This is a genomic window from Streptomyces sp. LUP30 (assembly GCF_001746365.1).
Taxonomy (GTDB): Bacteria; Actinomycetota; Actinomycetes; order Streptomycetales; family Streptomycetaceae; genus Streptomyces.
The window spans coordinates 56,676-109,529 of record NZ_MJAJ01000043.1 but is presented as its reverse complement, the minus strand read 5'-3'; the positions used below and the strand labels follow the sequence as shown (position 1 = coordinate 109,529).

Sequence of the window (52,854 nt, the reverse complement as noted above, 5' to 3'; positions counted from 1 at the left end):
AGGCCGCGGCGCCCGTCGCCGCCCTCGCCCGCACGGGAGCCGACGCCGCCCTGCCCGCCCTCGCCGGCAGCGCCGCCCTGATGCTGGGCGGAGCGCTGCTCTACCGGAGGTTCCGCCCGCCCACCGGGCGCTGAGCGGCGCCGACGGGCGGACGAGCCGCAGGCCCGGTCGGGCGCGGGGGGCCTGCGGTCGCGCTCGGCGGCCTGGGAAAGCGCGCCCGGAGCGCAGCCCGCGCCTCGTCGACCGGCACGGCCTGCGCCGGCCGGGTGGCACGGGAGCGCCCGCCGACGCAGGGAAGCCCCCGCCGCGCTAATTGCGTTGTGCGGGGGCACGGGCGGGTGCTGGAGTGGGCGCATGGATCATGCCGCGGTACTCGCCCTGTACGACCGGGAGATGCGCGAAGGCGCGCGCCCCGAGAGCTCCGACGCCCGGGTCGAGAAGGCCGGGGGAGTGGTCCGGCACATCGGCGGCGACGGCGGCTGGAGCGGTGTCCTGTGGTCCGACCTGGACGCGACCGACGCCGACGCGGCCATCGCCGAGCAGGTCGCCCACTTCGGCGGCCTCGGCCACGAGTTCGAGTGGAAGCTGTACGGGCACGACCGTCCGGCCGACCTCGGGCAGCGGCTCACGGCGGCCGGGTTCGTGCCCGACGAGGAGGAGACCCTCATGGTCGGCGAGACGCGCGACCAACTCGGCGACGTCGCACCGCCCGAGGGCGTCCGCATCGTCCCGGTCACCGACCGGGCGGGCGTCGAGCTCATGGTCGAGGCGAACGAACGGGCCTTCGGCCGTGACGGCTCCTGGCTGCGCGACCTCCTGCGCGCCCGCCTCGCGTCGGGCGCCGAAGAATTCGTCGCCCTGGTCGCGCTGGCCGGGGACGTGCCGGTGAGCTCGGCTCGGATGGAACTCGTCCCGGGCACCGGATTCGCCGGTCTGTGGGGCGGTGGCACCGTCGACGGCTGGCGCGGCCGGGGTCTCTACCGCGCGCTGATCGCCCACCGCGCCCGCATCGCCGCCGAACGCGGCTACCGGTATCTGCAGGTCGACGCCTCCGACCAGAGCCGCCCCATCCTGGAACGGCTCGGCTTCGCCGCGCTGAGCACGACGACCCCGTACCTCTACACCCACTGAGGTCGTGCCGGGCACCGTGCGTCAGCGTCGCGACTTCGCCCGGTCCAGTGCGGCGACGCCCACCGCGGCCAGCCCGATCTGGATGAGCCACTCGATCCAGTCGACGCCCTTCGTGTCGTCGACCCCGAGGCCCGCGGCGAGCAGCGAGCCGATCAGCGCGGCCACGATGCCGACCCCGATCGTCCACAGCACGCCGATGCGCTGGCGTCCCGGGACGACGAGCCGCCCGAGCACACCGATGACGATGCCGATGAAGATGGCACTGATGATGCCGTTGATCTCCATCTCCGCCCCTCCGCTTCTCCGTGCGAGCGCGTTGGCCCGTTGGCCCGTTGGCCCGTTGGCCCGTTGACTGATGTCTGCCCACGGGGCGGTGGGACAGTCCGTTCCGCTCGGCGCGCCCTCCCCCCGTCGGGCGGGCGCCGGGACGGCGGGGCCATGTGTGACGGCCGGGGCGGCCCGCGTCCGCGGGTCGGCCCGGCCGTGCTCCGGGTGCGGGACGGGACTACGGGGTGGGGGTGCGGGTGCTCCGCGCCGCCGTTGCGGTGCACATCAGCCCGAGGAGCAGGGCCAGCGCGCCGATGACGATGTTGTTGACCGCGACGCCGGCGTCCGGGCTGTCGCCGACGATCCACGGTGCCACGATCATCCAGATGCCCGCCGCGCACATGGCCCAGCTCAGGCCGTACATCCGTGCGGGAGCCGCGGTGAAGCCGAGGCCCAGGAGGGCGATCGCGATGCCGACGATCAGGTTGTGGGTGACCAGGGCGGGCTGGCTCGCCGTGTAGTGGAGTACCCACGGGGACACGGCACAGTACAGACCCAGCAGGAACACCGGTCCGTCCACGAGTGCCACATCACGACCGCCGAGCATGCGGGCGTAGCGTGCCTGCATCTCGGGAACGTCGGGGTGCGTCGACATGTCGCCTCTGGTGGGCGAGACGTTGGCCATGATCCGTCTCCTTTGACTCTCAGGGCCGACCGCTTCGGTGCGGTGTGCGGTAAGCGCCGCGCATGTCCATTGTGCTCTTATTAATCCTTTATGTGTAGAGTCTGCGTTCCTCGATCGCGCCACCTGCCCGCGCCGAATCATCAGGCGATGGCGCGGCGATGGCGCGGCGATGACGCGGAGCTGATCCGGCCTCATGAGCCGTGTGCCGACGGGCGCACCGTGCGTCGCTTCTGCGTCGTATCGTGGCGTCGTGAGCGAGCTGCCGAGTCCCGATGACGCCGTTCTGACCACGGGGGCGTTGGCCCACCGGCTCGGCGTGGCGCCCACCACCCTGCGTTCGTGGGACCGGCGGTACGGCATCGGGCCCGCCGTGCGCGCGGACGGCCGGCACCGGCGCTGGCGGCCGAGCGACGTGGCCGTGCTGGAGGCGATGTGCCGGCTCACCTCCTCCGGCGTGCCTCCCGCGGACGCGGCCCGCGCGGCGAAGGACGCGGTGCTCCGGCCGGCCGCGGAACCGGCGGACACGGTCCCCGAACGGACGGATGAGCCGGGCGCTCTCGCACTCGGCGGCGACGTCCGTCAGGAGTGCCGGGGCCTGGCCCGCGCTGCCGTGCGCCTCGACGCGCCGGCCGTCGCGGAGCGCTTGGAGGCGGCGGTGCAACGCCACGGACTCGCCGTCGCCTGGCAGGAGGTGATGGTCCCGACCCTGCACGCCGTGGGACGTAAGTGGGCCTCGTCCGGCGACCGGTACGTCGAGGTGGAGCACCTGCTGTCCTGGCAGGTCTCCACCGCGTTGCGCCGTGCGCCCCACGCCGTCGTGACGGGCGGTCAGGAGGGAAGGCCCGGGCCGGTGCTGCTGGCCTGCGTGCCGGGCGAACAGCACAGTCTGCCGCTGGAGGCCCTCAACGCGGGCCTCCTCGAACTCGGCGTCCCGACCCGGATGTTCGGAGCGGCCGTGCCGGTCGAGGCGCTGATCGCGGCCGTGCGGCGGCTGGGCCCGGTCGCCGTGGTGCTGTGGGCGCAGACGCGGTCCACCGCCAGCCTGCCCCTGGCCCGGCATCTCGCGGACACCCGGTGGGGGGTCACCGGAGCCCGGCGGGCCCCGACCGTGGTGCTCGGCGGCTCCGGCTGGGCCGGCCGCGCCGCCCCGGGCCTGCCCCGGCCCACGGGCCTGAGCGACGCGCTGACGCTGCTGGCCGGCGTACACGGCCGCGGCACGGCATGAGGCACGGCCGCACTGCCGACGGCCGAGGCCTCCGGGCCCCGGCGCCTGAGAGCCGCCGGGCTTGAGAGCCGCCGGGCCCCGAGGGGCGCGGCGCCCTTAGGCGTCCCGGGGCGCGCGAACGGCCGGGAGGCGGGGGCGTCCTCACGGACGCGGGCGCCGGAGACGGCGCGGGCGACGAACGGAGGTTTGTCCGGTGCGGGCGACCGCCTCAGTGCAGCTTCTTCAGCAGTTCATCTGCGAGCGGGGCGGAGGAGGCGGGGTTCTGGCCGGTGACGAGGTTGCGGTCGACCACGACGTGCGGCGCCCAGGGCTCGCCGACCCGCACGTCGACGCCCGCCTCGGTGAGCCGGTCCTGCAGCAGCCACTTCGCCTTGTCGCCCAGGCCGGCCTGGTGCTCCTCGGCGTTGGTGAACGCGGCGATCCGGTAGCCCGCGAAGGCGTTGGCGCCGTCCTCGGAGACCGCGGCGAGCAGCGCCGCCGGACCGTGGCAGACCACGCCCAGGGGCCTGCCCGAGGCCAGGGCGTCGGCCAGGAGACGCCCGGACACGGCGTCGACGGCCAGGTCCTCCATCGGGCCGTGGCCGCCCGGGTAAAAGACGGCCGCGTAGTCGCCGAGGTCCACGTCCTCCAGTCGCAGCGGCCGCTGCAGCTCGGTCATGCCGGCGAGCACGGCGGCGACCCGGTCGGCGCCTTCCTGCCCGCCGTTGACCTCGGCGGCCAGGCTGCCCTTGTCCACGGTGGGCACGACGCCGCCGGGCGTGGCGACGACGACCTCGTGGCCCGCCGCCCGGAACGCCTCGTAGGGGGCGACGGCTTCCTCGGCCCAGAAGCCGGTGGGGTGCTGGGTGCCGTCGGCGAGCGTCCAGTGGTCGGCGCCGGTCAGCACGAAAAGGATCTTGGCCATGAGTGATCTCCGAGAGGGTCGGCGCCGACGCTCCGCTCCGCGGACCGCCGACGCATGGGTGCCTGAGCGAACCTAGGCGGTCGAGGCATAGGGATCCAATGAGGATTCCGATGCCCGGCATCGAGGATCCTATGGGCGGCGGAGGAATACTGGCGCGGTGGAACACAGCGACGGCCGACCGGCCGGCCCCCTGGACCTGAACCTGCTGCGCACCTTCCTCGCCGTGTACCGCTCGGGCTCGTTCACCGGGGCGGCGCAGCTGCTGAAGCTCTCCCAGCCGACCGTGACGACGCAGATGCGGGCGCTGGAGCGGCAGACCGGGCGCGAGCTCTTCGAACGGCTCCCGCGCGGCGTCTCGCCGACCGCCGTCGCCGACGAGCTGGCGGCCCGTGTCTCCGCGCCGCTCGACGAGCTGGCCGTCGTGGCCGACCCGGACCCGGGGGCGGGCCGGGCGGGTCCGGCCGATCCGGTGCACCTCGCCGGACCGGCCGAACTGCTGTGCACCCGTGCGCTTCCCGCGCTGGCGCCGCTGGTGGCCGACGGCGTGCGGCTGCGCGTCGCCACCGGCCTGACCGACGCGCTGCTGGAGGGGCTGCGCGCGGGACGGCACGACCTGGTGGTCGCGACCACCCGCCCCCGCGGCCGCACCCTGCACGCGGTCCCCCTGACGGACGAGGAGTTCGTCCTCGTCGCGGCCCCGGTGTGGGCGGCGCGGCTCCGGGGCCCGTTGGCCGCCGAGGGCCCGGCGGCCCTGCACGGCGTCCCGCTGATCACGTACGCGGAGGACCTGCCCATCGCGCGCCGCTACTGGCGGCACGTCTTCGGCAGGCGTCTGTCGGGCTCCGCCGCGGTGACCGTGCCCGATCTGCGCGGGGTCCTGGCCGCGACCGTCGCGGGAGCGGGCGTCACGGTCCTGCCCCGCTATCTCTGCCTCGGCGAATTGGCCTCCGGCGCCCTCGTCCCGCTCCACGAGCCGTCGGACCCGCCCATCAACACGGCGTACCTGGTCCAGCGGCCCGGCGCGGCCGCGAACCGGGACGTGACCCGGGTGCGCGATCTCCTGCTGAGCGCGGCTCCGCAGTGGTGAGGGGCGCTCAGGGGCGTTCCCGGGCCCGCTTGAACCGGGCCAGTCCCTCGGAGAGCGCCACGACCGGGTCCGGGTAGTCGAGCGCCGCGCGGTCCTTGCCGGTCAGTTTCCACGGCTCGTGCACCTCGGGCGCGGCCAGGTCCGCCAGCTCCGGCAGCCAACGCCGTACGTACGCCCCGTCGGGGTCGAACCGCTTCGCCTGGGTGACGGGGTTCAGGACCCGGTTGGGCCGCGAGTCGGTGCCGGTGCCCGCCACCCACTGCCAGTTGAGCTGGTTGTTGGCCACGTCCCCGTCGACCAGCAGGTCCAGGAAGTGGCGGGCGCCGACGCGCCAGTCGACGTACAGCGTCTTGGCGAGGAAGCTGGCGGTCAGCAGGCGGCCCCGGTTGTGCATCCATCCCTCGTGGCGCAGCTGCCGCATCGCCGCGTCCACCAGCGGGTAGCCGGTGCGGCCCTCCCGCCACGCCTCGACGTCGGCGCGGGCCGTGCGCTCCGAACGCCAGCGGTCGTGTTTGGTGCGGTAGTCGGCGGTCGCCGTCCCGGGCCGGGCCGCGAGCACCTGGCGGTGGAAGTCGCGCCAGGCCACCTGCCGTACGAACGCGTCGGCTCCCGGCCCGCCCACCTGGCGCGCGCGGTGCACGAGCTCCACCGCGGACAGGGTCCCGAAGTGCAGATGGGGCGACAGCCGGGAGGTGGCGTCGCCCGCCAGGTCGTCGTGACCGTCCTCGTACGTGCCGACGCCGGACCGCAGCCAGGAGGCGAAGCGCCGGCGGCCCTCCTCCTCGCCGCCCGCCGCCAGACCCGGCGACAGCCCCGCCAGGTCCCTGCGGTCGGGCAGTTCCTCGGAGCCGACCCCCTCCGGGACCGGCACCGTCCGGGGCGCGTCGAGCGGCTCACGCAGCCGTGCCCGCGACCAGTGTCCGAAGTACGGCGTGAACACGGCGAAGTGGTCCGAGGAGGCCGGGGCGAGCGTGCCCGGACCGACGGCGCTCGTCACCTCGTCGTGCACATGCAGCCGCACGCCCTCGGACTCCAGGGCCCGCCGGAGGCCTTCCTCGCGCCGTCGCGCGTGCGCGCTCACGTCGGCGGCCAGATGGACCTCGTCCGCCTCCGCCTCGGCCGCCACCCGGCACACCTGCTCCACCAGCTCGCCCGAGCGCACGACGAGCCGGCCGCCCCGCTCGCGCAGTCCCGCGTCGAGGTCGCGCAGACTGTCGGCGAGGAACGCCAGTCTGTTCGGCGCGGCGAACCCGGCGCGGTCGACGGCCCGGTCGCGCACGAACAACGGGACCACCTGGCGCGCGCCGTCGAGGGCCGCGCGCAGCGGCGGGTGGTCGTGCAGACGCAGGTCGGCGGTGAACAGGACGAGCGAGACGTTCATGAGGGGGCTCCGGGGGAGGGGGCGTTCCGTGCATCGCTTCCGATCGGCGGCGCCCGGCGGATGCAGCCGGGCGGGGGGTTCGGGGCCGCCTCCCGTCGTGACCGGTCAGCGGGCCGGTTCCCGTGCCCGCGCCGACGCGTCCGCCACCGCCGCCTGAGCGATGTTGCGCGCCATGCCGCCGAACACGAGCGTGTGGAAGGGCGCCACGCTCCACCAGTAGGCGTGGCCGAGCAGGCCGTGGGGGTGGAACACGGCGCGCTGGTGGAAGCGGGCCCGGCCGCCGGCCTCCGGCTCGGCCCGCAGCTCCAGCCAGGCCAGGCCCGGCAGCCGCATCTCGGCCCGCAGCCGCAGCAGGCGACCGGGTTCGATCTCCTCGACCCGCCAGAAGTCCAGCGAGTCGCCCACCCGCAGCCGGGCGGCGTCCCGGCGGCCGCGGCGCAGCCCCACCCCGCCCGCCAGCCGGTCGAGCCGGCCGCGGACGGCCCAGGCGAGCGGGAAGGAGTACCAGCCGTTGTCGCCGCCGATGCCCTCGATCACCCGCCACAGCGACGCGGGCGGGGCGTCGACGGCGAGGTCGCGGACGTCGGTGTAGAGGCTGCCCCCGGCCCAGCCGGGGTCGGTGGGCAGCGGGTCGCTGGGCGCGCCCGGGACGGAGGCGGAGGACCAGCGGGTGGCGACCTGCGCCTCCCGTACCTTGCGCAGGGCGAGCCGGACCGCCTCGTCGAAGCCGAGGGGATGGCCCGGCGGGTCCGGAACATACCGGGCGATGTCGTGCTCGTGGCAGATCACCTCGTGGCGCAGCGACTCGGTGAGCGGCCGCGCGATCGAGGCCGGCACGGGGGTGACCAGCCCGACCCAGTGGCTCGACAGGCCGGGGGTGAGCATCGGCAGCGACAGGATCAGCCGGCGCGGCAGTTCGGCGATCTCGGCGTAGCGGAGCATCATCTCGCGGTACGTCAGGACGTCCGGTCCGCCGATGTCGAAGGCCCGGGCGACGTCGTCCGGGAGCCGGGCGCAGCCGACCAGGGCGCGCAACACGTCGCGGACGGCCACGGGCTGGATCCGGGTGTGCACCCAGCTCGGGGTGACCATCACCGGCAGCCGCTCCGTCAGATAGCGGAGCATCTCGAAGGAGGCCGACCCGGAGCCGATCACCACCGCGGCCCGCAGCACGGCGGTGGGGACGCCGCAGGCCAGCAGGATCCGTCCCACCTCGGCGCGTGAGCGCAGGTGCGGCGACAGCTCCCGCTCGGGCACGTCGGCCGGGGTGAGGCCCCCGAGGTAGACGATGCGGCGCACGCCCGCCGCCCGGCACTGTTCCCCGAAGATCCGGGCGGCCCGGCGGTCCGTCTCCTCGAAGTCGTCGCCCGTGGCGAGTGCGTGGACCAGGTAGTAGGCGACCTCGACGCCCTGGAGGGCCGCCGCGATCGACGCGGCGTCCGTGACGTCGCCGCGCGCCGTCTCGACGTCCCCGGCCCAGGGGTGGTCGCGCAGCCGCTCGGGGGCACGGGCCAGACAGCGCACCCGGTGGCCGGCGGCCAGCAGTTCAGGGACGAGCCGGCCGCCGACGTATCCCGTGGCGCCGGTCACCAGGCAGAGCGATCCGGCGTCGCGGCCCTCTGAGGTCATGAGTCCTCGGTCCTTCGTTCGGTCGGCCCCCTGGGGCCGGTACGGCGACGTCCGCCGACGCGGCGACGCCCGGCGGACGGTCCCTTCAGATCGCTTCCACGCGGAGACGGCGTGCGGATGCACCCCGGGGTTGTGCGCACGAACGAGTGATCGCGGACGGCGACTACGCTGACCTCGTGGCCACAGCTGACGAGCGTGCGGAGCGGGTGCCGGAAGAGCGGTCCGAGGCGTCCGGCGCGCCGACCGACCTGCATGCCTTCGCCGTCCGGCTGCGGCGGATGAACGGCGAGATCAACCGGCTGGTGCACGGGTTCGCCGGGGACCAGGGACTGCATGCGACGGACGTCCAGGCGCTCGCCGCGATCCTGGACGCGGACGGGCCGATGACACCCAAGCGGCTGCGTGAGCATCTCGGGCTGACCTCCGGCGCGGTCACCGCGTGCGTCGACCGGCTGGAGCGCGCGGGTCACATCCGCCGGGTCCGGGAGAACGCCGACCGCAGGGTGGTCCACCTGTACTACGCGGACGAAGCCCGGTCGGCGGCCCGCGCCTACTTCCGGCCGCTGGCCGAGGCGACCCGGGCCGCGCGTGCCCGGTTCACCGAGGACGAGTTGTCGGTGGTGCTGCGCTTCCTCGGCGCGATGGGCGAGGAACTGTCCGAGATCCACGCGCCCGGGCGCTGAGACGGGCTCTCCCGGCTGCGTCCGGGACCGGTGGAGGGTGCATCCGGGGACCTGCCGAGGGCAGAAGGACAGGCGACGTCTAAGATCACTCGACGAATGACTTGCTCAATCATTGAGATTGTTTTTCATCGAGTATCACTGCCGCCGAGATGCCGCGCCTTCCACACCTTCCTCCCGGAACCGGAGAACGATGTCCGCCACCCTTCGACGCGCCCGCCGGCTCGTCCCGTTCCTCCTCGTCGCCGTCTGGCTCGTCGTCGGCGGCGTCCTCGGCCCCTACGCCGGGCGGCTGGGCGAGGTCGCCACCGACGACCAGGCGGCGTTCCTGCCGCGCAGCGCCGAGTCGACCGAGGTCGTCACCGCGCAACGCGCCTTCCGGCAGCAGGAGACGCTCCCGGTGATCGTCGTGTGGACCGCGGGCGGCGGACCCACGGCGGGCGAGGCCGGAGCGGGCCGGGCCGTGATCGAGCGCCGGACGGCGGACGCCGACCGCGCGCTCGCCCCGCTCGCCCATGACCGCGGCGCGTCCGGCGCGGCGTCGCCCGCGCTGCCCTCCGACGACGGTCGGGCCATCGAGGCCGTGGTGCCCCTGCGCCCCGACCTCGGGGACGACCTCGCCCCCACCCTCGACCGGATCCGCGCCGCCGCCGAACGCGTCCCCGGCACCACGGTCCAGCTGGCGGGACCTGCCGCGACCCGCGCGGACCTGGCCGACGCCTTCGCGGGCATCGACGGACTGCTCCTCGGCGTCGCCCTGGCCACCGTCCTGGTCATCCTGCTGCTGGTGTACCGCAGTGTGCTGCTCCCCCTGGTGATCATCTTCAGCGCGGTCCTCGCCCTCGGCCTCGCCTGCGCCGTCGTGTACGCGCTCGCCGACCACGGCATGGTGCGCGTCGACGGGCAGGTCCAGGGCATCCTCTCCATCCTCGTGATCGGCGCGGCCACCGACTACGCCCTCCTGCTGACCGCCCGCCACCGGGAGGAACTCGCCGCGGGCGCCGACCGGTTCGCCGCCGTCACGGGCGCGCTGCGCGGCTCCTCCGGAGCGATCGTGGCCAGCGCCGCCACCGTCGCCCTCGGACTGCTCGCGCTGCTGCTCAGCGACCTCACCAACAACCGCGCGCTCGGACCGGTCGGCGCCGTCGGCATCGGCTGCGCCGTGCTCAGCACGCTGACCTTCCTGCCCGCCGTCCTGTCCCTCCTCGGCCGGACCGCCTACTGGCCCTCGCGCACGCACGCGGGCGGTACCGGACACGGCGTCTGGCGACGCGTCGCCGGGCTCGTCGACCGGGCCCCGCGCCGCGTCTGGGCGGTCGCCCTCGCCGCTCTGCTGGCCGCGGCCGCCTTCGCTCCGACGCTCGCCTCCCAGGGGACGCCCCTCGACGAGACCTTCGTGAACGACGCCCCCTCCGTCGCCGCGCAGCGCACCCTCGGCCGGCACTTCCCGGGAGGCTCCGGCAACCCCACCGTGATCGTCGCGGACGCCCGCCGGCTCCCGGAGGTCCTGGCCGCGGCCAGGACCACCGAGGGCGTCGCCTCGGCGGCCGGCGTCGGCGCGTCCGGACGCCCGGGCGGCACGCCCCTGGTGGTCGAGGGACGGGTGCGGATCGACGCCACCCTCGCCTCCGCGGCCGACGGCGACGACGCGCTGCGCACCGTGGCCCGCCTGCGGGCCGCCCTGCACGCCGTCCCCGGCGCGGACGCCCTCGTCGGCGGCTACACGGCCCAGCGCTACGACACCCTGCGCACCGCCGAACGCGACCGCACCCTCATCGTCCCCGTCGTCCTCGCCGTCATCCTCCTCGTCCTGACGGTCCTGCTGCGGTCCCTGCTGACGCCCGTGCTGCTCGTGGCCACGGTGGCGCTGAACTTCCTCGCCACGCTGGGCGTCTCGGGCCTCGTGTTCCGGCACGTGTTCGGCTTCGGCGGCACCGATCCGTCCGTGCCGCTGTACGGCTTCGTGTTCCTGGTCGCGCTGGGAGTCGACTACAACATCTTCCTGATGTCCCGGGTGCGCGAGGAGTCCCTGCGGCACGGTGTGCGCGAAGGCGTCCTGCGCGGACTGGTCACCACCGGGGGCGTCATCACCTCGGCCGGCGTGGTGCTCGCCGCCACGTTCGCCGCGCTCGGGGTGATCCCCCTGGCCTTCCTCGCCCAGATCGCCTTCATCGTCGCCTTCGGAGTCCTGCTCGACACCCTCGTCGTGCGTTCACTGCTGGTGCCCGCGCTGGTGCGGGACATCGGAGCCCCCGCCTGGTGGCCCGGACGGCTCGGCCGCGACCGGACCGGGACAGGTGACGCCCCGTCGGCTCGCGGATGAACATGTTCGCGCCGATCCCGGGAAGCCGGAGTACGGAGCAGTTGTCCGTTACGCATCGGGAGGTGTCTGCCGCTATGAGCGCGAAGGTCTTGGAGCGTTTCCCCGCAGGATCCCCGCGAGGATCGTGGCCGGCGGAGGAGTACGCGGCACGGCGGCGAGCCGAGGGGGAGCCCGCGACCGTGGTCATGGACCTGAAGTCGGATGCCTTCCTCGTCGTGGTCCCCCTCGGCGACGAGGACTGAACCCCTTGAGGGGGCCGGGCGACGCGCCCGGCCCCCTCGAGACGTAGCGGGTCCGTCCGGTGGCTGTGCAGGCGTGTTCCCCCCGTCCCGCGTCGGCGGGAACGCCCGGTCCGCGATACGAGACCGGGCCGCTTCTCCTTGACTGCCGTCGCCGACGGCTGCCACGATCATCGACATGAACATGCGACTGGACCTCACGCGGCGACGCCATGTCGACCTCGCGCGCGTCTCCAGCGCCTCCTGTTGCGCCGCGGCCTGATCCCTCCCGCGATCCGCCGCGCTCTTTTCTTCTCTCCGCGTCTCCGCCCGGATTCACCGCGCCCGTTTCCCCTGACGCGGCACGGCCTCCGGCGTCTGGACGCCGTGAGTCCGGCGTGCCCGAAGACCTTCCGCACCAGGAGTTCCGCATGCCCGCCCGCCCGGGCCGGCGAGTTCGCCGCGGTCCTCGCGGGTGAACCGCCCGCAGCCACCTGGTGATCCTGACCGCTCCCACCCGCAGCGCCCCGCCGCGCCGAGGCGCCCCGGGCACCTTCGAAAGAGGACCCATGGCCACCGTCCTGTCCGTCTCCGGCAGCCCTTCCGCCTCCTCCCGCACCGGCCGTCTGCTGCGCCACCTCGACCAGCGGCTCGCCGCCCAGGGGCACCGGGTGATCCCGCTCGACGTCCGCACGATCCCCGCCGCGGCCCTGCTCGGCGCGGACTTCCGTCACCCGGCGATCGTCGAGGCGGCCGAGCTGTTCGCGCGCGCCGACGGCGTCGTCGTCGCCACCCCGGTCTACAAGGCGTCCTACTCCGGCGTGCTCAAGGCGCTCCTGGACCTGCTCCCGCAGTACGCGCTCACCGGCAAGACGGTCCTGCCCCTGGCGACCGGCGGCTCCACCGCCCACGTCCTGGCCATCGACTACGCCCTGCGGCCGGTGCTGAACTCCATGGGCGCGGCCCACATCGTGCAGGGCTGGTTCACCCTCGACAAGGACATCACCGCCCACGAGGACGGCTCCGTCACCGTCGCGCCGGCCGCCACCGAGGCCCTCGCCCAGGTCGTCGACCAGTTCTCGGCCGCGCTCGGGCGCACGCCGTATCTGGCCGCGGCGAGCTGAGCGTGCCGTCCCGCCATCGGTCGATCAGCCCGCCAGCGCGGCGAGATGCGCCGTGCGCGACGCGTGCGTCTGGCCCTGGACCATCAGGAACAGGGCCTCCCTCGCCAGGCGTTGGGCCCTGTTCGTCAGCAGCATCGAGCGGCCTCCGCCGGCGACCACCGCAGCGGTGGTGACGGCCCGCATCAGCTCGTACGCCTGTGTCCTGAGAGCCGGCCGTCGCGCATGGCGCCCGTGCGGCGCGGGGTGGTCGGCCAGGGCGTAGGCCTCGCCGCGCAGCGCGGTCAGCCGGGCGCGGAAGGGAGCCGCCGTGTCCTCGTCCAGCAGGGTGAGGGCCGTCCCGGTGACGCCGAACACCGCCGGGTTGGTGTTCGCCGTCCTCTCGCGGTCCGTCGCCGCCCACTGTTCGTAAGGCGTGCGCAGGGCCACCGCCTCCTCCGGCAGCCACAGCCCGTCCAGCTCCAGGGAGACCGTGCGGGCCGCGGAGAGGGCGGCCAGGCGCATCGGGGCCGACGGCCGCATACCCGGCTGCGGCCGTGCCTCGGCGAACGCGAACAGGGCCTCGTCCGCTTCGGTGACCCCGGCCAGCAGCATGACGTCGTTCAGACCCCACCCGGTGTACCAGGGCACCGTTCCGTCGAAGCGCCAGCCGCCCCGCTCCCGGGTGGCCCGCACGGGCGTGCGCGGATACGCCCGCAGATGCGCGTACGCCACCCCGGACAGCAGCTCACCGGTCGCCAGCCGGCCGAGCAGACGCTCGCGCACGGGCCCCTCGCTCCGGGCCAGGGTCAGCACCGGGGTGTGGTGCTGCGTCTGCACGAACCAGGTCGAGCAGCACGCCCCGGCCAGGATCTCCGCCGTCTCCCGCACCACCGCCGAGGACGCCGCCGCGCCGCCGTACTCCTTCGGGGCGTGCAGACCGAGCAGACCCGAGCGTCGGATCTCGGCGAGATGACCGGCGGGCACCTCCCCCTGGTCGACCTGTTCGGCCTGCGGGGCGAGGAGGTCCTCGGCGAGGCGGCGGGCGCGGGCGACGAGAGGGTGCGGTGCGGTCATGGACGAGATTCTTTCCCGGTTCCCGGCGCGGGGTGTCGATCCGGGACGGCGCCGTTCGTGTAGGAGATGAGACAAGGGCACGACACGGCACGACACCCCAGGAGGACGTCATGACGCACTACCTGCTCAGCGTGGTCCAGCCCGTCGGCGGCGAGCCGCCCGCGGCCGAGGAGCTCGCCGGCATCATGCGCCGAGTGCAGGCGTACAACGACGAACTGCGCGCCGCCGGCGCCTGGGTCTTCGCCGGCGGACTGCACGGACCGGAGACGGCCACGGTGCTGCGGCCGAAGGACGGCGACGTGCTCGTCACCGACGGGCCGTACGCCGAGGGCAAGGAGTACCTCGGCGGCCTCTGCCTGATCAAGGCCGCGGACCTGGACGAGGCCCTGGACTGGGGCCGGAAGGCGGCCCTGGCCACGACCCTGCCCATCGAGGTGCGCCCCTTCGCCGACACGCACTGAGCGATGCCGGACACCACGGACGTCGAGGCCGTCTTCCGCGCGGAGTACGGCCGGGCCGTCGCCGTCCTCGTCCGCTTCCTCGGCGACATCGACCTCGCCGAGGAAGCGGTCCAGGACGCTTTCGCCACGGCCGTGCGCCGCTGGCCGCAGACCGGTGTGCCGCCCAGCCCCGCGGGATGGATCATCACCACCGCGCGCAACCGGGCCGTGGACCGGCTGCGGCGGGAGTCCACCCGGGACGCCCGTCAGGCCGAGGCCGTCCTGCTGTACGCCGCCGACCCGCCCGTGGAGGAGGGCCCCGTGCGAGACGACCGGCTCCGCCTGGTCTTCACCTGCTGTCATCCCGCGCTGGCCCCACAGGCGCAGGTCGCCCTGACTCTGCGGCTGCTCGGCGGTCTGACCACCGCGCAGATCGCCCGCGCCTTCCTGGTCCCCGAGCCGACCATGGCGCAGCGACTGGTCCGCGCCAAGGCGAAGATCCGCCACGCCCGCATCCCCTACCGGGTGCCCCGCGACGCCGACCTGCCCGACCGCCTCGACGGCGTGCTCGCCGTCGTCTACCTGATCTTCAACCAGGGCTACGAGGGCGACGCCGACCTGTGCGCGGAGGCCGTCCGGCTGGGCCGGCTCCTGACCGAGCTGATGCCGGACGAGCCCGAGGCCAGCGGGCTGCTGGCGCTGATGCTGCTCGTCGAATCGCGCCGCGGCGCACGCGAGGACGCCGACGGCACGCTCGTGCCGCTGCCCGACCAGGACCGGGGCCGCTGGGACCGGGACCTGATCGCCGAAGGGCAGGCGCTCGTCCGCCGCTGCCTGCGCCGCAACCGCCCCGGCCCGTACCAGATCCAGGCCGCGGTGCAGGCCGTCCACAGTGACGCGCCGACCGCCGACGCCACCGACTGGGAGCAGGTGCTACGGCTGTACGACCAGCTCATGGCCGTCGCGCCGAGTCCGGTCGTGGCCCTGAACCGGGCGGTCGCGGTGGCCGAGACCGAGGGCGCGCGCCCGGCCCTCGACCTGGTCGACGCGCTGGATCTCGACGGCTACCGCGTGTGGCACGCCGTCCGCGCCGACCTGCTGCGCCGTCTCGGCCGCACGGCCGACGCGGTACGGGCCTACGAGGCGGCCCTCGCGCTGAGCGAGAGCCCGGCGGAGCGCGCCTTCCTGCAGCGGCGACGGCGCGATGTGCTCACCGACCCGGGAATGTATTTTGGTGGATGAATGGTTGGCATATACATCGAGCTGACCGCTCGTCCGCATTCCCGGGGCCGTCAGGCCCGCTCCACCCAGGGCCGACAGGCCCGCGCACCCCAGCGAGGCACCGTGACCACCGCAGCCACCCCCGAGCAGCCCGCCGACGTCGTCGCCCGACTGCGCGCCGCCTTCCGCACCGGACGCACCAAGCCCGTCGCCTGGCGCAGGGACCAGCTGCGCGGGCTGCGCGCCCTGCTCACGGAGCAGGGCGCCGAGCTCGCCGCCGCCCTCCACGCCGACCTGGGCAAGAGCTCCACCGAGGCGTACCGCACCGAGATCGACTTCACCGTCCGCGAGATCGACCACACCCTGGAGCATCTGGACGGGTGGCTCAGCCCCGAGGCCGCCCCGGTCCCGGCCCACCTCGGCGCCGACGCCCGCGCCTGGACCCTGGTCGAGCCGCTCGGCGTGGTCCTGGTCATCGCCCCCTGGAACTACCCGGCCCAGCTCCTGCTCGCCCCGCTGGTCGGCGCCCTCGCCGCCGGCAACGCGGTGGTCGTCAAGCCCAGCGAGCTCGCGCCGGCCACCTCGGCCGCCCTGGCCCGTCTGCTGCCGGCCCACCTCGACACCGAGGCGGTCGCCGTCGTGGAGGGCGGGATCCCGGAGACCACAGCCCTGCTCGCCGAGCGCTTCGACCACATCTTCTACACCGGCAACGGCGCCGTCGGCCGGGTGGTCCTGCGCGCCGCCGCCGAACACCTCACCCCGGTCACCCTCGAACTCGGCGGCAAGTCACCGGCGTTCGTCGACCGCGACGCCGATCTCACCGTCGTCGCCGACCGGTTGGCCCGCGGCAAGTTCCTCAACGCCGGCCAGACCTGCGTGGCCCCCGACTACGTCCTGACCGACCCGCGGACGGCCGCCGCCCTCGAACCCCTCCTGAAGAGCGCGGTCGAGACGCTGTACGGGGCCGACCCGCAGTCCTCCGCCGAATACGGCCGCATCGTCAACGAACGCCACTTCGACCGGCTCAGCGGCCTGCTCGGCTCCGGCCGGGTCGTGGTCGGCGGCGGCAACGACCGCGCGGACAAGTACATCGCGCCGACCGTCCTCGCCGACGTCGACCCGAAGTCGCCCGTGATGCAGGAGGAGATCTTCGGCCCGATCCTGCCGATCGTCACCGTCGAGGGCCTGGACGAGGCGATCGGCTTCATCAACGACCGGGACAAGCCCCTCGCCCTCTACGTCTTCACCGACTCCGACGACACCCGGGACCGCATCGCCGCCGAGACCTCCTCCGGCGGCCTCGGCCTCGGACTGCCGCTCGCCCATCTCACCGTCTCCGACCTGCCGTTCGGCGGCGTGGGCGAGAGCGGCATGGGCAGCTACCACGGGCGCTACTCCATCGAGACGTTCAGCCACCGCAAGGCGGTGCTGGAGAAGCCGCTGCACTGAACGGCCCGCACCGCGGGCGCCTGCCGCAGTGGGCCCCGCTCGCCCTGATCGCCGCCGACGCGCCACGCCACGAGCCGCCCTGTGCGGCAGGCGACCGGGGGCCCGGGCGGGGCGCCGGGCCGCGTCCCGCCTGTCGTCCCTGACCTAGGAGGTGCTCCGGATGTCCTGGTCACGCGTGCTCGTCGATGGCTGCGAAGACGATTCCCGTAGCGGCAGACGACGGCCGTAGTACGTCATCACCAGGTGCTGGGCGCCCAACGTGACACCGAGGCCGAGCCAGAGGGCGTTGCCGTTGAACGGCTCGCCGAACGCTGCTTCCGCGATCGCGCCGAGCCCTGTTTTGACGGCGACGGTGGCGAGCCACAGCAGCAGCGTCACCCGGCCGCCCTTGCGGTACAGCCTTCCGTCTTCGCCCCGCCACATCGGCATGGTGCGACCGCGCAGGACCCCGGCAGCCACCGACACGACCGTCCCCGCGACCAGGAACGCGACCCCGGCCGCCGTCGCACGGCTCGGACCCGGTGGGACACAGCCGCGCGCGATCAGCAGGGCGACCCACAGATACGCCGCCGACCGGACGGGGCGCACGGAGAACTGGCTCACCAGGATCACGGTGGTGATGCCGAGGATCAACAGCAGACCAGGTGTCATCGGGGCGCAGACCCTTCGGCCAGATAGGTGGCGATCGCGGAAGACAGTGCGGCACGGAACGCGGCGTCGTGCGCCGGGTCGGCCGGATCGCGGCCGAGACCGGTCAGCCAGGAGCGCTTGCCGAGCGCGAATCCGTAGGTGGCTGACAGTGCCAGGAGAACGGCAGCCTCGATCCGGTCCCGGTCCGGCCGGTCCGTGTCGGGCAGGACGAGCCGAATACCGGCCTCGATCGCGTCGACCAGCTCGGACAGCCCCTGCGACGACGTGCCGACGTCCTCGGAGTGGAGGCTGGACCAGGCGAACAGACGCACGTGGCGCTCGTCGGCGAGCGTCTCGAACAGAACCCGGGTCATGCCGTCCGCGTACGGTACGCCGTGATCGGCGCGCATCCGTTCGCGGATCCGCTCCCGCTGCCGCTCGTTCTCGCGCGCGGTACGGCCCGGACGAGCGCGCTGTAGGTACCGAAGCAGTGGGTCACGAGGCCGTGGGAGATGCCGACGGCCTCCGCCACCCGGCGCAGGCCCACGCCGTCCGGCCCGTGCCGGGCGATCAGCTCGGCGGCGGCGTCGAGGATTTCCTGCCGCGCCTGCTCGGGCGCGCGTCTGCGCCGTGGCCCCGTCATGTTCCCCCCTGTGGGCAAGTCCGGCACCAGCTTATTGGCCAGAGTGACAACAGGTGGCGACATGGCCACTGCGACGATCCGGATGCGGGCCGCCTGCGCCTGACGCGGGGTGCGCAGGCCCCGCGCTGCCGGGTCGTCCTCACGGTGTACGAGATGCGGCAGCTCGGTCGCGCCGCCCACCCGCCGGGGGCGCGGGAGGGCCGGGAGCGGGTGCGCGGTGCGTGCGAGACTTCCGGGATGATCACAGGAACGATCACCGCGGACGCCGCGGGCACCTGGAACATCGGCGACCTGACCGTCAACCGCATCGGTTTCGGCGCGATGCGGCTGACGGGAAGCGCGGCCTTCCATCTCGGCACACCGGGCGACCGCGGCCGCTCTCTCGACGTGCTGCGCAAGGCGGTGGACCTCGGCGTCAACCACATAGACACCGCGGCCTTCTACTTCTCCGCCCTGCGCTCCGCCAACGAGCTCATCGGCAGCGCGCTGTCCCCGTACCCGGACGACCTGCTCGTCGCGGTCAAGGTCGGCCCGTTCCGCGACTACCGGGGGGAGTGGGGCGTTCCCGCCCGCCCCGAGGACCTGCGTGGCCACGTCGAGGAGAACCTGCGCCAGCTCGGCCGGGACCATCTCGACCTCGTCTACCTGCGCCGGATGGAACAGGAGTCGGTCGCCGAGCACTTCGGCGCCCTCGCCGAGCTGCGCGAGGCGGGCCTGATCCGCCACCTCGGCCTCTCCTCGGTCGGGCCCCGGCACCTCGCCGAGGCACAGGCCATCGCCCCGGTGGTGAGCGTGCAGAACCGGTACGGCTTCGGCGGTCACCACCCCGCCGCCGAGGAGCTCCTGCGCCTCTGCGGCGAACAGGGCATCGCCTTCGTCCCGTTCTTCGCCATCGCCGGCGACGCGGGCGCCCACGGGGCGACCACCACCCACGACGACGCGGTCCTCGCCGTGGCCCGCGCCCACGAGGCGACGCCCGCCCAGGTCCGGCTCGCCTGGACCCTCGGCCGGGGCCCGCACGTCCTGGCCATCCCGGGCACCGGGAACCCCGCGCACCTGGCCGAGAACGTGGCCGCCGGGGCACTGCGCCTCACGGGAGAGGAACTGCGGCGCCTGGACGCGGCCCACCGTGCGGCCGGTGAGGCCCGTCGCGCCCGTCAGGCCGGTGAGGCCGGTGAGGCCGGTCAGGGCAAGGGGGACTGACCCCGCCCATAGGGGCTCACGGCCCGGGCGCCGTGAGCCCCTGAGGGGGGAACTGGCGCCAGGAAGGTTTTACGTATAACCTCACCCGTCAATCCCCTTCCGGAAACTTCTCCGGAGCGCTCCGCACCCGCCTCGAAAGGTCCCGATGAGCCGCATCGCCCTGGTCACCCTCGTCGTCGACGACTACGACGAGGCGATCCGCTTCTACACCGAGGCGCTCGGCTTCCGGCTCGTCGAGGACGAGCCCCGCCCCGACGGCGCCCGCTGGGTCGTCGTGCGCCCGGGGGACCGTCAGGACGGCGTGGGGCTGCTGCTCGCCCGCGCCAAGGGCGAGGCCCAGCGTGCCCGTGTCGGCGACCAGACCGGCGGCCGTGTCGGCTTCTTCCTGCACACCGAGGACTTCGCAGGCGACCACGCCCGCATGCTCGCCTGCGGTGTGACCTTCCTGGAAGAGCCGCGTCACGAGCCGTACGGCTCCGTCGCCGTCTTCGAGGACCTGTACGGAAACCGCTGGGACCTGCTCCAGCCGGCCACCGCCTGAGCACCGCCCGCCGAACCACTCGCCGAGGAACACGCACATGACCGCGCCCCGCATCGACACCGACACCGACACCCTTCGCCGGCTCCCCAAGGCCGTCCTGCACGACCACCTCGACGGCGGACTGCGCCCCGCCACCGTCGTCGAACTCGCCGGGGAGGCCGGCCACACGCTGCCGACCACCGACCCCGACGAGCTGGCCGCGTGGTACTTCGAGGCCGCGAACTCCGGTGACCTGGTGCGGTACATAGCCACCTTCGAGCACACCCTCGCCGTCATGCAGACCCGTGAGGGCCTGCTGCGCACCGCCGAGGAGTACGTCCTCGACCTGGCGGCGGACGGCGTCGTCTACGGCGAGGTCCGCTACGCCCCCGAACTGATGCTGAACGGCGAGCTGACGCTCCCCGAGGTCGTCGAGACGGTCCAGGAGGGCCTCGCGGCCGGTATGGCGAAGGCGGCGGCGGCCGGGACGCCCGTGCGGGTGGGCACCCTGCTGTGCGGCATGCGGATGTTCGACCGCGTGCGCGAGGCGGCGGACCTCGCGGTCGCCTTCCGGGACGCGGGCGTCGTCGGCTTCGACATCGCGGGCGCCGAGGACGGCTTCCCGCCCGCCGACCACCTCGACGCCTTCGAGCACCTGCGCCGCGAGAGCGTCCCCTTCACGATCCACGCCGGCGAGGCCCACGGCCTGCCCAGCATCCACCAGGCCGTTCAGGTCTGCGGCGCCCAGCGCATCGGCCACGGCGTGCGCCTCACCGACGACATCGTGGACGGCAAGCTCGGCCGGCTCGCGGGCTGGGTGCGCGACCGCCGGATCGCGCTGGAGATGTGCCCCACCTCGAACCTCCAGACCGGCGCCGCCACCTCGATCGCCGAGCACCCGATCACGGCCCTGAAGGACCTCGGTTTCCGCGTCACCCTCAACACGGACAACCGGCTGGTCTCCGGCACCACGATGACCCGGGAGATGGCTCTGCTGGTCGAGGAGGCGGGCTGGGGCGTCGAGGACCTGCGCACGGTCACCGTGAACGCCCTCAAGAGCGCGTTCATCCCCTTCGACGAGCGCACGGCCCTCATCGAGGACGTCGTCCTGCCGGGCTACGCCACCGCGCTCTGAAGGATTCCGCGGACGTAGGCAGCCTGTCCGACGTGCTGCAGATCGTCGGACAGGACGCTGACCAGCCGCACGCCCAGCGTGACCGGCGGATCCCAGCGTTCGTCCACGACGCGATCGAGGTCCGCCGCGGTGAGCTCGCGCAGCGCCGTCAGGGTCTGCGCGTGCACGGCGTCGTGGTACCCGGTCAGCAGACCGGCTTCCCGCACCCGCACCTTCGCCACCTGCGCGGAGCTGTGGCCGTAGCCGGTGTCCTGGGGCGGCAGATCCAGGCCGAACCGTTTCTCCCAGTCCTGGGTCAGCCACAGCTGGTCGAGGCCGAAGGCGTCCGCGACGTGGTCGTCCTGGACCCGCGTCAGATGCCACACCAGCCAGGCGATCGAATTGGCCGTCGCGGCGGGCCGGGCGCCGAGCCCGCGGGGGTCGAGGCCCTCGACGGCCGCGTGGACCTCTTCCCGGACGCGGTCGAACCCGTCGATGAGGATGTCCTTGGCGTGCATACGTCCACCATCGCTCAGCGCGCCCTCATCCGCCCCCCGTTTCCAGCAGCCCCATCAGCGCCCTGGCCGCGGGGCTGGTCGCCCGGGCCGGCGGCAGCAGGGCGACCGTCTCGTAGGCGGCCTCGCCCGTGCCCTTGAGTTCCAGGGCGGCGAGGGCCTCGCGCTTGTGCCGGAAGTGACGCGGCACGACCGCGACGCCCAGGTTCTCGTCCACCAGGTCGAGGAGGTCGTGCACGTCGTTGACCTCCAGCGCGACCGTGCGCCGCACCCCCGCCTCGGCGAACGCGGCGTCCGTGGCGCGGCGCGGGCCCCAGTCGGGGTGGAAGTCGACGAACACCTCGCCGGCCAGGTCCTGCGGCGTCAGCGCCGCCGACGCCCCGGCGAGCCGGTGGTCGGGATGGCACAGCACGTACATCGGCTCGGCGGCCAGCGGCACGCAGCGCAGCTGATCGGTGTCCGGCTGGGTGCGGTAGGCGAAGGCCAGGTCGAGCCGCCCGGCGGTCACCTCCTCGCCCAGCGCGCCCGATCCGGTCTGGCGCAGCCGGATCTCCACGTCGGGATGGCGCCGCCGGAAGGCCGCGAGCAGCCCCGCCACATGCACCCCGGCGATGCACTGTTCGGTTCCCACCGAGAGGGTGCCGCGGACCACTCCCTGCACGGCGGCCACCGCCTCATGGGCCGCCCGCACCTGTGCCAGGACGCGCTCCGCCTCGGCCAGCAGCGCCCGGCCCGCCTCCGTCAGCGTCACCCTGCGGGTGGTCCGCACGAACAGGGGTGCGCGCAGTTCCCGCTCCAGCGCCCGGATCGACGCCGACAGCCCCGACTGCGACACCATTAGGCGTTCGGCGGCCCGGGTGAAATGCTGGTCCTCGGCGACGGCGACGAAGTGCTGGAGGTGGCGCAGTTCCATGATTGAGAAGCCTAGCCGCTGAATCCCATCGGATTCTTCTGTTGGACCACTGCCCGCAGGTGGAGCCAGAGTGGGTAACGGTTCCGGAAACAGATCTTCCCGAACCCGCTCGTCGTGCCAACCCCTCCTGGAGTCGCGTTGTACACCGCACACCCCGACCGCTACGCGAACATGCCCTACCGGCGCACCGGACGCAGCGGCCTGAAGCTCCCCGCGCTGTCGCTCGGCCTGTGGCACAACTTCGGCCCGGACCGCCCGGTCGAGACCCAGCGGGCCATCCTGCGCCGCGCCTTCGACCTCGGCATCACCCACTTCGACCTGGCCAACAACTACGGTCCGCCGCCCGGCGCCGCCGAGTCCGCGCTCGGCGGGTTCCTGCGGACCGACTTCGGGGCCTACCGCGACGAGCTGGTCATCTCCACCAAGGCCGGCTACCTGATGTGGCCCGGCCCGTACGGCGAGTGGGGCTCGCGCAAGTACGTGCTGTCCTCGCTGGACCAGAGCCTGTCGCGCATGGGGCTGGACTACGTCGACGTCTTCTACTCGCACCGCCCGGACCCGGAGACCCCCCTCGAGGAGACGATGGGCGCCCTGCACTCCGCCGTCCAGCAGGGCAAGGCGCTGTACGTCGGCGTCTCCAACTACTCGGCGGAGCAGACCCGGGAGGCGGCCCGTATCCTCGGCGAACTGGGCACGCCGCTGCTCATCCACCAGCCCCGCTACTCGATGCTGGACCGCCGTCCGGAGACCGAGGGCCTGCTCGACGCGCTGGACGAGCTCCAGGTCGGCTCGATCGTGTTCTCCCCGCTGGAGCAGGGTGTGCTGACCGGCCGCTACCTGGACGGCATCCCGGAGGACTCGCGGGCGGCGAGCGACAGCCCCTTCCTGAACTCCGAGGCGCTCACCGAGGAGCTCGTCGGCAAGCTGCGCGCCCTGGACGACATCGCCAGGTCCCGCGGCCAGTCCCTCGCCCAGCTCGCCCTCGCCTGGGTGCTGCGCGGCGGCCGGGTGACCTCGGCGCTGGTGGGCGCGAGCAGCGCCCGGCAGATCGAGGACAGCGTCGGCGCCCTGGACCGGCTGGACTTCGAGGACGAGGAGCTGGCCCGGATCGACGCCGTGATCAACGGCTGAGCCGCTCCGTCAGCCGCACGGTCACCGAGTCCCCCTCCTGCTTCCCGATCGCCTTGCGCACCTCGGCCTTGACGGGGAGCTTGTGGGTGCCGTCCCCCAGGGCCATGAACGAACTGCGGAAGGGATGCCCGTCGACCGTTCCGCGGATCTTCACCAGTCCGCGGGTGCCGAAGAACGCGACGGAGTCCGGCCAGACGACATAGGTCCAGCCACCGTGCGCCGGACTCCTGCGCAGGACGGCGGTGAATTCGGCATTCAGTGTTCCGCTTGCGCTCCCGCTCGCCATTCCGTCGGCGCTCATGATGTTCCTCCGCTCGCGGTGATCCCTTTTCGGGTAGACCGCCGCGCGCGGAGGAATTCATCGCTTCCGGGGTCTCAGCTTCCGTCGGGCACGCGGTCGAGGAATCCGAGGACGGAGATGATCCGGTCCTGCGCGTCCAGCGTGATGACGTCGGATCCGGCCACCGGCGCCGCACCTCCCCCGGAGGAGGAATCTCCGGCCTCGCTCGCCAGCTCCCAGGAGAACCGGGCCGTGTCGTGGTGCCCGTCGACCACGCCGGTGGGGCGGAAGGAGAAGCCCGGGAACTGGGCCTGCACCGCCGCGATCAAGGCGGAGATCTGCTCGTGACCGACGGCGTCGGCAAGGGGATCGGTGTACCGGCCGCCGGTCGCCCACGCTGCGTCGACAGCCTTGGCCAAAGCCTGGGGATCGCGGGCGTTCCAGGCCTCGAAGTAGCGGGCGACGGCGTTCTCGTAACGTGCGGTGTTCGCGGACATGGGGGAATCAGCCTCCGTCGAGGTCGTCGTCACTGGTCAGAAGCCGGATTCGGGTCTTCGCCGATCCGGTGTCACCAGCCTGCCCCCGTCCCCCGTCGCAGTCGATTACCCGCCGGGTAATCACAGCGGTCCCCGGCAGGTGCCGAATTCCGGCCATGAGTGGTGGCGAATATGCCAAGAGACTGGCCAAAAAGACATGGTGACAGTGATTCAGCAGTGAACATACTCGAACGTCAGGGACGAGTTCACTCATAGGAGTCGCACGGAAAGCGAGGAACCGCCGGCAAACCAGCACCGGGGGAGAGGGACGTGCACGACGAATTCCTGTGCCATGTCACCGCGTACGGCGTCTGCGACGGCCGGCGCATCGGCGTACCGCTCGGCACCTACCGGGCTCCGACGCTGGCGCTCGCGCTGTGGTGGCTGCGGGACCGGGCCTCATGGATGGCGGAACGGCTGGATCCGCAGCCCGACAGCGAGCACATCCCGCCGGGCGCGCTGGTCCCGGTCGCCGACACCGTGCGCGACGTTCCCGCGCTGCTGCGGGCCTGGTGCGCCGACCTGGACCGGCAGGAGCTGGTGGCCGACGAGCTGGCGGGCGGCCGACTGGTACGCATCGCGGTCAGCGACGACACCACCGAGTACGAGCTGCTCGCCGAGTCCGTCGACGCGCTCCGCATGCAGCGGACCGTGCCCGCCCTCGTCCTCCCCGTCGGCTGAAGCCCGCCGCCCACCGCTCACCGCCTGCCCACCCCCTCTGCCCCTGTCCCCGCCCCTTCTCCGTCCCGTCCCGGCCGATCCGCAGGGCGCCCGGACGGGCGAATCGATAGAATTCCGGCATGGTGGAGCGGTCGGTCCCCTCGACTGCGCCCGCACTCGTGCTGGCGACCGAGACGGGCTCCACCCTGCTGGTCCCCGGCCGCGACTACCGCGTCGGCCGCGATCCGCTCAGCGACGTCGTCATCGACGACGCCCGGGTCTCCTGGCGGCACGCCGTGCTGCGCTGCGCGGGCGGCCACTGGACCGTCGAGGACCAGCACAGCACCAACGGGACCTACGCCGACGGCGACCGCGTCCACGCGTGGAGCGTCGGCCCCGGCAGTCTCATCCGCTTCGGCAGCCCGTCCGACGGGCCCTACGTCGTCCTGTCCTGCCTTCCCCGGTCCCTGGCCGAGCGGCCGTCGGGCGTGTCGATGCCCGCGGCGACCGGCACCTTCCGGCAGCCCGCCGTCGTCCGGACGATGCCGTCGCACACCGTGCGGATCGGCCGTGCCCCCGACAACGACCTGGTCGTCGACGACCTCGTGGTCTCGCGCCGGCACGCCGAACTGCGCGCTCAGCCCGGCGGCGGACACGAGATCGTCGACCTGGGCAGCCACAACGGGACGTACCTCAACGGTCTGCCCGTGGACCGCGCCCCGGTGGGCCCCGGGGACGTCGTGGGCATCGGCCACTCGGCGTTCTGCCTGGTCGGCGACCAGCTCCAGGAGTACGTCGACACCGGGGAGGTCTCCCTCGACGTACAGGACCTGACGGTCGTCGTCGACCGCGGGCGCACGGTCCTCCTCGACCACGTGTCCTTCCCGGTGGGGGAGAAGTGCCTGCTCGGGGTCGTCGGACCGAGCGGCGCGGGCAAGTCCACCCTGCTCGGCGCCCTGACCGGACAGCGCCCCGCCGACCACGGCACGGTCGTCTACGACGGCCGTGACCTCTACCGGGACTACGCCGAGCTGCGCCAGCGCATCGGACTGGTCCCGCAGGACGACATCCTGCACGCCCAGCTGACGGTGCGCGCCGCCCTCGGCTACGCCGCCGAACTGCGCTTCCCCCAGGACACCCTGAAGGCCGAGCGCCGGGAGCGGGTCGAGGAGGTCATCCGCGAACTCGGCCTGGAACAGCGCGCCGGCCGGCCGGTGCACAGCCTCTCCGGCGGCCAGCGCAAACGGGTCAGCGTGGCCCTGGAACTGCTCACCAAACCCTCGCTGCTTTTCCTGGACGAGCCGACCTCCGGCCTCGACCCCGGTATGGACCGCTCGGTGATGCACATGCTGCGCGGTCTCGCCGACGACGGCCGCACGGTCGTCGTCGTCACCCACAGCGTCCTCAGCCTCGACGTCTGCGACCGGCTGCTCGTGCTCGCGCCCGGCGGCCGGGTCGCCTACTACGGGCCACCCGGGGAAGCCCTGGCCTTCCTGGGCTTCGAGCAGTGGCCCGAGGCCTTCGAGGCGTTCGAACGCGACCGGGACCGGGACTGGGCGGGGGAGTACCGCGCCTCGCCGCTGCGGCGGCGGTACGTGGTCGACGCCGGCGAGCAGCCCCGGCTGCCCCGCTCCGGTCCGGTGATCATGCTTCCGCCGCCCCGGCCCCGCAGCAGGGCCGCGCAGCTCGGCACCCTCGTCCGGCGCTACGCGGCCGCGCTCGCCGCCGACCGCACGTTCCTCGCGATCATGATCGCTCTGCCGTTCGTCATGGGTGCCATGGCCCGGGCCCTCGCCGGGAGCGAGCTGACCCGGGACACCGCGATGAACGCGCTGCTCGTCCTGTGCGTCGGCGGAGTGCTCACGGGAGCGGCCAACGCCGTGCGTGAACTCGTCAAGGAACGCGCGATCTACCGGCGGGAACGCGCCGTCGGTCTGTCCAGGTCGGCGTATCTGATGTCCAAGGTCGTCGTCCTGGGCACGGTGACCGCCGGGCAGGCGGTGGTGCTGACGCTCGTCGCCCTGTTCGGGGTGGACCTGAACGCGCCCGGCGGGCGGGGCGTGCTGACGGCGCCCCTGGCGGAGATCGCCGTCGCGGTGGCGCTGCTGGGCTTCACGGCGATGATGCTCGGCCTGGTGGTCTCGGCTCTGGTCCGCAAGGAGGAGGTGACGATGCCGCTGCTCGTGCTGCTCGCCCTCGTCCAGGTGGTCTTCTGCGGGGCGCTGCTGAAACTGGACGGAGTGCCGGGGCTGGAGCAGTTCGCGTGGCTGGCGCCCGCACGGTGGGCGCTCGGCGCGATGGCCGCCACGGTCGGACTGTCCCGGCTCGTGCCCGGCGACGTCACCGCCGATCCGCTGTTCGGGCACTCGGCGGGGGTGTGGCTGCTCGACACGGCGATGCTGGTCGTGCTCTCGGCGCTCTTCGCGTTCGCGGTCTCCCGTCTCCAGCGCCGGCACGAGCCCGCCGTGATGCGGAGGTGACGCCCGCGGTCCGCCCCGAGCGCACGGGGCGCACCGGACCGCAAGTCAGGCGTGGGACGGGCGTCGGGCGGCCGGGCGCTCCGCGGACCCGACGGTCTCAGCTCCGGCCCGCCCCGCCGAGCGGCGTGCGCCGGGCGATCACCTTGCGTCGGGCGACGCGCCAGGCGACGCCGACCCGCACCACCGTGTCCTCGTACGTGACGGACCCGCACGTCCCGTCCGTCGTGACGCCGAGCCCTTTGGAGCGAGCGCGCACCCGACCCTCGTCCAGCGGCTCCAGCACGATGTCGGTCACGTGATGGGCGACCGGGTTCGCCGCGCCCAGCGCGAGCGCCGCGTCGCGGAGCGCCGCCACCCCGGTGAGGGTGCCGCGACCGAAGTCGGTGAGGTCGTACTCGACGTCGGCGGTGAACACCTCCGCGAGTCGGTCCAGTGCGCCGTCGTCGACCAGATGGCCGTGCAGGGCCAGAAGTTCCATGACGGCCAGACGGTCTTCGAGAGCCAGTGTCATGCCTCGCACCCTGTCACTCGCGCGGTGCCCGTCGTCAACGGGTTTTCGTCCCGTCCCGGCGGCGGAGCGCCCCGGCCGCCGCCCCGCCCAGAAAGCCCGCCACCAGCCCCCAGAGCGCGGCCGCACCCAGCACCGACCAGACCTCGGGATGCAGGAGCAGCCGCCCGGACAGCGCACCGCCCAGATCGCCGAGGCCGAGGACGGACAGGCCGTAGTGCGCGGAGATCCGGCAGGTCAGGCAGATCATGACCGCCGTGATCACCAGGGCGACCGCCGTGCGCAGGGCGTGCCACGGGGGACGCGTCCGGGGCGGCGAGTGCACGGCCGTCAGGAACGCGGCCGCCAGCACCAGCACCGCGTCCACGACGACGAGCCACCACACCCGCCCGTCGTGCTCGGCAAGGGTGCTCAGGTTCAGCCGCGCGGTGTCCGGACCGCGCAGCACCTCGTCCAGGACGTGCGGCATCGGCAGCGCGAACGGACCCTCCACCCGGCCGTTCCAGGTGGCGCCCAGGCCGATGGTGAACACCGGCCACACCAGATTGGGCATCCCGAGCAGCACCACGGCGAACGTCTCGGCCGGACGCCCACGGGTCGCCGCGACGACGAGGGCGACCAGCACCCCCAGGACGACGCAGGCCAGCAGCAGCACGATCATCGCGTGCGCGGCCGGCCGTACCGACTCCTGCAGACGCAGCAGCCGGGCCGGCAACGGCGCCGAGCGCGAGACCAGCAACGCCGTCACGAGCACGCCGGCCAGCCATGCCGAACCGGACACGAGCGTCAGCGGCACATCGGTGGTGAACCCCGCCTTCGGACTGACGCCGAACAGTTCGCCCAGGTCGCTCAGCGTGTCGTCGCCGAGGGGAAGTGCGAAGGTCCGGTGGGCGGCGAGCGCGACGCCGAGCAGACCCAGCAGCCAGACGACGGCGATCCGCGCCGCCCAGCCGGCCAGCTCCGCGGCGCTCGCCACCGCCCGCCGCCGCAGCGGCCGCAGAAAACCCGCGGCGACGACGAGCGCCCCGACGAGAGTGACCGACAGCGGCATCACCGTCAGGCCCGCCCGGGTGCCGGCGAGCCCGCCCGCATCGCCGGAGATCTCCACCGTGCCGCCGACGGCCGTGACGACCGTCGCCGCGACCACCCGGGGAAAGGCGCCCGCGGGCAGATCCGAGGCTCCGGCCGCCCACAGGCCCAGCGCGGCGACCACCCCCATGGCGATCGGTCCGGCCACTGCCGTGACGATCGCCCGCCCCCACCCGTGGCGGGAGACTGCCTGGTCATGGGGGCTGTGCGGGATCACACTGCCACGCTAGGCAGCACCGGCGGGGTGCGCCTGCCGGGAGGGCCGTTCGCGATCGGCCGGCAGAACGGCCGCGCCCATGGCCGGTGTGTGAGGAACCCCATGGTCGTTGCGCGCAAGAGGTGGTAAATGAGGGGGACTGTATGACGCGACTCGGGGTACGAGCATGGGCACAGCAGCGTCCGGCGCGTCCGGCCTCCTAGAGAGAAACGCATGATCGAGCACATCGAGCACCTGGACGGGGCAGTGATACCGATTGGTTTCGATGTACCCGTGGAACCGCTGAGGCGGGCTGCGCACTACACGGGAGAGCCCGGCTGCATAGCCGAGGCCCGTGCCTTCGCCTCCCACTTCGTCGAGCAGCTCAGGACCGAATGGTGCGCCGCGGTCGGCGACCGGGTGATCGGCGAGGTGATGCTGGTGGTCAGCGAACTGGTGACCAACGCCGACCGCCACAGCAACGGGCCGTACATCCTGGAGCTGGAGGGCACGGACGCCTCGGTGACGGTCTGCGTCTACGACAGCAGCGACGCACTGCCCATGCGGTTCCCCAAGGATCCCCAGCGGGTCGGCCGGCACGGCCTGGAGATCGTGCACGCCGTGGCCGCGGAGGTAACCGCCGAGCGGGTGCCGGTCGGCAAGCGCGTCCGCGCCGTGCTCACGCTCGAAGCCTAGGTCGGTGGGGCGCTCAGCCCCACACCCCTCCCTGCCGCGCCGCGCCCTTTGCCGTCCACGACTCCGTGCCGTCCCGTCCTCGGCACCGCCGACGCCCTCACCGGCGACGCTCTCTTCGCAGTGACCCGGCGACCCGTGAGGCCGGGCCGTCGGGGTCGCGGCAGGTGCTCCCCGTCGTCCTCCCGGTCCGCCGCACGTCTTCGTCGGCCGACCGTGTGCTCCCGGTCGGCCGACGGCCCTTCCCGTTCGTTCCGGCCCGGCCGGGTTGCTTCCCGGTCCGGGCGGCCGGCTCTGTCAGGCGCAGCCGAGCTCGCCCAGCATGCCCTGGCGCAGCCGGGCGATGATCCGCTTGATCAGGCGGGAGACGTGCATCTGGGAGCAGCCGAGCCGCTCGCCGATCTCCGCCTGCGTGGCTTCCTCGACGAACCGCATGTGGATGATCTGCCGGTCGCGCTCGCTGAGCTCGGCCATGAGCGGGGCCAAAGAGTGGTAGTCCTCGACGAGACGCAGTCCCTCTTCCTCCACGCCGATGAAGTCGGCGAGGACCGACTCGCCGTTCTCCGGGCCGTCGCCGGTGAGCGCGGCGTCGAGGGAGGAGGAGTTGTAGCCGTTGGCGGCGATCTGCGCCTCGACGACCTGGCTCTCGGCGATGTTCATCAGCGTCGCCAGCTCGGCCACGGTCGGCTCCCGGTCGAGACGGCTGGCGAGCTCGTCGCGCGCCTTGGCCAGTTCGACGCGCAGTTCCTGGAGCCGGCGCGGCACGTGGACGGCCCAGGTCGTGTCCCGGAAGAAACGCTTGATCTCACCGACGATGTAGGGGAGCGCGAACGACGTGAACTCCACCTCGCGGGCCACCTCGAACCGGTCGATGGCCTTGATCAGGCCGATCATCCCGGTCTGGACGATGTCCTCCATGTCGTCCCCGCGGCCACGGAACCGACCGGCCGCGAACCGGACGAGGGACATGTTCATCTCGATGAGCGTGTTGCGGGCGTACTGGTACTCGTGCGTGCCCTCTTCCAGCACGGCCAGGCGCTGGAAGAACTGCCGGGACAATTCGCGGGCGTCGCGCGGAGCGATGCTGCGGGGGGCTTCGATGCCCGGCAGCGGTGTGCCGTCCGCGCTGGCTCCGGCGCCGCCCTCGACGACCGCTGCCTCCGACCGGTTCACGGCGGTCTGCATGGTCTCTCCCTCGACAGTCACGGTTCGACGTCTGTTGTTCTCGGTCCGTGAGCGCACACACATGTGCACGCCCGTTCAGGGGGCGGGTACCCGGTCTTCGCGGACCCATGCCTGCGAAGCAGGAAGAAAATCGTAGCGGTACCCACCCGTCGGAGAACCCCCGGTCGACCGCGCTCTCCGGTTCCACCCAGGGCGCAATACCGCACCCTTGCGGGGCCGACCGGAGATCCTAGGCTTGAGAGGTGAGCAATCAAGAGGTGAGCAGTCAAGCGCCGGACCGAGCCCGCGTGATCCCGTTGCGCCCGCCTTCCGCGCGCCCGGGCGCCCCGGTCTCCGCCCCCGTTCCCGGCGCCTCACGGCCCGCCGCGAGAGAGCCCCTGTGGCGGGACCTGATCGGAGACGTCCTGCGCCGTGAACGTCAGGCGCAGGAGCGCACCCTCAAGGACGTCGCCGACTCCGCCCGTATCTCCATGCCGTACCTGTCGGAGGTCGAGCGCGGCCGCAAGGAGGCCTCCTCGGAGGTCCTCGCGGCCGCCGCCCAGGCTCTCGGCCTGAGCCTGGGCGACCTGCTGACCCGGGCCCAGGGCGAGCTGATCAGGCTCGCCGGCCGGCATCCCGCGCGCAGCCGCGCGACGCCCGCCTCGTCGTACGACGGGCTCTGCCTGGCCGCCTGACGCGCCCCGCGGGCCGGCGTCTCACACCCTGGCGAGACGCCGGCTCAGCACCTCGTCGGCCAGCCCGTAGGCCACCGCTTCCTCGGCGGTGAACACCTTGTCGCGGTCCATGTCGGCGCGCAGCATCGTGATGTCGTGCCGGGTGTGCCGGGCCAGCACCTCCTCCACCTGCGAGCGGATGCGGACCATCTCCTTGGCCTGGAGCGCCAGGTCCGACACGGTGCCCTGCCGGCCGCCGCTCGCCGGCTGCCCGAGCAGCACGCGCGCGTGCTCCAGCACGAACCGACGGCCGGGATCCCCGCCGGCCAGCAGCACGGCCGCGGTCGAGGCGGCCTGTCCGACGCAGAACGTCGAGATCGGGGCCTGGACGAACGTCATGGTGTCGTAGATCGCCATGAGCGAGGTGAACGAGCCGCCGGGCGAGTTGAGGTAGATCGCGATCTCGTTCTCCGGCGCCGACGACTCCAGATGGAGGAGTTGCGCGATGACGACGTTGGCGACGCCGTCGTCGATCTCCGTGCCGATGAAGATGATCCGCTCGGACAGCAGCCGGCTGAACACGTCGTAGGAGCGCTCGCCCTGCGGGGTCCGCTCGACGACGTTCGGAATCGTGTAGGTCCCCATGTCACAGTCCCATCCGTCGCTTGGAGGCGGTGGGCTGGACGTCCGCGAGGGACTCGACGACCCGGTCCACCATGCCGTACTCCCTGGCCTGCTCGGCCGTGAACCAGCGGTCGCGGTCCCCGTCCCGGGAGATGGTCTCGGGGGACTGGCCGGTGTGCTCCGCGGTGATGCGCTCGATGGTCCGCTTGGTGAACTCCAGGTTCTCGGCCTGGATCTCGATGTCCGCGGTGGTGCCGCCGATCCCGGCGGACGGCTGGTGCATCATGACGCGCGCGTTCGGCAGCGCGTACCGCTTGCCGGGCGTGCCGACGCTGAGCAGGAACTGGCCCATGCTGGCCGCGAAGCCCATGGCGAGCGTCGAGACGTCGTTGGGGATCAGCTGCATCGTGTCGTAGATCGCCAGCCCCGCGTGCACCGATCCGCCCGGGCTGTTGATGTACAGGCTGATGTCGGTGTGCGGGTCCTCCGCGGACAGGATCAGCAGCTGGGAGCAGACCCGGTTGGCGGAGACCTCGTCGACCTGGGTGCCCAGCAGGACGATGCGCCGGCCGAGCAGTTGGGCGGCGAGCTGGTCGTCGAACCGGGTGGGCGCCGTGTCGCCCTCCTCGGCCCGGGGAGCGAACGTGGTGAGTGGAGTCATCGGTTCTCCTCGTCGTGGCGCGGATGCCGTCGACTCCACTGTCGACCGGGCGTCGGGCCCGGACGCCGTTTCTCTGCCCGCGGCAGATTCGCCACGGGCAGATCGCTTCGGGGTGTCGTGCGCGGCCCGCCGGAACGTCCGTGCTCCGGTCGGGTGGGCCGCGCACTGCCGTCGGTCCGGCCGATGAGTTCCAGGGCCAGCGGGAGTCGACACTCAGAACCGCGTTCCACGCCCAGGAGGTTTGCGATGACCACCGACGGATTCACCACGTGTCTCTGGTTCGACGGCCAGGCCGAGGAAGCCGCCCACTACTACGTCTCGATCTTCAAGAACTCCTCGATCGGGAGCATCGGCCGCTACAACGAGGCCGGTCCCGGACCGGCGGGCTCCGTGCTCGCCGTGGAGTTCACCGCCAACGGACAGAGGTTCGTCGGGATCAACGGCGGCCCCCAGTTCACCTTCAGCGAGGCGATCTCGTTCCAGATCCACTGTGCGGACCAGGAGGAGGTCGACCACTACTGGGCCAAGCTCACCGAGAACGGCGGCGAGCCCGGCCCGTGCGGCTGGCTCAAGGACAGGTACGGACTGTCCTGGCAGGTCATCCCGGACGGGGTGATCGAGATGATCAGCGATCCCGACCCCGAGAAGGCCGTCCGCACCACCCGGGCCATGTACGCCATGGGCAAGCTCGACCTCGCCGCCCTGCGCAGGGCCTACGAGGGCGAGGAGACACCGGACGCCTGAGGGGGCGCGCCCTGCGACCGGGACTCGGCCAGGATCTCTCCGATCACATGCCGGGAGTTCTCCGCCAGCGGCGGATTGGTCTCCCAGTAGTACGGCAGCTGGATCAACGAGATCGACAGCGCCCAGCCCCGGCCGCGCGCCCACTCGGCGTCGTCCGCGCCCACGGCCTCGCGGAAGGCGCCGCGCGCCGACGCGGGCAGCAGGTTCCACGCGACGATCAGATCGACGGCCGGGTCGCCGATCCCGACGCACCCGAAATCGATCACCGCCGTGAGCCGCCCGTCCTGGACCAGCACGTTCCCGGGCGAGAGGTCCCCGTGGGCCCACAGGGGCGGCGCCACGCGGACCGGCGCCCGCAGCGCCTCCTCCCACAGGGCGGTGACCGCGTCGGTGTCGATCCGCCCGGTGAGCCGGGCCAGGGCGTCGCGGGTGGGGCCGTCGCGCTCGGCCAGCGGAACGCCCCGGCCGTTCGGCGGGCCGCCGCGCGGGTCGATCCCGCGCAGGGCGGTGACGAACGCGGCCAGCTCCGCCGCCAGCGACAGCGGCCGCTCCACGCTGCCCGCGGCCGGATTGCGGCCGTCCAGCCAGCGGTAGACCGACCAGGGCCAGGCGAACCCCTCTCCCGGCCCGCCCTGCGCCAGCGGCACCGGCGCCGCCACCGGCAGGGCCGGCCCGAGCCGGGCCAGCCAGCGCGCCTCGTGCCCCACGCTCTCGACCGCGCCGGGGTGCCGGGGCAGTCGCACCACCTTGTCGTCGCCCAGCCGGAACATCGCGTTCTCCGTGCCGGAGGAGGGCAGCCGCCGCACGGTAAGCCCGGCCCATCGCGGGAACTGGGCGGCGACGAGCCTGCTCACCAGCGGGGCGTCGAGGTCGACCTCGTCCGGACGCATCTTCACAGCGGCACACATGCACCCCATTGGACGAGGCCGACTGCCGCGCCGTCCAACGGATTTCGGAGCGGAGCCGGACCGCGCGGCCCGGGTCGCGCACCGGGGCGCTCCCGGTCGCCGGTGTGCTCGGCGCGCGGGCCGAGGACCGGGTGGCTAGCGTGAGGAACCGGACAAACCATCTCATCAGGAGGGCCGTCGTGATGGCCGTACGACCAGAGGGAGCCCCTTGCTGGGCCGACGCGATGTTCAGCGACGTGGAGGGCGCCAAGAGGTTCTACGGCGACGTCCTCGGCTGGACCTTCGGCGAGGCGACGTCGGAGTACGGGAACTACACCCAGGCCTACGTCGACGGCAAGGCGGTGGCCGCCGTCGTCCCGCCGATGCCCGGTCAGGAGGGCCAGTCCCAGTGGTGCCTGTACTTCGCCTCCCCGGACGCGGCCGCGACCGCGGCCAGGATCCGTGAGCACGGCGGCGAGGTGCTGATGGAGCCGATGCAGGTCGGCGAGTTCGGCACCATGTGCCTGGCCCGCGAACCCGGCGGCGCCGTGTTCGGGGTGTGGCAGGCGGGCGTCCACGAGGGCTTCGAGGCCCCGCCCGGGCAGCCCGGAGCGTACTGCTGGGCCGAGGTGTTCACCCGCGAGCCCGAGAAGACGGACGCGTTCCTCCCGGCCGTGTTCCCGTACAAGGCCAAGCAGATGCGGGACGAGGCGGTCGACTTCCGCATGTTCGAGATCGGCGGCGAGACCGTGCTCGGCCGTATGCGGATGGGGGAGGAGTTCCCGCCCGAGGTGCCGTCGTACGTCAACGTCTACTTCACGGTCGCCGACTGCGACGAGGCGGTGGCCAGGGCGACCGGGCACGGCGGCGTCCTGCGCTTCGGCCCGATGGACACGCCGTTCGGCCGGTTCGCGGCGCTCAGCGACCCGCAGGGCGCGAGCTTCTCGGTGATCGACGTGACCACCACCGCGGGCGAGATGCCCCAGGCCGACGAGGTGTCCTAGCCGCGCGGCCGGAGTCCCGTGGACCCATGGCATGATCGTGCGCATGCGTGAACGAGTGGTGGCCGCGTGCGACGGGGCCTCGAAGGGGAACCCCGGCCCGGCGGCCTGGGCGTGGGTGGTCGCGGACGACACGGAGGCGCCGGCCCGCTGGGAGGCGGGGCCGCTCGGCAAGGCCACCAACAACGTCGCCGAACTCACCGCGCTGGAACGCCTGTTGGCGGCGACCGATCCGGCCGTTCCGCTCGAGGTGCGGATGGACTCGCAGTACGCCATGAAGGCCGTCACCACCTGGCTGCCCGGCTGGAAGCGCAACGGCTGGAAGACCTCCGCCGGGAAGCCGGTGGCCAACCAGGAACTCGTCGTGCGCATCGACGAGCTGCTCGACGGCCGCTCGGTCGACTTCCGCTACGTGCCCGCCCACCAGGTCGACGGCGACCCGCTCAACGACTTCGCCGACCGCGCCGCCAGCCAGGCGGCGATCGTCCAGCAGCCGGCCGGCAGCGATCGGGGTTCGCCCGAGCCGCCGGCCTCGCCCGACACTCCGAAGGCGGCGTCCGGACAGAAGAACGGCCGCCCCGCCGGGAACAAGTCGTCCCGGCGGAGCGGCGGTTCGTCCTCCCGCACGATCAAGGCCAAATTCCCCGGCCGCTGTCCGTGCGGCCGTCCCTACGCGGCGGGCGAGGACATCGCCAAGAACGCGCAGGGCTGGGGGCACCCGGAGTGCCGTACGGTGGACGCCGGTTGAGCATGGGCGCGGCCGTCACAGCACCGCGCCGCGCCAGCCTCCCGTCTCCAGGCCGCGCTCCTCGACGAACTCCTTGAAGCGCTCCAGATCACCCTTGGTCCGACGCTTCACGAAGCCCAGCTTGTCGCCGACGTTCTCGGCGAGGCCCTCCGGCTGGAACTCCATCTGGAGCATCACCTTGGTGTGGGCGTCGTCGAGCCGGTGGAAGGTCACCACCCCGGCCTGCCGGGCCTCACCGGCGACGGTGGTCCAGGCGACCCGTTCGTCGGGGATCTGCTCCGTGATCTCGGCGTCGAACTCCCGGTGCACGCCGTCGACACTGGTCACCCAGTGCGTGAGCGTGTCGGAGCGCTGTTCGACGCGCTCCACGCCGCTCATGAACTTCGGGAACGTCTCGAACTGCGTCCACTGGTTGTAGGCGGTGTGCACGGGCACGCCCACCTCGATGGATTCCTCGACCTGCGACACGGTCGTCTCCTCCTGCGTTGTCGTGGTTCGTATCGTCGGTGACGTCCGTGCGGGTACCCGTGACCCGTGCCGCAAACCGGGCGAGGGGGATCAGCCGGCGAAGGCGCGCGCAGGGCGGTCCGCGCCGAGGGCGTCGAAGGTGTAGTACGCGGTGTGATCGAGAAGGTCCGCCGGGGCGGTGTCGTTCCAGGGCTTCATCGTCTCGTGCAGATCGACGACGTCCGGCGTCCCGCCGCCGGGGAGGTAGGCGGACCCCGGGTGCCGGCGCTGCCACTGGGCCCACAGCTTGTCGATGTAGGCGTGGTGCAGCCAGAACACCGGGTCGTTGGGGGAGACCCCGGTCCCCATCTGGCCGCCGACCCACACATGGACCCGGTTGTGCAGATTGACCCCGCGCCAGCCCTCCAGATGGTTGCGGAAACCGTCGGAGGCGCTGTTCCAGGGCGCCATGTCGTACGTCGCCATCGCCAGCACCGAGTCGACCTCGGACCGGGTCGGCAGCTCGCGCACGCCCACCCCCAACGCGCGCCGCAGGTAAGTGCGTCCGTCCACCCGCACGTTGATCGGCCAGGCGCCCGCCGAGGCGGCGAACGGGCCGTCCATCACCTGGCCGTCCCGGCTGCGTCCGCTGCCGCCGAGGAAGTCGGGCGCCCACAACGACGAACGGGGCGAGCGGTCGGCCGACCAGTCCCAGTAGGGCAGCGACACCGAAGCGTCCACGGACTGCAGCGCCCGCTCGAACTCCAGCAGGAATCTGCGGTGCCAGGGCAGGAAGGACGGCGAACGGTGGCCGGTGCGTTCGCCGTTGTCGGTGTCGCCGAGGATGAACGCGTTGTGGGTGGTGACGAAGGCGTCGTAGCGGCCGTTGCGCTTGAGTTCGAGGACGGCGGCGACGAACCGCCGCTTCTCGTCGGAGGTCAGGGACGCCTGGTTCTTACGGACGGTCATGGTGCGGTGCTCCAGGGGTGCGGGAGAGGAGGGCGGACGGCGGTGGGTCAGCCGGCGGGGAAGGGCTCGAGCCGGGCGCCCTGCAACTCGTCGACCGCGGCGCGGGCCGCGGCCCGCGGCGTGGGCACCGGGTCGTAGTGACTGACCACGCTGATCCAGGAGCCGTCGGCGTTGCGCATCACGTGCAGCTCCACCCCGTCGACGTACACGGCGTAGCCGCCGCCGTGGTGGTGGCCGCCCCCGTCGGCGGGGCGGCCCTGTATGCGGCGCCCCCGGTAGACCTCGTCGAAGGACTCGGGCGAACCGTGGGAGCCGCCGTGGGAGTCGTGGTGCGGCTCGGCGGCCCGGGCGGCGGGGGCGGCGGCGAACGGGGCACCGGCGACGACGGCCGCCGCGGTGAGTGCGCGACGACGGCTGAGTTCCGGCATGCGGGACCTCCTGGAGTGCGTTCGGTTGACGACTCCGCATGCCTATCTGCGGCGTGGAGAGGGGGAGAAATCGCTCCCGACCGGTTGGCCGCGATCCGGACAATCAATTACAAGTCGTACAGTGTTGAACGAAGATGATCTTGTCGCGCGATGGCCCGGGGTGTGGCGGAAGGGGCAATTCCTTTGGGTCGGGGCCCCGCTTTCGGTGGACTTTCGCGCGGGCGCGCTCCGCCGGTGGTGTGGCTCACGTGCGAAAAGTGGCGCGATCGGGCACGGGGGGCGTCCGGTGGCCGATGTCGATCCTGCTACCCTGCGTCGTCAATCAACCACGACCGGTAACTCCTGGGGGTGCGCGTGAAGGTCGCCTGTGTCGGCGGCGGGCCCGCCGGCCTGTATCTCTCGATCCTGCTCAAGCGGCAGGACCCGTCCCACGACGTCACCGTCCACGAACGCGACCCGGAGGGCTCGACCTACGGCTGGGGCGTCACCTACTGGCAGGGGCTGCTCGAGAAGCTCCGTGCCTGCGACCCGGAGTCGGCGGAGGCGATCGAGGAGCACTCCGTCCGCTGGAACGCGGGCGTCGCCCACGTGCGGGAGGTGGCCACCCGTCAGCCGGGGGACGAGGGGCACGGCATCGGCCGGCACAAACTGCTGGAACTGCTCGCCGCGCGCGCCCGCGCCCTGGGCGTGCGCCTGGAGTTCGAGAGCGAGGTCACCGCCGACGACCTGCCGGACGCCGATCTGGTCGTGGCCGGCGACGGCGTGCACAGCGCCCTTCGCTCCCGTCACGCGGAGGATTTCGGCGCCACCCTCACGCCGGGCCGCAACCGCTACGTCTGGCTCGGCACGACCAAGGTCTTCGACTCCTTCACGTTCGCCTTCGTCGAGACCGAGCACGGCTGGATCTGGTGCTACGGCTACCCCTTCAGCGCCGAACAGAGCACCTGCGTCATCGAGTGCGCCCCCGAGACGCTGGCCGGCCTCGGCCTCGACCGGGCGAGCGAGGCCGACAGCCTCGCCGCGCTGGAGAAGCTCTTCGCGCACATCCTCGACGGCCATCCCCTCATCGGCCGTGCCGCGTCCGACGGCGGCTCCCCGTGGCTGACCTTCCGCACCCTCACCAACCGCACCTGGCACCGGGACCGTCTCGTCCTCCTCGGCGACGCCGCCCACACCACGCACTACTCGATCGGCGCCGGCACCACGCTCGCCCTGGAGGACGCCATCGCCCTGGCCGAGGCGCTGCGCGAGGGCGCCGATGTGCCGCAGGCGCTCGCCCGCTACGAACGCGAGCGCCGGTCCGCGCTTCTCTCCCTGCAGAGCGCGGCCCGCTACAGCGCGCAGTGGTACGAGAACCTGACCCGCTACATCCATCTCCCCCCGGAGCAGATGTTCGCGCTCCTCGGCCAGCGTCACTCGCCCCTGCTGCCCTACGTGCCGCCCCAGCTGTACTACCGGCTCGACCGGGCCGCCGGGCGGCTCGAGGCCCTGCGGCGGTTGAAGCGCTGGCTGGGGCCGAAGCTGGCGCGCGGCGCGCACGCCCGCGCGCTGAGTTCGCGCGAGTAACCGACCGGGCGGCCCGCCGGATCCGACGGAGCGACCTTGGGTGAATGGCAATTCACTGTTACGGTGAATTTCCATTCACCCTGTTTTCGTGTCGCACCGGCCGCTGGAGTGTCCATGGCGTCGCCCGCTCCGATATCCGCTCCGCCCGGGGAGGCCGCCGGTCTGCGGGCCCGGCTGACCATCCCGGTCCTGGCGTACTGCGGCATCCTCATGGCGGTCATGCAGACCGTCGTCGTCCCGCTGCTGCCCGACCTGCCCCGGCTCACCGGCGCCTCTCCAGGAGCGGTCTCCTGGATGGTGACCGCCTCGCTGCTGTCCGGCGCGGTCCTCACCCCGGTCCTCGGCCGCGCCGGCGACATGTACGGCAAACGGCGGGTGCTGCTCCTGTCGTTCGCCCTGATGGCCGTGGGTTCGGTGATCTGCGCCCTCACCTCCGACATCGGCGTCCTGATCGCGGCGCGCGCCCTGCAGGGGGCCGCGTCCTCCGTCGTCCCGCTGTCCATCAGCATCCTGCGCGACGAACTGCCCCCGCATCGAAGGGGATCCGCCGTGGCGCTGATGAGCTCCACCGTCGGCATCGGGGCCGCGCTGGGGCTGCCCGCGGCGGCCGTGGTCGTGCAGTACGCGAACTGGCACGTGATGTTCTGGGTGACCGCCGCGCTGGGCGCGACCGGCGTCGCGCTGATCCGCTGGGCGGTGCCGGAGTCGCCCGTCCGCGAGCCCGGCCGGTTCGACGTCACCGGCGCGCTGGGACTGGCCGCCGGGCTGGTCTCCCTGCTCCTGGCCGTGTCCCAGGGCGGTCAGTGGGGCTGGTCGAGCGCCCGGATCCTCGGCCTGTTCCTGGGCGCGACCGTCGTCCTCGCCCTGTGGCGCCGGCAGCAGCTGCGCGCCGAACGGCCGCTGGTCGACCTGCGCCTGGTGTCCCGGCCCAGCGTCGGGCTCTCCCACGTGGCCGCGCTCCTGACCGGCTTCGCCTTTTACGCCAACTCGCTGGTCACCGCCCAGCTGGTGCAGGCCCCGAAGGAGAGCGGGTACGGACTCGGGCTGTCCATCGTCCAGACCGGTCTGTGCCTTCTGCCCGGGGGCGTCACGATGCTGCTGTTCTCGCCGGTCTCGGCCCGCATCTCCCAGGCTCGCGGCCCCCGCGTCACTCTCGCCCTGGGCGCCGCCGTCATCGCCTCGGGATACGCGGTGCGCGTCGCCGACAGCCGCGAACTGTGGATGATCATGGTGGGGGCGACGGTCGTGTCGACCGGCACCACCCTCGCCTACTCGGCGCTGCCCGCGCTCATTCTGCGCGCCGTCCCACCGGGGCAGACCGCCTCGGCGAACGGCGTCAACGTCCTGATGCGCACCATCGGCCAGGCCGTCTCCAGCGCGGCCGTCGCCGCCGTGCTCGTGCACCACACGGGCCTCGTCGGCGGACTTCCGGTGCCGACCCTGCACGGCTATCTGATGGCCTTCGCGGTGGCGGGCGCGGTGGCGCTGGCCGCCTGCGCGGTGGCGCTCACCATCCCCGGCGACCCCGGCCCGGACGACACGCCACGCGCCCGGGGCCGCACCCGGCCGGTCAGCGACGGGGCGATGGAGGGAGCATGAGTGCCGTGAGCACCCGACCCGACGCCACCGCCGTCAGCGGCCGCCAGGCCCCCGCCCGGCGCGACGCCGAAGCCACCAAGGCGGCCATCCTGCGCGCCGCCCGGCACCTCCTCGCCCGGCGGGCGCACGCCGACCTCACCCTCAAGGCGGTCGCGGAGCGCGCCGGAGTCAGCGCGCCGCTGGTGGTGAAGTACTTCGGCAACAAGGACGCCCTCTTCGCGCGCGTGATGTCCTTCGAGGAGGACGCCGAGGCCCTGCTCGACGCCCCGCCGGACGAACTGGGCCGGCACATGGTCCGGCACGTGCTGGTCAGCCAGCGCGAGCGCGGTGCCGACCCCGTGGTGCGCATCGCCTTCGCGCCCCTGCACGGCGATCACGGCGACGTCCTGCGCGCCAACTTCCGCACCCAGGTCACCGAGAAGCTCGCCGACCGCCTCACCGGCCCGGACGCGGGCGTGCGCGCGGAACTCGCGGTCGCCGCGCTGCTCGGCCTCGGCGTGATGTTCGGCATCGCACGAGGCGCCGCCCTGCGGGCGATGCCGGTCGAGGACGTCGTCGACCGGTACGGGCCCACGGTGCAGGCGCACCTCGACGGCCGGGTCCCGCGGCTCCGGCCCGGACCGGCCGGGGAGTGACCCGACGCGAGCCGCCCGCCGGAGGCCGACCGCGGCCGCGCCGCGTCGCGCCGGGTGACAGACTGTCGCCATGGACGAGCGCGAATTCGGTAGGTCTGGTCAGCACGCATCCGTCGTCGGTCTCGGCACCTGGCAGCTGGGCGCCGACTGGGGCGACGTCGACGACAAGGAGGCGCTGACGGTTCTGGAGGCGGCGGCCGAGGCCGGGGTCACCTTCTTCGACACCGCCGACGTCTACGGCGACGGACGCAGCGAGCAGACCATCGCCGCGTTCCTCAGCGGCCGGCCGGACCTGCATGTGCTGGTCGCCACCAAGATGGGCCGCCGCGTGGAGCAGATCCCCGAGAACTACGTGCTCGACAACTTCCGCGCCTGGAACGACCGTTCCCGCCGCAACCTCGGAGTCGACCGGATCGACCTGGTCCAGCTGCACTGCCCGCCGACCCCCGTCTACTCGACCGACGAGGTGTTCGACGCCCTCGACACGCTGGTCGAGGAGGAGCGCATCGCGCACTACGGCGTCAGCGTGGAGACCTGTGCCGAGGCCCTCACCGCGATCGCCCGGCCCGGCGTGGCGAGCGTGCAGATCATCCTCAACCCCTTCCGCCTGAAGCCGCTGTACGAGGTGCTCCCGGCGGCCCGCGCGGCCGGCGTCGGCATCATCGCCCGCGTCCCGCTCGCGTCCGGCCTGCTCTCGGGCAAGTACACGGCGGACACCGTGTTCCCGGAGAACGACCACCGCGCCTACAACCGGCACGGCGAGGCCTTCGACCAGGGCGAGACCTTCTCCGGCGTCGACTACACCACCGGCGTCGAGGCCGCCGTCGAGTTCGCCGGCCTGGCCCCCGAGGGATACACCCCGGCCCAGCTCGCGCTGCGCTGGATCATCCAGCAGCCCGGCGTCACCACGGTCATCCCGGGCGCCCGCTCACCCGAGCAGGCCCGCGCCAACGCGGCTGCGGCCAAGCTCCCCGAACTCTCCGAGCAGACCCTCGCCGCCGTCCGCGACCTCTACGAGCGGCGCATCAAGGAGCAGGTCGAGGGACGCTGGTAGACGAACCCGGCGGTGAGCGGCGAAAACCGCCGCTCACGGGGTACTCGCGGTGAAGAGGGGGTCGAGGGACCACTCGGAATCGGGAGGACGGTAAAGGTGACGGACACGGCGACGAACGCCGCGCGCAGCACGGGGCGCAACGAGACCGAGGAGGAGAGAGCCGACCGGATGTGGGTCGAGCTCCTCCAGGAGATCCGCGTCGCCCAGACGGGTGTGCAGATCCTCTTCGGCTTCCTGCTGACCGTCGTGTTCACCCCGCGCTACGCGGACCTGCAGGACGCCGACAAGGTCATCTACATCGTGACCGTGGTCCTGGGGGCCTGCGCGACCGGCGCCCTCATAGGACCGGTGTCCCTGCACCGCCTGGTCTCCGGCCGGCGGGTGAAGCCGCAGACGGTGCAGGTGGCGTCCAGGCTGACCTTCGTCGGTCTGATCCTGCTGCTCGCCACCATGACCTCCTCGCTGCTGCTGATCCTGCGCGTGGCCACCCACGACGCCTTCGTGCCCTGGCTCGTCGCGGGTGTGGTCTCGTGGTACGGCCTGTGCTGGTTCGTCCTGCCTCTGTGGACCCGGCGCCGCTACACGACGAACTGAGCCGGACCGCCCCGACGGTCCGGCCCCCCGGTCCGGCCCGATCGGTCTACCCGGCCTCGGGCCCGGCGCCCCGGGCTCCGCGCAGCGCGGCGATGCAGCTGCCGATCGCCTGCTGGAGCTCTTCCAGCTGCTGCACCATGTCGTCCTCGTAGAACTCCTGCGCGTCGACGTCGTCGAAGGTCAGCTCCTCGAAGACCCTGGTCGCCCGCTGCAGGCTGCTGTAGAACTTCGTGCGCCGTTCCTGGACGCGCAGTTCGGGGTCGGCCTCGACCGTCTCCACGACCAGGGACTTCATGGTGTCGTAGGCCTCGCTCGCCCACTCTCCGGAGTCCTCGTCGTCGTCGAGCTCGTCGAGCAGCGAGAGATGGCGCTCGGCCTCCTGGCGCAGCTCGACGGGCGCGTCCACGGTCTGGCCCGCCGGCGTCTTGATCTGACCGGACTCGGCGATCTGCCGCACATATCCGATCCGGTCGGCCGAACGGCTCTCGGAGGCCACCGCCTTCTTCAGGTCGTCGGTGCGCACCACGTCCCGCGCCAGCTCGGTCTGCAGGTCCGGATCCTCCTTGATGCGGTCCAGGAGGGCGGCGCGGGCCGCGCGGGCGGTCGAGGGGTCGGCGAGGATCGCGGCGCGCAGGGCGGTGGGATTCTCCGCGACCTCCAGCGCCTTCGTGGGGCGGATGCCCTCGGCCTCGGCGGCCTCCGCGATCGCGGTCCCGCGTTCGGAGGCGGCGCTGGAACGCGAGACGTAGTAGGCCAGCCACACCTCGGCGTCCGGCAGCTCCACCTCCTGGCCCGGCGCCAGCTCCTCGAAGTGCGGGACCAGACCGTCGTCGGCAGCCCGGTCCCACGCCTTGTAGTAGCGCATGACGCGCTCGGGGGAGCAGCCGGCCAGCTCCGCGAACTCCTTCGCCGACACCTTCGGCGTCTCGTCCGCGCTCTGCCCGCCTGGCCGGACGCTGCGCGCCACCATCAGGCCGAAGGCCCAACCGCCGGTCCGCGCGTAGACGCCGAACTCGCGGGCGTCGCGCGCCACGAGGTCCGACAGCGGCGCGGGGCCCGTCGCGGGGAGCGTCCCGGCGGGCGGCTCGACGGACATCTCGGCCGGCGTCTCGACGGGCGTCTCGACGGGCGTCTCGGACAGGTCGGTCGCCAGGGTCACGGATGACTCTCCTCTGCGGGCTGCTGGACATAGGATCGGCACCGCGAGAGTGCCGATCCGCAGCCTATATGGGCCCATTGGCGGCGCTTTGCCGACCCGCCTGCCGTCCGGCCGGTCCGCCCGTGGTCCCTCAGCCGAAGGCCTTGCGCAGAGCGGGCAGCAGGGTCTTCTCCGACCAGTCCAGGTACGCCGGCTGCGAGTCGCCGCCGATCTGCACCAGGGCGATCTCCGTGAACCCGGCCTCGGCGTAGGGGCGCACGGCCTCGACGAAGTCGTCCGGGTCGTCGCCGCAGGGGATGGAGGAGGCGACGTCGTCGGGCGTCACGAACTGGGTCGCCGCGTCGAAGGAGTCGGGGTGGGGCAGCTCGGAGTTCACCTTCCAGCCGCTGCCGAACCAGCGGAACTGGGCGTGCGCCCGTTCCACCGCGGCCTCCCGGTCGGCATCGTGGCAGACCGGGAGCTGGCCCACCCGCGGCTTGCCCGCGCCCCCGTGCCGGTCGAAGGACTCCAGCAGATCCGGCTTCGGCTCGGTGGCGATCACCAGATCGGCCAGCCGGCCGGCGAGCGCACACGAACGCTCGCCCGAGACGGCGATCCCGATCGGCGGCGGCTCGTCGGGAAGATCCCACAGCCGCGCCGAGTCCACGTCGAAATGGGCCCCGTGCCGCGTGACGTGCCCGCCCTCGAACAGGGCGCGGATGATCTCGACGGCCTCCTCCAGCATCTCGTGCCGGACGTCCACCGAAGGCCAACCGCCGCCGACCACGTGCTCGTTGAGGTTCTCCCCGGAGCCCAGCCCCAGCCGGAAACGCCCCTCCGACAGCAGCTGCATCGTCGCTGCCTTCTGCGCCACCACCGCGGGGTGGTAACGGAACGTCGGACAGGTCACGTACGTCATGAGCGGAATGCGTGACGTGGCCTGGGCGGCCGCCCCGAGCACGCTCCACGCGTACGGGGAGTGCCCCTGCGAGCGCAGCCACGGGAAGTAGTGGTCCGACGTCACCGAGAAGTCGAACCCCGCCTCCTCGGCCCGCACCACGTGGTCGACCAGGTCACGAGGGCCGGCCTGCTCGGTCATCATCGTGTATCCGATTTGCACCATGGGGTCCGAGTCCCCGGCCGCCGCCGTGGGAAACGGGTCGTCGGCGGCCGGAAAACCCGTCGATCGGCAGGCGACGGCGGGGCAGGATGCGGACATGAGCGCCCACCCCCCGCCTTCCGGCACCCCGTCCGCCCTGCCGTCGAGCGCCCCGTCCGCCGAGGGCGTCGACGCCCTGGGCGTTCTCGCGTTCCTCGACGCCGTCGAGTCGGCCGAGCTCGTGGAGCCGCACAGCCTGATGATCCTGCGTCACGGCCGGCTCGTCGCATCCGGCTGGTGGGAGCCGTACACCTCCGACCGGCTCCACCTGCTGTACTCGCTCAGCAAGAGCTTCACGTCGACGGCCGCCGGTTTCGCCGTCGCGGAGGGGCTGATCGGCCTCGACGACCCGGTCGTGTCGTACTTCCCGGAACTCGACGCGGAGATCACCGACCCGCGCAGCCGGGCGATGCTGGTGCGCCATGTGGCGTCGATGGCGAGCGGGCACGAGGAGGAGACCTACGACCGGGCGCACGCCCTCGACCGCGACGACCTCGTCCTGGGCTTCCTGCTGCTGCCGCCGGACCGGGAGCCGGGAAGCGTGTTCGCCTACAACCAGCCCGCCACCTACGCGCTCGCCGCGATCGTGCAGCGCGTGACGGGCCGGTCGCTCACCGCCTATCTGCGACCCCGCCTGCTGGACCCACTCGGTGTCGGCGAGGTCGCCTGGCTGACCGACCGGTCCGGCCGCGAACTCGGCTTCAGCGGCCTGCACGCCACGACCGACGCGATCGCCCGGCTGGGGCAGCTCTATCTGGACGAGGGCGGTCGGCAGGGCGAACGGCTGCTGTCACGGGAGTGGGTCGCCGAGGCCACCCGCGCACACGTGCCGACGAATCCCGGGGCCCCGGCCGACGCGGACCGGCTGGACTGGGACCGCGGCTACGGCTTCCAGTTCTGGCGCTCCCGGCACGGCTACCGCGGCGACGGGGCCTACGGCCAGTTCTGCCTGGTCCTGCCCGAGCACGACGCCGTGATCGCGACCACCGCGGCCACGGGCGACATGCAGGCGTTGCTCACCCTCGTCTGGGAGCATCTGCTGCCCGCGTTCCGGCCGGGCCTGCTGACCGGCCGTGAGGAGGCCGACGCCGCTCTCGCCCGGCGTCTGGCGGGGCTCGCGCTTCCCCCGGCCGCCGGCGAGCCCGCGCCGCCGCAGGAGGCCGGACGCTGGTCGGGCGCCGTGTTCGCCCCTGCCGGCGGGACCTGCGCAGACCAGCCGGGACTGACCGGCGTCACGGTCGACGGGGGAGCCGGCGGGTGGACGCTGAGCCTCGCCGAGAAGCAGGGCGACCTCAGGCTGGAGCTGCCCACCGCCGACGGCTGGCGGGTGAGCGAAGAGCCGCTGCCCACCGCGGTCGGCGGCGGGTGGACCGACGCCGACACGCTCACCGCGCACGTCGTCTTCCTGGAGACCCCGCACCGACTGCGGGTGACCTGCTCCCTCGCCGCGCGGACGTTCACCGCTCGCTGGGACACGACGCCCCTGCACGGCGGTCCGCTGCGCTCCCTGCGCGCACCGGCCCGCGCGTCCCGGTCAGGCGGCTGAGCCGGGCCGGAACGTCTTCAGGAACGTGTCGAGGGCCTGCCGGTCGGCCTGGGTGTCCCAGTCCTCGGCGGGCGTCGTCCAGCGCAGCGAGAAGCTGCGGTGTCCGCCGAGCAGGAAACCCCGGCCGAACGTCCGTTCCTGTCCGCCGTCGACGTCGACGACCCACTCCATGTCGGCGGCCTTGTAGCCCAGGTACGTCGTCGCCCTGATCGCGCCGATCCGCCGGAAACCGTCGTCCTTCCTCAGGTTCGGCTCGACGTCGTCCCGCCAGACGGCGACCGGGTCGGGTCCGGCGCTCTCGCTGTAGGTCACCGCGAGGGTGCGCGGATCGCCGGACGCGCCGAAGGTGACCCGGTACGCGTGGTCGGCGCCGCGCGCGGTCTCCAGCCGCTTCCATCCCGCGGGCAGGGCGACGGAGAAGCCCTCGGGCGCCCGGTAGACCCGGAAGCCCTGGGGGAGGGCGGTCGCGGTGGCGGAGGGCGAAGCGTCCGGCGAGGCGCTCGCGGACGGGCGGGCCGGCGCGGCCGGGCTCGCGGCCGTCGGCGGCGGGGGCGTGGTGGGCGTGGGTGAGGGCGTCGGGGAGCCTCTGTCGCCGGCGTCCTCGTCGGGCGCCGGAGCGGACGCGGACGGCCGGGCCTGCGTCCCTCCGGCCGAGGTGTCGTCGGGGTCGGGCAGCTGGTGGGTGACGACAAGGGCGGCGAACGCCACCGTGACGACGGCCAGCGCGGTCCCGGCCGCCATGGCCCGGCCGCTCCACTGCGGGCCGACGTGCCGGGCCGCGGCGCACACGCGCCGCAGCCGCGGTGTGGGCAGGCCGGCGTGCGGGTCCTCGTCCAGCACGCGGGTGAGCGACTGGCGTACGACCGTGCGGGTCAGCCGTTCCCGGGAGTCCTTGCGCAGCAGCCCCTGCACGGTCGAGGTGAGGGGACCCGCCCGCAGGGGAGCGCGCAGCGGCAGCCGGTCCACGCCCTTCAGCGTGCTCTCGGGCCGGTCCCGGTCCCGGTACGGCGGACGCCCCTCGACCATCGTGTAGAGGATCGCGCCCAGCGCCCACAGGTCGGCGGCAGGGCCGATGCGCTCGTCGCGCGCCTGCTCGGGGGAGGCGTAGGACGGCGCGGCCACCCGCGGGGCGAGCGTCGCTCCCGTCAGCCCGAATCCCGTGAGGACGAGGGGGCCCTGGCTGCGCAGGAACACCTGCCCGGGGCTCAGCTCGCCGTGGGTGATGCCCTCACCGTGCGCGGCCTCCAGGACGTCCAGCAGCTGCAGTCCGATCGCCGCCGTCCGGGCCGGGCTGAACGCGCCCTTCTGCGCCATGAGCTGGCCGAGCGGCAGGCCGTCGATCCACTCGGTGACGGTCCACAGGGAGCCCGCCTCCTCCACGGCGTCGACGACCGCGGCGATCCGGCCCGGACACAGCCGCGCCATCGTCTCGGACATGCCGAGCACCCGGTCGGCGGCCTGGCGCGCCTTCTCCTCGCCCTGGTCGGCGGGCAGCCCGATCCGGGTGACCAGGCAGGGCCGGGCCGCCCCGGTGTCCTCGACGTACTCGCCGTACCAGCTGACGCGGTTCGTCTCCCGGTGGACGACGTCGAGCAGCCGGTACCTCCCGGCGACCAACTCGTGCGTGGAGACGTGCGTCTTGACCATGGCCATCCCTCGCTGAACCGCTGGTACTCACCTTTCCCAGTGGTACGACCGGTGCGAGGGGGTCCGTTCAATCATTCCGCAACTCCGGCGCGATTCCTGTCCTTCATTCAAGAAAGCCGGGCGTTCGGCCGTATGCATGTGCGAGGAATGGGAATTGGCGGGAGCTCGTCCGGGCTGCCTCCTGCGGCGCAACCAGCGGTGAACACGACGGCGCCGGGGCATTCGACGCCTCCGGAAACGCCCTTCTCCCCCCTGGACCATTTTCCGGCGCGGGCCCTCCCGACGGATTTGCGCTATCCCCTCGAAGGGGCGTCGTCGAAGGGGCGTCGCCGCAGCGCCGTGGTCGGAGCGCGGTCGTCGGAGCGCCGTCGTACGGCCGCTGCCGGCGGGAGCGCGTTCAGCGCAACCCGAACCGCTCCGTCCAGAGCGACATGTCCGCGGCCGTCGCGTTGCCGCCGCAGACCACCAGGCCCAGCCGCACGTCGCGCCCCATCCGCTCGACCACCTGCCGGGCCGCGGGCAGCAGACAGCCGGCCGCCGGCTCGGTCCACAGCTTGGCGTGTTCGGCGAGGTCCAGACAGCCCCGCACGGCCTCCCGGTCGGGAACGCTCAACACGTCGGTGACCAGGGCGGACACATGGTCGTACGTCAGCTGCGAGACGCTCGGCGCACTGAGGGTGGAGACGATCGACGACAGCGCGACCGGCACCGGCCCGCCGGCCGCCAGCGCCTCCGACATCGCCTGTGCCCCCTCGGTCTCCACGCCCCAGATCCGCACCTGCGGGCGGCGGGCGCGCAGGGCCGCGGCCACACCGGCGATCAGTCCGCCGCCCCCGACGCTGACCAGTACGTCCGTGACGTCGTCCGCGTCAGCGGCGAACTCCAGGCCGACGGTGCCCTGCCCGGCGACGACCAGAGGATCGTCGAACGGGTGCACCAGCGTGAAACCCTCCTGCCGCAACCGCTCCACCAGCGAGAAGGCGCCGTCCATGGTGTCGGTCGACCGCACCGAGGCGCCGGCCGTCCGTGCGATCTCGACGGCACGGGCCGGTGCCGAACGCGGCATCACCACCGTGGCCTTCACGTCCAGCGCGGCGGCCATGACCGCGAGCGCGATCCCGTGGTTGCCGCCGCTCACCGCGACGACCCCGGCCGCCCGCTCGGCCTCGCTCAGCGACAGAGGCTTCGCCGCCGCCCCACGCGCCTTGAACGAGCCGGTGCGCTGCAGGAGTTCCAGCTTCGCGGTCACCGGCACGCCGAGCAGCGCCGACAGGCCGGGGCTCGGCACGGTCGGGGTGCGGACGACGTGTCCGGCGATCCGCTCGGCGGCCGCCTCGATGTCCGAGATGCCGATCAACACAGTCACCCTTCCGGCGCGGGCGGAGAGGGGAGTGGCCGCGCCTTGTCCCGCCTCGCACCCTCGCCCGCCGCCGGGGCCCCGGTCAACTCGATTCGCGGCCCGGCTCAGAGATCCCGGCGCACGGCGGGGGCGACGGGGCGCGCGGTTCGCGGGCGGCGCGGGCGGTCGCCCAGGCCGCGGCGTGCGCCGACTCGGCGGCGGCGACCTTCCGGCCCKCCCGCGACGAGGGCGCCACGGCCGTCCGCGCGCCGCCACGACCGGTTCCGCTCAGCGAGCCGGGCCCGGCTCCGGGTCGATCAGGCGCTCGCGGTAGGCGATGGCCACCGCCTCGGTACGGCTCGCCGCGCCCACCTTGGCGAGGATGTTGGAGACATGGACGCTCGCCGTCTTGCCGCTGATGAAGAGCTCCTCGCCGATCTGCCGGTTGCTGCGGCCGCGGGCGAGCAGCCGCAGGACCTCCTGCTCGCGGGCCGTCAAGGCGGCCGAACGGTCCCGGCCGGCGGAGGGGCCGGCGGCCGGGCGGCCGCTGCGGATCAGGGCGTCCGCCCGCTCCAGCAGAGGCGTGGCCCCCAGCCGCGCGGCTGTCTCCCGGGCGGCCCGGGCCTCGGCGGTCGCCTCCTCACGCCGGCCCGCCGCCAGCAGGGCCTGCGCGTACCGCATGCGGCAGCGGGCGAGTTCGTACGGGTCGCCGTAGCCGAAGGCCTGCACGGTCTTCTCCCAGGCGGCCGGGTCCGGGCCCGTGACGGCCCACGCGCACTCGGCCTCCGCGCGGGCCAGCCAGGCCCGCCCCTCGGGTCCCTGCGGCACGCCCGTCTGACCGTGCCGGGCAACCTCCCGGGCCGGCTCCAGCAGTTCGGTCGCGACGGCGGACCAGCGGCGGGCCGCGCTCTCGTCGCCCCCGCGCCGCGCCGCGTCGGCCGCGTCGGCCACCGCGGTGAGGGCCAGCGCCGTGAGCCGGACGGCGACGTCCGGGCGGCTTCCCGCTTCGTCCGTCAAGGATTCGACCGAGGACCGCAGCCTGGCCACCGCGGCCTCCGCGTCGCCGCTCAGCGCCGCCGCGTCGGTCAGGACGATCCCCGCGACGAGCGCCGCCACCCAGTCGTAGCGTCCCTCGAGGAGGGCGTGCGCCCGCTCGACGGCGCCGCGCTCGCCGCGCGCGAGGGCGACGTACAGCGTGGGGCCGAGCGCGAAGCCGCCCGACGCCGGGAGCACCGCCAGGTCGTCCGCCGCCGTGCGCAGGCACTCGTCCCACCGGCCCAGGGTGTACAGCACCAGAAGCTGCAGATAGCGCATTTCCAGCGGATACGGCGAGGACAACAGGCCTGCCCGGCGGGCCCGGTCCAGGCCCTCGGCCAGCCAGGGCAGACACTCCGCCGGCTCCCCGGCCTCGTAGGCCCCGATCGCCAGGGAGAACAGGGCACGCATCTCCACCGGGGCGTTGCCCCCGCGCCGGGCCAGCTCCCGGGCCTCCTTCAGCAGGGCCCGGCCCTCGGGGGAGCGGCGGCCGCCGCCCTCCAGGTTGGCCAGCGACACCAGCAGGTCGGCGCGCGCGTCCGTCAGTTCGAGCCGCTCGGCCACGCCCAGCGCCTGCCGGGCCACCCGCAGCGCGGTGGCCACGTCGCCGACCTGACGCGCCGCCAGGACATGGGTGGCGGCGGCCCACACCCACGTCGGCGACGGCGGTTCGGCCGGGATCATCGCCAGCGCCTCGCTGCTGTACGCGAACGCGGCCGTCAGGCTGTCGACGCCCATGAGGGTGCCGGCGAGCGTGTAGCGCACGCGCGCGGCGAGTTCGGAGTCGGCGTCCTGGCCCACGCCCGCGAGCGCGGCCCGGGTCAGGGAGACCGCGCGGTGCGCCTCCCCGGCGTGGGCGGCCGCCGCCGAGGCGCGCAGCATCAGCGTGACCCGGTCGCTTCCCTCGCCGGACGGCCGGGCCGGGGCGGGCGCCGACTCCCACAGGTCCAGGACGGCTTCCAGGTGGTGCAGTTCCTCGGCGGGCGCGCCGACCCGCCGGGCGTGGTCGGCGGCCTCCAGGGAGGCGGCGAGCGCCTCGCCCAGGTCGTGGCTCTCGCGGTAGTGGTGGGCGCGTTCCGCGGCGGTGTCGGCGCGGTGCCCGCGACGGGCCAGCAGACCGGCGAACGCGCCGTGCAGACGCGACCGCTCCCCGGGGAGGAGATCGAGGTAGACCGCCTCGCGCGCGAGAGCGTGCCGGAAGGCGTACGTGCCGTCGTCGCCCGCGACCAGCAGCCGGCGGCCGACCGCCTCCCGCAGAGCGGACTCC

Annotated in this window: 56 protein-coding genes (1 of these 56 cut by a window edge); 29 read left to right on the top strand and 27 right to left on the bottom strand. The window is 73.3% G+C overall.

What is annotated here, in order from left to right:
* Window positions 1-134: LPXTG cell wall anchor domain-containing protein (locus BG482_RS41565; RefSeq protein WP_141746667.1), on the top strand; the 134-nt coding region annotated here is incomplete at its 5' end.
* 220 nt (window positions 135-354) lie between these two features.
* Window positions 355-1,131: a GNAT family N-acetyltransferase gene (locus BG482_RS29185; protein WP_069772150.1), complete on the top strand. Its 777-nt coding sequence runs from the start codon at window positions 355-357 to the stop codon at window positions 1,129-1,131.
* A gap of 21 nt (window positions 1,132-1,152) precedes the next feature.
* On the opposite strand, the gene BG482_RS29180 is transcribed toward BG482_RS29185, so the two are convergent.
* Window positions 1,153-1,416: a GlsB/YeaQ/YmgE family stress response membrane protein gene (locus tag BG482_RS29180; protein WP_069772149.1), complete on the bottom strand. Its 264-nt coding sequence runs from the start codon at window positions 1,414-1,416 to the stop codon at window positions 1,153-1,155.
* A gap of 220 nt (window positions 1,417-1,636) precedes the next feature.
* A complete protein-coding gene (locus tag BG482_RS29175; RefSeq protein ID WP_069772148.1) occupies window positions 1,637-2,083 on the bottom strand; it encodes an SPW repeat protein in 447 nt (148 codons plus the stop codon).
* Window positions 2,084-2,333: 250 nt separating this feature from the next.
* Between BG482_RS29175 and BG482_RS29170 the strand changes: the two genes are divergently transcribed.
* On the top strand, window positions 2,334-3,308 hold the full coding sequence (locus BG482_RS29170; protein WP_069772147.1) for a MerR family transcriptional regulator: 975 nt from the start codon (window positions 2,334-2,336) through the stop codon (window positions 3,306-3,308).
* 208 nt (window positions 3,309-3,516) lie between these two features.
* On the opposite strand, the gene BG482_RS29165 is transcribed toward BG482_RS29170, so the two are convergent.
* Window positions 3,517-4,212, bottom strand: a complete 696-nt coding sequence (locus BG482_RS29165) for a type 1 glutamine amidotransferase domain-containing protein (RefSeq protein ID WP_069772146.1) — start codon at window positions 4,210-4,212, stop codon at window positions 3,517-3,519.
* Between the two features lie 157 nt (window positions 4,213-4,369).
* Between BG482_RS29165 and BG482_RS29160 the strand changes: the two genes are divergently transcribed.
* The gene (locus BG482_RS29160) at window positions 4,370-5,299 is read left to right on the top strand and encodes a LysR family transcriptional regulator (protein ID WP_069772145.1); all 930 of its coding nucleotides are present in this window, start codon (window positions 4,370-4,372) and stop codon (window positions 5,297-5,299) included.
* A gap of 7 nt (window positions 5,300-5,306) precedes the next feature.
* On the opposite strand, the gene BG482_RS29155 is transcribed toward BG482_RS29160, so the two are convergent.
* Together BG482_RS29155 and BG482_RS29150 are read right to left on the bottom strand one after the other, a co-directional pair.
* Window positions 5,307-6,680 (bottom strand): deoxyribodipyrimidine photo-lyase, encoded by a 1,374-nt coding sequence (locus BG482_RS29155; protein WP_069772144.1) that lies wholly within the window; start codon window positions 6,678-6,680, stop codon window positions 5,307-5,309.
* 105 nt (window positions 6,681-6,785) lie between these two features.
* The gene (locus tag BG482_RS29150) at window positions 6,786-8,309 is read right to left on the bottom strand and encodes an SDR family oxidoreductase (RefSeq protein ID WP_069772143.1); all 1,524 of its coding nucleotides are present in this window, start codon (window positions 8,307-8,309) and stop codon (window positions 6,786-6,788) included.
* Window positions 8,310-8,485: 176 nt separating this feature from the next.
* Here BG482_RS29150 and BG482_RS29145 point away from each other — a divergent pair, with 176 nt between their 5' ends.
* The 5 genes from BG482_RS29145 (at window position 8,486) to ssuE (ending at window position 12,654) form a co-directional block, all read left to right on the top strand.
* Window positions 8,486-8,992, top strand: a complete 507-nt coding sequence (locus tag BG482_RS29145) for a MarR family winged helix-turn-helix transcriptional regulator (protein ID WP_069772161.1) — start codon at window positions 8,486-8,488, stop codon at window positions 8,990-8,992.
* Window positions 8,993-9,182: 190 nt separating this feature from the next.
* Window positions 9,183-11,312, top strand: a complete 2,130-nt coding sequence (locus BG482_RS29140; protein ID WP_069772142.1) for an MMPL family transporter — start codon at window positions 9,183-9,185, stop codon at window positions 11,310-11,312.
* Window positions 11,313-11,386: 74 nt separating this feature from the next.
* Entirely contained in the window at window positions 11,387-11,554 is a 168-nt protein-coding gene (locus BG482_RS29135; protein ID WP_176741484.1) for a hypothetical protein, read from the top strand.
* A gap of 175 nt (window positions 11,555-11,729) precedes the next feature.
* A complete protein-coding gene (locus tag BG482_RS46230; RefSeq protein ID WP_370745902.1) occupies window positions 11,730-11,813 on the top strand; it encodes a putative leader peptide in 84 nt (27 codons plus the stop codon).
* 286 nt (window positions 11,814-12,099) lie between these two features.
* The gene (ssuE, locus tag BG482_RS29130; protein ID WP_069772140.1) at window positions 12,100-12,654 is read left to right on the top strand and encodes an NADPH-dependent FMN reductase; all 555 of its coding nucleotides are present in this window, start codon (window positions 12,100-12,102) and stop codon (window positions 12,652-12,654) included.
* A gap of 24 nt (window positions 12,655-12,678) precedes the next feature.
* On the opposite strand, the gene BG482_RS29125 is transcribed toward ssuE, so the two are convergent.
* Window positions 12,679-13,707 carry an acyl-CoA dehydrogenase family protein gene (locus tag BG482_RS29125; protein ID WP_069772139.1) on the bottom strand — a complete coding sequence of 343 codons (1,029 nt, stop codon included), beginning with the start codon at window positions 13,705-13,707 and terminating at the stop codon, window positions 12,679-12,681.
* Window positions 13,708-13,817: 110 nt separating this feature from the next.
* Between BG482_RS29125 and BG482_RS29120 the strand changes: the two genes are divergently transcribed.
* The 3 genes from BG482_RS29120 to BG482_RS29110 all read left to right on the top strand — a co-directional run bounded on the left by BG482_RS29120 (window position 13,818) and on the right by BG482_RS29110 (window position 16,817).
* On the top strand, window positions 13,818-14,168 hold the full coding sequence (locus tag BG482_RS29120; RefSeq protein WP_069772138.1) for a YciI family protein: 351 nt from the start codon (window positions 13,818-13,820) through the stop codon (window positions 14,166-14,168).
* A gap of 3 nt (window positions 14,169-14,171) precedes the next feature.
* The gene (locus BG482_RS29115) at window positions 14,172-15,389 is read left to right on the top strand and encodes an RNA polymerase sigma factor (protein WP_069772137.1); all 1,218 of its coding nucleotides are present in this window, start codon (window positions 14,172-14,174) and stop codon (window positions 15,387-15,389) included.
* Window positions 15,390-15,491: 102 nt separating this feature from the next.
* A complete protein-coding gene (locus BG482_RS29110) occupies window positions 15,492-16,817 on the top strand; it encodes an aldehyde dehydrogenase family protein (RefSeq protein WP_069772136.1) in 1,326 nt (441 codons plus the stop codon).
* Window positions 16,818-16,961: 144 nt separating this feature from the next.
* Here BG482_RS29110 and BG482_RS29105 read toward each other — a convergent pair whose 3' ends face one another.
* Genes BG482_RS29105 through BG482_RS44575 form a run of 3 tightly spaced genes read right to left on the bottom strand, consistent with a single transcriptional unit; the run spans window position 16,962 to window position 18,090 of the window.
* Window positions 16,962-17,468 carry a hypothetical protein gene (locus BG482_RS29105; protein ID WP_141746666.1) on the bottom strand — a complete coding sequence of 169 codons (507 nt, stop codon included), beginning with the start codon at window positions 17,466-17,468 and terminating at the stop codon, window positions 16,962-16,964.
* Complete coding sequence (locus BG482_RS44580; protein WP_141746665.1) at window positions 17,465-17,821, bottom strand: hypothetical protein; 357 nt, start codon at window positions 17,819-17,821, stop codon at window positions 17,465-17,467. Before BG482_RS44580 ends, BG482_RS29105 begins: the two co-directional genes overlap by 4 nt.
* A complete protein-coding gene (locus BG482_RS44575; RefSeq protein WP_069772133.1) occupies window positions 17,818-18,090 on the bottom strand; it encodes a helix-turn-helix domain-containing protein in 273 nt (90 codons plus the stop codon). The genes BG482_RS44580 and BG482_RS44575 overlap by 4 nt, the downstream gene beginning before the upstream one ends.
* Window positions 18,091-18,327: 237 nt before the next feature.
* Between BG482_RS44575 and BG482_RS29090 the strand changes: the two genes are divergently transcribed.
* From BG482_RS29090 to BG482_RS29080, 3 genes are all read left to right on the top strand, one after another.
* Window positions 18,328-19,293: an aldo/keto reductase gene (locus tag BG482_RS29090; RefSeq protein WP_107450800.1), complete on the top strand. Its 966-nt coding sequence runs from the start codon at window positions 18,328-18,330 to the stop codon at window positions 19,291-19,293.
* A 145-nt stretch (window positions 19,294-19,438) separates the two neighbouring features.
* On the top strand, window positions 19,439-19,834 hold the full coding sequence (locus BG482_RS29085) for a VOC family protein (RefSeq protein ID WP_069772132.1): 396 nt from the start codon (window positions 19,439-19,441) through the stop codon (window positions 19,832-19,834).
* A 37-nt stretch (window positions 19,835-19,871) separates the two neighbouring features.
* Window positions 19,872-20,948, top strand: coding sequence for an adenosine deaminase (locus BG482_RS29080; RefSeq protein ID WP_069772131.1), 1,077 nt, complete (start codon window positions 19,872-19,874; stop codon window positions 20,946-20,948).
* Here the strand turns inward: BG482_RS29080 and BG482_RS29075 are convergent.
* Window positions 20,930-21,445 (bottom strand): DUF664 domain-containing protein, encoded by a 516-nt coding sequence (locus tag BG482_RS29075; protein ID WP_069772130.1) that lies wholly within the window; start codon window positions 21,443-21,445, stop codon window positions 20,930-20,932. The two genes, BG482_RS29080 and BG482_RS29075, sit on opposite strands and share 19 nt — an antisense overlap.
* A gap of 25 nt (window positions 21,446-21,470) precedes the next feature.
* Window positions 21,471-22,355, bottom strand: a complete 885-nt coding sequence (locus BG482_RS29070) for a LysR family transcriptional regulator (protein WP_069772129.1) — start codon at window positions 22,353-22,355, stop codon at window positions 21,471-21,473.
* A 138-nt stretch (window positions 22,356-22,493) separates the two neighbouring features.
* Here BG482_RS29070 and mgrA point away from each other — a divergent pair, with 138 nt between their 5' ends.
* Window positions 22,494-23,486 carry an L-glyceraldehyde 3-phosphate reductase gene (mgrA, locus tag BG482_RS29065; protein WP_069772128.1) on the top strand — a complete coding sequence of 331 codons (993 nt, stop codon included), beginning with the start codon at window positions 22,494-22,496 and terminating at the stop codon, window positions 23,484-23,486.
* Here the strand turns inward: mgrA and BG482_RS29060 are convergent.
* Together BG482_RS29060 and BG482_RS29055 are read right to left on the bottom strand one after the other, a co-directional pair.
* A complete protein-coding gene (locus tag BG482_RS29060; protein ID WP_256096500.1) occupies window positions 23,476-23,787 on the bottom strand; it encodes a DUF1905 domain-containing protein in 312 nt (103 codons plus the stop codon). The genes mgrA and BG482_RS29060 overlap by 11 nt on opposite strands.
* Window positions 23,788-23,861: 74 nt before the next feature.
* The gene (locus BG482_RS29055; protein ID WP_069772127.1) at window positions 23,862-24,263 is read right to left on the bottom strand and encodes a nuclear transport factor 2 family protein; all 402 of its coding nucleotides are present in this window, start codon (window positions 24,261-24,263) and stop codon (window positions 23,862-23,864) included.
* 309 nt (window positions 24,264-24,572) lie between these two features.
* Between BG482_RS29055 and BG482_RS29050 the strand changes: the two genes are divergently transcribed.
* Together BG482_RS29050 and BG482_RS29045 are read left to right on the top strand one after the other, a co-directional pair.
* The gene (locus BG482_RS29050; RefSeq protein ID WP_069772126.1) at window positions 24,573-24,983 is read left to right on the top strand and encodes a hypothetical protein; all 411 of its coding nucleotides are present in this window, start codon (window positions 24,573-24,575) and stop codon (window positions 24,981-24,983) included.
* A gap of 119 nt (window positions 24,984-25,102) precedes the next feature.
* Window positions 25,103-27,442, top strand: a complete 2,340-nt coding sequence (locus BG482_RS29045) for an FHA domain-containing protein (protein WP_069772125.1) — start codon at window positions 25,103-25,105, stop codon at window positions 27,440-27,442.
* Window positions 27,443-27,539: 97 nt separating this feature from the next.
* Here the strand turns inward: BG482_RS29045 and BG482_RS29040 are convergent, their stop codons facing one another.
* On the bottom strand, window positions 27,540-27,953 hold the full coding sequence (locus BG482_RS29040) for a nuclear transport factor 2 family protein (RefSeq protein ID WP_069772124.1): 414 nt from the start codon (window positions 27,951-27,953) through the stop codon (window positions 27,540-27,542).
* 34 nt (window positions 27,954-27,987) lie between these two features.
* A complete protein-coding gene (locus tag BG482_RS29035) occupies window positions 27,988-29,256 on the bottom strand; it encodes a streptophobe family protein (RefSeq protein WP_069772123.1) in 1,269 nt (422 codons plus the stop codon).
* Between the two features lie 213 nt (window positions 29,257-29,469).
* Between BG482_RS29035 and BG482_RS29030 the strand changes: the two genes are divergently transcribed.
* The gene (locus tag BG482_RS29030; protein WP_069772122.1) at window positions 29,470-29,931 is read left to right on the top strand and encodes an ATP-binding protein; all 462 of its coding nucleotides are present in this window, start codon (window positions 29,470-29,472) and stop codon (window positions 29,929-29,931) included.
* Between the two features lie 294 nt (window positions 29,932-30,225).
* Here the strand turns inward: BG482_RS29030 and BG482_RS29025 are convergent, their stop codons facing one another.
* Complete coding sequence (locus BG482_RS29025) at window positions 30,226-31,113, bottom strand: RNA polymerase sigma factor SigF (RefSeq protein WP_069772121.1); 888 nt, start codon at window positions 31,111-31,113, stop codon at window positions 30,226-30,228.
* Between the two features lie 257 nt (window positions 31,114-31,370).
* Here BG482_RS29025 and BG482_RS29020 point away from each other — a divergent pair, with 257 nt between their 5' ends.
* Complete coding sequence (locus tag BG482_RS29020) at window positions 31,371-31,787, top strand: RodZ family helix-turn-helix domain-containing protein (protein ID WP_069772120.1); 417 nt, start codon at window positions 31,371-31,373, stop codon at window positions 31,785-31,787.
* Window positions 31,788-31,808: 21 nt separating this feature from the next.
* On the opposite strand, the gene BG482_RS29015 is transcribed toward BG482_RS29020, so the two are convergent.
* Both BG482_RS29015 and BG482_RS29010 read right to left on the bottom strand, forming a co-directional pair.
* Window positions 31,809-32,411, bottom strand: coding sequence for a ClpP family protease (locus tag BG482_RS29015; protein ID WP_069772119.1), 603 nt, complete (start codon window positions 32,409-32,411; stop codon window positions 31,809-31,811).
* Between the two features lies 1 nt (window position 32,412).
* Window positions 32,413-33,051, bottom strand: coding sequence for an ATP-dependent Clp protease proteolytic subunit (locus BG482_RS29010; RefSeq protein WP_069772118.1), 639 nt, complete (start codon window positions 33,049-33,051; stop codon window positions 32,413-32,415).
* Between the two features lie 246 nt (window positions 33,052-33,297).
* On the opposite strand from BG482_RS29010, the gene BG482_RS29005 reads away from it, so the two are divergent.
* Window positions 33,298-33,795, top strand: a complete 498-nt coding sequence (locus BG482_RS29005; RefSeq protein WP_069772117.1) for a VOC family protein — start codon at window positions 33,298-33,300, stop codon at window positions 33,793-33,795.
* Here BG482_RS29005 and BG482_RS29000 read toward each other — a convergent pair.
* Window positions 33,765-34,712, bottom strand: coding sequence for an aminoglycoside phosphotransferase family protein (locus tag BG482_RS29000; RefSeq protein WP_370745900.1), 948 nt, complete (start codon window positions 34,710-34,712; stop codon window positions 33,765-33,767). The two genes, BG482_RS29005 and BG482_RS29000, sit on opposite strands and share 31 nt — an antisense overlap.
* Window positions 34,713-34,885: 173 nt before the next feature.
* Between BG482_RS29000 and BG482_RS28995 the strand changes: the two genes are divergently transcribed.
* Together BG482_RS28995 and BG482_RS28990 are read left to right on the top strand one after the other, a co-directional pair.
* Window positions 34,886-35,686, top strand: coding sequence for a VOC family protein (locus BG482_RS28995; protein WP_069772116.1), 801 nt, complete (start codon window positions 34,886-34,888; stop codon window positions 35,684-35,686).
* Window positions 35,687-35,717: 31 nt separating this feature from the next.
* Entirely contained in the window at window positions 35,718-36,431 is a 714-nt protein-coding gene (locus tag BG482_RS28990; RefSeq protein ID WP_069772115.1) for a ribonuclease H, read from the top strand.
* Window positions 36,432-36,446: 15 nt separating this feature from the next.
* On the opposite strand, the gene BG482_RS28985 is transcribed toward BG482_RS28990, so the two are convergent.
* The 3 genes from BG482_RS28985 to BG482_RS28975 all read right to left on the bottom strand — a co-directional run bounded on the left by BG482_RS28985 (window position 36,447) and on the right by BG482_RS28975 (window position 38,275).
* Window positions 36,447-36,899 (bottom strand): SRPBCC family protein, encoded by a 453-nt coding sequence (locus tag BG482_RS28985; RefSeq protein WP_069772114.1) that lies wholly within the window; start codon window positions 36,897-36,899, stop codon window positions 36,447-36,449.
* Window positions 36,900-36,989: 90 nt separating this feature from the next.
* Entirely contained in the window at window positions 36,990-37,847 is an 858-nt protein-coding gene (locus BG482_RS28980) for a tyrosinase family protein (RefSeq protein WP_069772113.1), read from the bottom strand.
* 47 nt (window positions 37,848-37,894) lie between these two features.
* Window positions 37,895-38,275 carry a tyrosinase cofactor gene (locus tag BG482_RS28975; protein WP_069772112.1) on the bottom strand — a complete coding sequence of 127 codons (381 nt, stop codon included), beginning with the start codon at window positions 38,273-38,275 and terminating at the stop codon, window positions 37,895-37,897.
* Window positions 38,276-38,629: 354 nt separating this feature from the next.
* On the opposite strand from BG482_RS28975, the gene BG482_RS28970 reads away from it, so the two are divergent.
* The 5 genes from BG482_RS28970 (at window position 38,630) to BG482_RS28950 (ending at window position 43,723) form a co-directional block, all read left to right on the top strand.
* Window positions 38,630-39,841 carry an FAD-dependent monooxygenase gene (locus BG482_RS28970; protein ID WP_176741486.1) on the top strand — a complete coding sequence of 404 codons (1,212 nt, stop codon included), beginning with the start codon at window positions 38,630-38,632 and terminating at the stop codon, window positions 39,839-39,841.
* A gap of 114 nt (window positions 39,842-39,955) precedes the next feature.
* Window positions 39,956-41,440 carry an MFS transporter gene (locus BG482_RS28965; RefSeq protein WP_069772110.1) on the top strand — a complete coding sequence of 495 codons (1,485 nt, stop codon included), beginning with the start codon at window positions 39,956-39,958 and terminating at the stop codon, window positions 41,438-41,440.
* Window positions 41,437-42,075: a TetR family transcriptional regulator gene (locus BG482_RS28960; protein WP_069772109.1), complete on the top strand. Its 639-nt coding sequence runs from the start codon at window positions 41,437-41,439 to the stop codon at window positions 42,073-42,075. The genes BG482_RS28965 and BG482_RS28960 overlap by 4 nt, the downstream gene beginning before the upstream one ends.
* Before the next feature lie 70 nt (window positions 42,076-42,145).
* Window positions 42,146-43,129 carry an aldo/keto reductase gene (locus BG482_RS28955; RefSeq protein WP_069772108.1) on the top strand — a complete coding sequence of 328 codons (984 nt, stop codon included), beginning with the start codon at window positions 42,146-42,148 and terminating at the stop codon, window positions 43,127-43,129.
* A 168-nt stretch (window positions 43,130-43,297) separates the two neighbouring features.
* Window positions 43,298-43,723, top strand: a complete 426-nt coding sequence (locus BG482_RS28950; protein ID WP_069772158.1) for a DUF6328 family protein — start codon at window positions 43,298-43,300, stop codon at window positions 43,721-43,723.
* A gap of 46 nt (window positions 43,724-43,769) precedes the next feature.
* On the opposite strand, the gene BG482_RS28945 is transcribed toward BG482_RS28950, so the two are convergent.
* Both BG482_RS28945 and BG482_RS28940 read right to left on the bottom strand, forming a co-directional pair.
* On the bottom strand, window positions 43,770-44,819 hold the full coding sequence (locus tag BG482_RS28945) for a hypothetical protein (protein ID WP_069772157.1): 1,050 nt from the start codon (window positions 44,817-44,819) through the stop codon (window positions 43,770-43,772).
* 193 nt (window positions 44,820-45,012) lie between these two features.
* Entirely contained in the window at window positions 45,013-45,984 is a 972-nt protein-coding gene (locus BG482_RS28940) for an LLM class F420-dependent oxidoreductase (RefSeq protein WP_069772107.1), read from the bottom strand.
* Between the two features lie 94 nt (window positions 45,985-46,078).
* Between BG482_RS28940 and BG482_RS28935 the strand changes: the two genes are divergently transcribed.
* Complete coding sequence (locus BG482_RS28935; protein WP_069772106.1) at window positions 46,079-47,566, top strand: serine hydrolase; 1,488 nt, start codon at window positions 46,079-46,081, stop codon at window positions 47,564-47,566.
* Here BG482_RS28935 and BG482_RS28930 read toward each other — a convergent pair.
* The 3 genes from BG482_RS28930 to BG482_RS28920 all read right to left on the bottom strand — a co-directional run.
* Window positions 47,555-49,219, bottom strand: a complete 1,665-nt coding sequence (locus BG482_RS28930; protein WP_069772105.1) for a serine/threonine-protein kinase — start codon at window positions 49,217-49,219, stop codon at window positions 47,555-47,557. The genes BG482_RS28935 and BG482_RS28930 overlap by 12 nt on opposite strands.
* Before the next feature lie 391 nt (window positions 49,220-49,610).
* Entirely contained in the window at window positions 49,611-50,570 is a 960-nt protein-coding gene (locus BG482_RS28925; RefSeq protein WP_069772104.1) for a threonine/serine dehydratase, read from the bottom strand.
* Between the two features lie 270 nt (window positions 50,571-50,840).
* Window positions 50,841-52,854, bottom strand: the 3' portion of a protein-coding gene (locus BG482_RS28920) for a helix-turn-helix transcriptional regulator (protein ID WP_069772103.1). Its footprint extends 980 nt past the window's final position; the window shows 2,014 of its 2,994 coding nt (coding positions 981-2,994); its start codon lies beyond the right edge, outside the window; its stop codon occupies window positions 50,841-50,843.

Bases quoted from the DNA above. Each gene is read 5' to 3' on its own strand.
- BG482_RS29060 (WP_256096500.1), bottom strand. From the start codon at position 23,787: ATGAGCGCCGACGGAATGGCGAGCGGGAGCGCAAGCGGAACACTGAAT.
- BG482_RS44575 (WP_069772133.1), bottom strand. From the start codon at position 18,090: ATGACGGGGCCACGGCGCAGACGCGCGCCCGAGCAGGCGCGGCAGGAA.
- BG482_RS29030 (WP_069772122.1), top strand. From the start codon at position 29,470: ATGATCGAGCACATCGAGCACCTGGACGGGGCAGTGATACCGATTGGT.
- BG482_RS29150 (WP_069772143.1), bottom strand. From the start codon at position 8,309: ATGACCTCAGAGGGCCGCGACGCCGGATCGCTCTGCCTGGTGACCGGC.
- BG482_RS28950 (WP_069772158.1), top strand. From the start codon at position 43,298: ATGTGGGTCGAGCTCCTCCAGGAGATCCGCGTCGCCCAGACGGGTGTG.
- BG482_RS29155 (WP_069772144.1), bottom strand. From the start codon at position 6,680: ATGAACGTCTCGCTCGTCCTGTTCACCGCCGACCTGCGTCTGCACGAC.
- BG482_RS29005 (WP_069772117.1), top strand. From the start codon at position 33,298: ATGACCACCGACGGATTCACCACGTGTCTCTGGTTCGACGGCCAGGCC.
- BG482_RS29080 (WP_069772131.1), top strand. From the start codon at position 19,872: ATGACCGCGCCCCGCATCGACACCGACACCGACACCCTTCGCCGGCTC.
- BG482_RS29185 (WP_069772150.1), top strand. From the start codon at position 355: ATGGATCATGCCGCGGTACTCGCCCTGTACGACCGGGAGATGCGCGAA.
- BG482_RS28975 (WP_069772112.1), bottom strand. From the start codon at position 38,275: ATGCCGGAACTCAGCCGTCGTCGCGCACTCACCGCGGCGGCCGTCGTC.
- BG482_RS29000 (WP_370745900.1), bottom strand. From the start codon at position 34,712: ATGGGGTGCATGTGTGCCGCTGTGAAGATGCGTCCGGACGAGGTCGAC.
- BG482_RS29175 (WP_069772148.1), bottom strand. From the start codon at position 2,083: ATGGCCAACGTCTCGCCCACCAGAGGCGACATGTCGACGCACCCCGAC.
- BG482_RS29115 (WP_069772137.1), top strand. From the start codon at position 14,172: ATGCCGGACACCACGGACGTCGAGGCCGTCTTCCGCGCGGAGTACGGC.
- BG482_RS46230 (WP_370745902.1), top strand. From the start codon at position 11,730: ATGAACATGCGACTGGACCTCACGCGGCGACGCCATGTCGACCTCGCG.
- BG482_RS29105 (WP_141746666.1), bottom strand. From the start codon at position 17,468: ATGACACCTGGTCTGCTGTTGATCCTCGGCATCACCACCGTGATCCTG.
- BG482_RS29090 (WP_107450800.1), top strand. From the start codon at position 18,328: ATGATCACAGGAACGATCACCGCGGACGCCGCGGGCACCTGGAACATC.
- BG482_RS29075 (WP_069772130.1), bottom strand. From the start codon at position 21,445: ATGCACGCCAAGGACATCCTCATCGACGGGTTCGACCGCGTCCGGGAA.
- BG482_RS29085 (WP_069772132.1), top strand. From the start codon at position 19,439: ATGAGCCGCATCGCCCTGGTCACCCTCGTCGTCGACGACTACGACGAG.
- BG482_RS29125 (WP_069772139.1), bottom strand. From the start codon at position 13,707: ATGACCGCACCGCACCCTCTCGTCGCCCGCGCCCGCCGCCTCGCCGAG.
- BG482_RS29070 (WP_069772129.1), bottom strand. From the start codon at position 22,355: ATGGAACTGCGCCACCTCCAGCACTTCGTCGCCGTCGCCGAGGACCAG.
- BG482_RS29045 (WP_069772125.1), top strand. From the start codon at position 25,103: ATGGTGGAGCGGTCGGTCCCCTCGACTGCGCCCGCACTCGTGCTGGCG.
- BG482_RS28930 (WP_069772105.1), bottom strand. From the start codon at position 49,219: ATGGCCATGGTCAAGACGCACGTCTCCACGCACGAGTTGGTCGCCGGG.
- BG482_RS29055 (WP_069772127.1), bottom strand. From the start codon at position 24,263: ATGTCCGCGAACACCGCACGTTACGAGAACGCCGTCGCCCGCTACTTC.
- BG482_RS28945 (WP_069772157.1), bottom strand. From the start codon at position 44,819: ATGTCCGTCGAGCCGCCCGCCGGGACGCTCCCCGCGACGGGCCCCGCG.
- BG482_RS29165 (WP_069772146.1), bottom strand. From the start codon at position 4,212: ATGGCCAAGATCCTTTTCGTGCTGACCGGCGCCGACCACTGGACGCTC.
- BG482_RS28940 (WP_069772107.1), bottom strand. From the start codon at position 45,984: ATGGTGCAAATCGGATACACGATGATGACCGAGCAGGCCGGCCCTCGT.
- BG482_RS29015 (WP_069772119.1), bottom strand. From the start codon at position 32,411: ATGGGGACCTACACGATTCCGAACGTCGTCGAGCGGACCCCGCAGGGC.
- BG482_RS29135 (WP_176741484.1), top strand. From the start codon at position 11,387: ATGAGCGCGAAGGTCTTGGAGCGTTTCCCCGCAGGATCCCCGCGAGGA.
- BG482_RS28935 (WP_069772106.1), top strand. From the start codon at position 46,079: ATGAGCGCCCACCCCCCGCCTTCCGGCACCCCGTCCGCCCTGCCGTCG.
- BG482_RS29040 (WP_069772124.1), bottom strand. From the start codon at position 27,953: ATGACACTGGCTCTCGAAGACCGTCTGGCCGTCATGGAACTTCTGGCC.
- BG482_RS29120 (WP_069772138.1), top strand. From the start codon at position 13,818: ATGACGCACTACCTGCTCAGCGTGGTCCAGCCCGTCGGCGGCGAGCCG.
- BG482_RS28965 (WP_069772110.1), top strand. From the start codon at position 39,956: ATGGCGTCGCCCGCTCCGATATCCGCTCCGCCCGGGGAGGCCGCCGGT.
- BG482_RS28960 (WP_069772109.1), top strand. From the start codon at position 41,437: ATGAGTGCCGTGAGCACCCGACCCGACGCCACCGCCGTCAGCGGCCGC.
- BG482_RS29010 (WP_069772118.1), bottom strand. From the start codon at position 33,051: ATGACTCCACTCACCACGTTCGCTCCCCGGGCCGAGGAGGGCGACACG.
- BG482_RS28955 (WP_069772108.1), top strand. From the start codon at position 42,146: ATGGACGAGCGCGAATTCGGTAGGTCTGGTCAGCACGCATCCGTCGTC.
- ssuE (WP_069772140.1), top strand. From the start codon at position 12,100: ATGGCCACCGTCCTGTCCGTCTCCGGCAGCCCTTCCGCCTCCTCCCGC.
- BG482_RS29025 (WP_069772121.1), bottom strand. From the start codon at position 31,113: ATGCAGACCGCCGTGAACCGGTCGGAGGCAGCGGTCGTCGAGGGCGGC.
- BG482_RS28995 (WP_069772116.1), top strand. From the start codon at position 34,886: ATGGCCGTACGACCAGAGGGAGCCCCTTGCTGGGCCGACGCGATGTTC.
- BG482_RS28990 (WP_069772115.1), top strand. From the start codon at position 35,718: ATGATCGTGCGCATGCGTGAACGAGTGGTGGCCGCGTGCGACGGGGCC.
- BG482_RS29180 (WP_069772149.1), bottom strand. From the start codon at position 1,416: ATGGAGATCAACGGCATCATCAGTGCCATCTTCATCGGCATCGTCATC.
- BG482_RS29140 (WP_069772142.1), top strand. From the start codon at position 9,183: ATGTCCGCCACCCTTCGACGCGCCCGCCGGCTCGTCCCGTTCCTCCTC.
- BG482_RS44580 (WP_141746665.1), bottom strand. From the start codon at position 17,821: ATGACCCGGGTTCTGTTCGAGACGCTCGCCGACGAGCGCCACGTGCGT.
- BG482_RS28980 (WP_069772113.1), bottom strand. From the start codon at position 37,847: ATGACCGTCCGTAAGAACCAGGCGTCCCTGACCTCCGACGAGAAGCGG.